Annotated in this window: 55 protein-coding genes (2 of these 55 running past the window's edge); 36 read left to right on the top strand and 19 right to left on the bottom strand. The window is 73.3% G+C overall.

Going from position 1 to position 55,143, the window contains the following annotated elements:
- On the top strand, nt 1-343 hold the 3' portion of the coding sequence (locus MTP13_RS06160) for an SRPBCC family protein (protein ID WP_243570197.1). The gene continues 122 nt to the left of window position 1, outside the view; the window shows 343 of its 465 coding nt (coding positions 123-465); its start codon lies off the left edge, out of view; the stop codon is at nt 341-343.
- Complete coding sequence (locus MTP13_RS06155) at nt 343-585, top strand: dihydrofolate reductase family protein (protein WP_243570196.1); 243 nt, start codon at nt 343-345, stop codon at nt 583-585. Before MTP13_RS06160 ends, MTP13_RS06155 begins: the two co-directional genes overlap by 1 nt.
- Here MTP13_RS06155 and MTP13_RS06150 read toward each other — a convergent pair.
- On the bottom strand, nt 582-2,003 hold the full coding sequence (locus MTP13_RS06150; RefSeq protein ID WP_243570930.1) for an MFS transporter: 1,422 nt from the start codon (nt 2,001-2,003) through the stop codon (nt 582-584). The two genes, MTP13_RS06155 and MTP13_RS06150, sit on opposite strands and share 4 nt — an antisense overlap.
- Nucleotides 2,004-2,217: 214 nt before the next feature.
- Here MTP13_RS06150 and MTP13_RS06145 point away from each other — a divergent pair, with 214 nt between their 5' ends.
- The 5 genes from MTP13_RS06145 to MTP13_RS06125 all read left to right on the top strand — a co-directional run bounded on the left by MTP13_RS06145 (nt 2,218) and on the right by MTP13_RS06125 (nt 8,851).
- The gene (locus tag MTP13_RS06145; protein WP_243570195.1) at nt 2,218-3,537 is read left to right on the top strand and encodes a sensor histidine kinase; all 1,320 of its coding nucleotides are present in this window, start codon (nt 2,218-2,220) and stop codon (nt 3,535-3,537) included.
- Complete coding sequence (locus tag MTP13_RS06140; RefSeq protein ID WP_243570194.1) at nt 3,534-4,286, top strand: response regulator; 753 nt, start codon at nt 3,534-3,536, stop codon at nt 4,284-4,286. The genes MTP13_RS06145 and MTP13_RS06140 overlap by 4 nt, the downstream gene beginning before the upstream one ends.
- Before the next feature lie 188 nt (nt 4,287-4,474).
- Nucleotides 4,475-5,359 (top strand): ABC transporter ATP-binding protein, encoded by an 885-nt coding sequence (locus MTP13_RS06135; RefSeq protein WP_243570193.1) that lies wholly within the window; start codon nt 4,475-4,477, stop codon nt 5,357-5,359.
- Nucleotides 5,356-6,465 carry an ABC transporter permease gene (locus MTP13_RS06130; RefSeq protein ID WP_243570192.1) on the top strand — a complete coding sequence of 370 codons (1,110 nt, stop codon included), beginning with the start codon at nt 5,356-5,358 and terminating at the stop codon, nt 6,463-6,465. Before MTP13_RS06135 ends, MTP13_RS06130 begins: the two co-directional genes overlap by 4 nt.
- 286 nt (nt 6,466-6,751) lie before the next feature.
- Nucleotides 6,752-8,851 carry an alkaline phosphatase family protein gene (locus MTP13_RS06125; RefSeq protein WP_243570191.1) on the top strand — a complete coding sequence of 700 codons (2,100 nt, stop codon included), beginning with the start codon at nt 6,752-6,754 and terminating at the stop codon, nt 8,849-8,851.
- A gap of 93 nt (nt 8,852-8,944) precedes the next feature.
- Here the strand turns inward: MTP13_RS06125 and MTP13_RS06120 are convergent, their stop codons facing one another.
- Entirely contained in the window at nt 8,945-10,603 is a 1,659-nt protein-coding gene (locus MTP13_RS06120; protein ID WP_243570190.1) for an amidohydrolase, read from the bottom strand.
- Nucleotides 10,604-10,619: 16 nt separating this feature from the next.
- Nucleotides 10,620-11,951 (bottom strand): MFS transporter, encoded by a 1,332-nt coding sequence (locus tag MTP13_RS06115; protein WP_243570189.1) that lies wholly within the window; start codon nt 11,949-11,951, stop codon nt 10,620-10,622.
- A 125-nt stretch (nt 11,952-12,076) separates the two neighbouring features.
- Here MTP13_RS06115 and MTP13_RS06110 point away from each other — a divergent pair, with 125 nt between their 5' ends.
- A complete protein-coding gene (locus MTP13_RS06110) occupies nt 12,077-12,988 on the top strand; it encodes a LysR family transcriptional regulator (RefSeq protein ID WP_243570188.1) in 912 nt (303 codons plus the stop codon).
- A 6-nt stretch (nt 12,989-12,994) separates the two neighbouring features.
- Here MTP13_RS06110 and MTP13_RS06105 read toward each other — a convergent pair whose 3' ends face one another.
- Together MTP13_RS06105 and alr are read right to left on the bottom strand one after the other, a co-directional pair.
- Nucleotides 12,995-15,220 (bottom strand): CapA family protein, encoded by a 2,226-nt coding sequence (locus tag MTP13_RS06105; RefSeq protein WP_243570187.1) that lies wholly within the window; start codon nt 15,218-15,220, stop codon nt 12,995-12,997.
- Nucleotides 15,217-16,362 (bottom strand): alanine racemase, encoded by a 1,146-nt coding sequence (alr, locus tag MTP13_RS06100; RefSeq protein ID WP_243570186.1) that lies wholly within the window; start codon nt 16,360-16,362, stop codon nt 15,217-15,219. The genes MTP13_RS06105 and alr overlap by 4 nt, the downstream gene beginning before the upstream one ends.
- 99 nt (nt 16,363-16,461) lie before the next feature.
- Between alr and MTP13_RS06095 the strand changes: the two genes are divergently transcribed.
- From MTP13_RS06095 to MTP13_RS06085, 3 genes are all read left to right on the top strand, one after another.
- The gene (locus MTP13_RS06095) at nt 16,462-17,523 is read left to right on the top strand and encodes a D-alanine--D-alanine ligase family protein (protein WP_243570185.1); all 1,062 of its coding nucleotides are present in this window, start codon (nt 16,462-16,464) and stop codon (nt 17,521-17,523) included.
- The gene (locus MTP13_RS06090; protein WP_243570184.1) at nt 17,520-17,972 is read left to right on the top strand and encodes a hypothetical protein; all 453 of its coding nucleotides are present in this window, start codon (nt 17,520-17,522) and stop codon (nt 17,970-17,972) included. The genes MTP13_RS06095 and MTP13_RS06090 overlap by 4 nt, the downstream gene beginning before the upstream one ends.
- Before the next feature lie 182 nt (nt 17,973-18,154).
- A complete protein-coding gene (locus MTP13_RS06085; protein ID WP_243570183.1) occupies nt 18,155-19,231 on the top strand; it encodes a threonine aldolase family protein in 1,077 nt (358 codons plus the stop codon).
- A 254-nt stretch (nt 19,232-19,485) separates the two neighbouring features.
- On the opposite strand, the gene MTP13_RS06080 is transcribed toward MTP13_RS06085, so the two are convergent.
- Nucleotides 19,486-20,433, bottom strand: coding sequence for a BadF/BadG/BcrA/BcrD ATPase family protein (locus MTP13_RS06080; protein WP_243570182.1), 948 nt, complete (start codon nt 20,431-20,433; stop codon nt 19,486-19,488).
- A gap of 125 nt (nt 20,434-20,558) precedes the next feature.
- On the opposite strand from MTP13_RS06080, the gene MTP13_RS06075 reads away from it, so the two are divergent.
- Nucleotides 20,559-21,152 (top strand): nitroreductase family protein, encoded by a 594-nt coding sequence (locus MTP13_RS06075; RefSeq protein ID WP_243570181.1) that lies wholly within the window; start codon nt 20,559-20,561, stop codon nt 21,150-21,152.
- 228 nt (nt 21,153-21,380) lie between these two features.
- Here MTP13_RS06075 and MTP13_RS06070 read toward each other — a convergent pair whose 3' ends face one another.
- A complete protein-coding gene (locus tag MTP13_RS06070; RefSeq protein ID WP_243570180.1) occupies nt 21,381-22,712 on the bottom strand; it encodes an MFS transporter in 1,332 nt (443 codons plus the stop codon).
- Between the two features lie 153 nt (nt 22,713-22,865).
- Between MTP13_RS06070 and MTP13_RS06065 the strand changes: the two genes are divergently transcribed.
- Nucleotides 22,866-23,372 carry a MarR family winged helix-turn-helix transcriptional regulator gene (locus MTP13_RS06065; RefSeq protein ID WP_243570179.1) on the top strand — a complete coding sequence of 169 codons (507 nt, stop codon included), beginning with the start codon at nt 22,866-22,868 and terminating at the stop codon, nt 23,370-23,372.
- Between the two features lie 21 nt (nt 23,373-23,393).
- Here the strand turns inward: MTP13_RS06065 and MTP13_RS06060 are convergent, their stop codons facing one another.
- The 3 genes from MTP13_RS06060 to MTP13_RS06050 form a co-directional block, all read right to left on the bottom strand.
- Complete coding sequence (locus tag MTP13_RS06060) at nt 23,394-23,867, bottom strand: hypothetical protein (protein ID WP_243570178.1); 474 nt, start codon at nt 23,865-23,867, stop codon at nt 23,394-23,396.
- A 553-nt stretch (nt 23,868-24,420) separates the two neighbouring features.
- Entirely contained in the window at nt 24,421-24,990 is a 570-nt protein-coding gene (locus MTP13_RS06055) for a carboxymuconolactone decarboxylase family protein (RefSeq protein ID WP_243570177.1), read from the bottom strand.
- Between the two features lie 9 nt (nt 24,991-24,999).
- Entirely contained in the window at nt 25,000-26,070 is a 1,071-nt protein-coding gene (locus MTP13_RS06050) for a hypothetical protein (protein WP_243570176.1), read from the bottom strand.
- 291 nt (nt 26,071-26,361) lie between these two features.
- On the opposite strand from MTP13_RS06050, the gene MTP13_RS06045 reads away from it, so the two are divergent.
- The 21 genes from MTP13_RS06045 to MTP13_RS05945 all read left to right on the top strand — a co-directional run bounded on the left by MTP13_RS06045 (nt 26,362) and on the right by MTP13_RS05945 (nt 43,782).
- On the top strand, nt 26,362-27,147 hold the full coding sequence (locus MTP13_RS06045; protein ID WP_243570175.1) for a sigma-70 family RNA polymerase sigma factor: 786 nt from the start codon (nt 26,362-26,364) through the stop codon (nt 27,145-27,147).
- A 376-nt stretch (nt 27,148-27,523) separates the two neighbouring features.
- Complete coding sequence (locus MTP13_RS06040; protein WP_243570174.1) at nt 27,524-28,525, top strand: DUF2599 domain-containing protein; 1,002 nt, start codon at nt 27,524-27,526, stop codon at nt 28,523-28,525.
- A 21-nt stretch (nt 28,526-28,546) separates the two neighbouring features.
- Entirely contained in the window at nt 28,547-28,840 is a 294-nt protein-coding gene (locus MTP13_RS06035; protein ID WP_243570173.1) for a hypothetical protein, read from the top strand.
- A 152-nt stretch (nt 28,841-28,992) separates the two neighbouring features.
- Complete coding sequence (locus tag MTP13_RS06030) at nt 28,993-29,217, top strand: histidine ammonia-lyase (protein WP_243570172.1); 225 nt, start codon at nt 28,993-28,995, stop codon at nt 29,215-29,217.
- A gap of 243 nt (nt 29,218-29,460) precedes the next feature.
- On the top strand, nt 29,461-30,306 hold the full coding sequence (locus MTP13_RS06025; protein WP_243570171.1) for a flagellin N-terminal helical domain-containing protein: 846 nt from the start codon (nt 29,461-29,463) through the stop codon (nt 30,304-30,306).
- A gap of 126 nt (nt 30,307-30,432) precedes the next feature.
- A complete protein-coding gene (fliD, locus tag MTP13_RS06020) occupies nt 30,433-31,827 on the top strand; it encodes a flagellar filament capping protein FliD (RefSeq protein ID WP_243570170.1) in 1,395 nt (464 codons plus the stop codon).
- 22 nt (nt 31,828-31,849) lie between these two features.
- Nucleotides 31,850-32,251, top strand: a complete 402-nt coding sequence (fliS, locus tag MTP13_RS06015) for a flagellar export chaperone FliS (protein WP_189084217.1) — start codon at nt 31,850-31,852, stop codon at nt 32,249-32,251.
- Entirely contained in the window at nt 32,241-32,636 is a 396-nt protein-coding gene (locus tag MTP13_RS06010; protein ID WP_243570169.1) for a hypothetical protein, read from the top strand. The genes fliS and MTP13_RS06010 overlap by 11 nt, the downstream gene beginning before the upstream one ends.
- Before the next feature lie 122 nt (nt 32,637-32,758).
- The gene (locus MTP13_RS06005) at nt 32,759-33,103 is read left to right on the top strand and encodes a flagellar basal body rod protein FlgB (RefSeq protein ID WP_189084215.1); all 345 of its coding nucleotides are present in this window, start codon (nt 32,759-32,761) and stop codon (nt 33,101-33,103) included.
- Between the two features lie 13 nt (nt 33,104-33,116).
- Nucleotides 33,117-33,509, top strand: a complete 393-nt coding sequence (locus MTP13_RS06000; RefSeq protein WP_189084214.1) for a flagellar basal body rod protein FlgC — start codon at nt 33,117-33,119, stop codon at nt 33,507-33,509.
- Nucleotides 33,509-33,835, top strand: a complete 327-nt coding sequence (fliE, locus tag MTP13_RS05995) for a flagellar hook-basal body complex protein FliE (RefSeq protein WP_243570168.1) — start codon at nt 33,509-33,511, stop codon at nt 33,833-33,835. Before MTP13_RS06000 ends, fliE begins: the two co-directional genes overlap by 1 nt.
- Nucleotides 33,835-35,403 carry a flagellar basal-body MS-ring/collar protein FliF gene (fliF, locus tag MTP13_RS05990; RefSeq protein WP_243570167.1) on the top strand — a complete coding sequence of 523 codons (1,569 nt, stop codon included), beginning with the start codon at nt 33,835-33,837 and terminating at the stop codon, nt 35,401-35,403. Before fliE ends, fliF begins: the two co-directional genes overlap by 1 nt.
- On the top strand, nt 35,400-36,416 hold the full coding sequence (gene fliG / locus MTP13_RS05985) for a flagellar motor switch protein FliG (RefSeq protein WP_341681312.1): 1,017 nt from the start codon (nt 35,400-35,402) through the stop codon (nt 36,414-36,416). The genes fliF and fliG overlap by 4 nt, the downstream gene beginning before the upstream one ends.
- Entirely contained in the window at nt 36,400-37,002 is a 603-nt protein-coding gene (locus MTP13_RS05980; RefSeq protein ID WP_243570166.1) for a FliH/SctL family protein, read from the top strand. Before fliG ends, MTP13_RS05980 begins: the two co-directional genes overlap by 17 nt.
- Nucleotides 36,999-38,315 (top strand): FliI/YscN family ATPase, encoded by a 1,317-nt coding sequence (locus MTP13_RS05975; RefSeq protein ID WP_243570165.1) that lies wholly within the window; start codon nt 36,999-37,001, stop codon nt 38,313-38,315. The genes MTP13_RS05980 and MTP13_RS05975 overlap by 4 nt, the downstream gene beginning before the upstream one ends.
- Nucleotides 38,312-38,734, top strand: coding sequence for a hypothetical protein (locus MTP13_RS05970; protein WP_243570164.1), 423 nt, complete (start codon nt 38,312-38,314; stop codon nt 38,732-38,734). Before MTP13_RS05975 ends, MTP13_RS05970 begins: the two co-directional genes overlap by 4 nt.
- A complete protein-coding gene (locus MTP13_RS05965) occupies nt 38,734-39,588 on the top strand; it encodes a C40 family peptidase (RefSeq protein ID WP_279399765.1) in 855 nt (284 codons plus the stop codon). Before MTP13_RS05970 ends, MTP13_RS05965 begins: the two co-directional genes overlap by 1 nt.
- A complete protein-coding gene (locus MTP13_RS05960; protein WP_243570163.1) occupies nt 39,585-40,949 on the top strand; it encodes a flagellar hook-length control protein FliK in 1,365 nt (454 codons plus the stop codon). Before MTP13_RS05965 ends, MTP13_RS05960 begins: the two co-directional genes overlap by 4 nt.
- Before the next feature lie 10 nt (nt 40,950-40,959).
- Entirely contained in the window at nt 40,960-41,385 is a 426-nt protein-coding gene (locus MTP13_RS05955; RefSeq protein ID WP_243570162.1) for a flagellar hook assembly protein FlgD, read from the top strand.
- An 82-nt stretch (nt 41,386-41,467) separates the two neighbouring features.
- Nucleotides 41,468-42,628 (top strand): flagellar hook protein FlgE, encoded by a 1,161-nt coding sequence (locus tag MTP13_RS05950; protein ID WP_189084205.1) that lies wholly within the window; start codon nt 41,468-41,470, stop codon nt 42,626-42,628.
- A gap of 188 nt (nt 42,629-42,816) precedes the next feature.
- Nucleotides 42,817-43,782: a bile acid:sodium symporter gene (locus MTP13_RS05945; protein WP_243570161.1), complete on the top strand. Its 966-nt coding sequence runs from the start codon at nt 42,817-42,819 to the stop codon at nt 43,780-43,782.
- An 11-nt stretch (nt 43,783-43,793) separates the two neighbouring features.
- Here MTP13_RS05945 and MTP13_RS05940 read toward each other — a convergent pair whose 3' ends face one another.
- From MTP13_RS05940 to MTP13_RS05900, 9 genes are all read right to left on the bottom strand, one after another.
- Nucleotides 43,794-44,144, bottom strand: coding sequence for a cupin domain-containing protein (locus MTP13_RS05940; protein ID WP_243570160.1), 351 nt, complete (start codon nt 44,142-44,144; stop codon nt 43,794-43,796).
- A gap of 48 nt (nt 44,145-44,192) precedes the next feature.
- Nucleotides 44,193-45,566: an NAD(P)/FAD-dependent oxidoreductase gene (locus MTP13_RS05935; protein WP_243570159.1), complete on the bottom strand. Its 1,374-nt coding sequence runs from the start codon at nt 45,564-45,566 to the stop codon at nt 44,193-44,195.
- Nucleotides 45,567-45,705: 139 nt separating this feature from the next.
- Nucleotides 45,706-47,262: an amidohydrolase gene (locus tag MTP13_RS05930; RefSeq protein ID WP_243570158.1), complete on the bottom strand. Its 1,557-nt coding sequence runs from the start codon at nt 47,260-47,262 to the stop codon at nt 45,706-45,708.
- The gene (locus MTP13_RS05925; protein ID WP_243570157.1) at nt 47,259-48,473 is read right to left on the bottom strand and encodes an ABC transporter ATP-binding protein; all 1,215 of its coding nucleotides are present in this window, start codon (nt 48,471-48,473) and stop codon (nt 47,259-47,261) included. Before MTP13_RS05925 ends, MTP13_RS05930 begins: the two co-directional genes overlap by 4 nt.
- Nucleotides 48,470-49,273: an ABC transporter permease gene (locus MTP13_RS05920; protein ID WP_243570156.1), complete on the bottom strand. Its 804-nt coding sequence runs from the start codon at nt 49,271-49,273 to the stop codon at nt 48,470-48,472. The genes MTP13_RS05925 and MTP13_RS05920 overlap by 4 nt, the downstream gene beginning before the upstream one ends.
- The gene (locus MTP13_RS05915; RefSeq protein ID WP_243570155.1) at nt 49,266-50,120 is read right to left on the bottom strand and encodes an ABC transporter permease; all 855 of its coding nucleotides are present in this window, start codon (nt 50,118-50,120) and stop codon (nt 49,266-49,268) included. Before MTP13_RS05915 ends, MTP13_RS05920 begins: the two co-directional genes overlap by 8 nt.
- Nucleotides 50,117-51,679: an amidohydrolase gene (locus MTP13_RS05910; RefSeq protein WP_243570154.1), complete on the bottom strand. Its 1,563-nt coding sequence runs from the start codon at nt 51,677-51,679 to the stop codon at nt 50,117-50,119. The genes MTP13_RS05915 and MTP13_RS05910 overlap by 4 nt, the downstream gene beginning before the upstream one ends.
- Before the next feature lie 94 nt (nt 51,680-51,773).
- Nucleotides 51,774-52,838 (bottom strand): polyamine ABC transporter substrate-binding protein, encoded by a 1,065-nt coding sequence (locus MTP13_RS05905; protein WP_243570153.1) that lies wholly within the window; start codon nt 52,836-52,838, stop codon nt 51,774-51,776.
- Nucleotides 52,835-54,031 (bottom strand): class II histone deacetylase, encoded by a 1,197-nt coding sequence (locus tag MTP13_RS05900; RefSeq protein WP_243570152.1) that lies wholly within the window; start codon nt 54,029-54,031, stop codon nt 52,835-52,837. Before MTP13_RS05900 ends, MTP13_RS05905 begins: the two co-directional genes overlap by 4 nt.
- A 214-nt stretch (nt 54,032-54,245) precedes the next feature.
- On the opposite strand from MTP13_RS05900, the gene MTP13_RS05895 reads away from it, so the two are divergent.
- Entirely contained in the window at nt 54,246-54,842 is a 597-nt protein-coding gene (locus MTP13_RS05895) for a TetR/AcrR family transcriptional regulator (RefSeq protein ID WP_243570151.1), read from the top strand.
- 270 nt (nt 54,843-55,112) lie between these two features.
- Nucleotides 55,113-55,143, top strand: partial view of a flagellar FlbD family protein gene (locus MTP13_RS05890; protein ID WP_189084192.1) — the 5' end (the start) only. It continues 221 nt past the right edge of the window; the window shows 31 of its 252 coding nt (coding positions 1-31); the start codon lies at nt 55,113-55,115; its stop codon lies off the right edge, out of view.

The following is a 55,143-nucleotide window of genomic DNA, read 5'->3' as shown; positions in this document are numbered from 1 at the left end:
CATCGACGTCGAGGAGGGCAGCGTCGAGCTCGACGTTCGACCCGGCGGACGGTACCGCTACACGATGGTGAACCCCTCGGACGGCTCCCGCTACCCCACCGCGGGCGTCTACCGGGAGGTGCGGCCGCCCGAGCGGCTCGCGTTCACCTGGGGCTCGCCGGAGGATGCCGACGATGCTGCCCCGCTCATCACGGTGATCCTCCGCGAGCTCGACGCGGAGCGCACCGAGATGCTGTTCCACCTCGTCGGCATCGACGCGGGCCCCGGTGACGACAACGTCTACGACGGCTGGACCTCCGCGTTCGACGTGCTCGACGAGCACCTCGCGGACGGGGCGCGCTGATGAGCCGCCTGACGCTCGAGCAGATCGTCTCCGCCGACGGCGACGCGGCCGACGAGCGGGGCGGGCTCGACTTCGTCGATTCGGGGCTCGTCGACGCGCAGCGCCTGCGCGTGGTGCCAGTGCTGCCCGGGACCGGGCGTTCGTTCGCGCCGGACGCGCTCGCCCCGCAGCGCCTGCAGCTCGACCACGCGGTGAGCTTCCCCGCCGGCCACCTCGGGCTGACGTACCCGCTGGCGCGCTAGCGGGAATCGGGGGCGGCGGGCTGCGCTTCGGCGGGGGTCGTCGCCCCCGCCTCCCCGGCCTGCGCCTCCGGCGTCCCGGCCTGCGCCTCGGGCTCGCCGGCCTGCGCCTCGTCGGGCGTCGTCGCCTCGGCGGTGCGGTACCCCGCCGAGAGCGTGCGGTACGCCCGGGTGGCGAAGGCGGCGAGACCGAGGGCCGCCGTCGCGAGGCCGCTCACGAGGAACACCAGCGCAATGCCACGCGCCTGGCCGTCGCCGAGGAGCCATCCCCACGTCTCGTACCCGGCGTCGGAGCGCATGAACGGGATGATCCAGAACTGGGCGATCGGCGCGATCAGGAACGCCGTGATCGGCGCCGCCGCCGCCTCGAACGCGGCCGCGAAGCCGAAGACCCGCCCCTGCCTGGTGAACGGCACGACCTTCTGGATGACGGTCTGCTCGGCGGCCTCGACGGCCGGCACGAGCGCCATGTAGAGCCAGATACCGACCGCGTACAGCCACCACCATTCGCGCACGGTGAAGAACGCGCCGAGCAGTCCCATGCCGATGACGACCAGGAGCATCGTGCGGATCGGATTGCGACCGAGCCCCCACTTCGCGATGATCACTCCGCCCACGATGAACCCCGTGGACGCGACGCCGAAGACGACGCCCCACCACTCCACCTCGAACAGGGTCAGGCCGTACGGGTCCATCAACGCCATGTAGACGCCGCCGATGAGGTTGTTGAAGGTCGAGAACAGGATGAGGGCGAACAGCCCCGGCGCCTGGCGGATCGCCGCGATGCTGCCGCGGAAGTCGATGGCCGCCGGGCGGCCCTCCTCGACGACGGGCTTCGCCTCGGGGATGCGCACGAACAGCAGGTGCAACAGCGAGACGAAGGTCAGCCCCACCGCGATGATCATCGTGCCGCCCATGCCGAGCAGGCCGATCGCGAGCCCGGAGAACACGCTCGTGACGATGAATGCGAGCCCCTGCACGGTGCCGACCAGCCCGTTCGCGTTGGCGTGCCGCTCGACGGGCACGAGCAGGGTCACCGTGGTCGACAGGGCGATGTTGCGCAGGTGCTCGACGACCGCGCCGAAGAGGATGACGCCCGTGAACACCCAGAACCACGGTCCGCCGAGGTCGAGCAGGGCGCGCTCGGGCTGGAGCAGATAGAGCAGACCGGCGAGCGCGAAGGAGGCCAGCGTGACGACGCTCGACAGCATCATCACCCGGTACTTGCGGTGCCGGTCGACGATGGTGCCGAAGAGCATCGAGAAGAACGCGATGAGGAGCATGTACGCGCCGCCGATGATGCCGGTCGCGAGCACCGACTTCGTCTCGAGGTAGACCCAGAAGGTGAGCGCGAACCAGAGGAAGCTCGTCGTGACGTTCGCCACCATCGTGTTCACGAGCACCTGGGCGAAGGTGCGCATGCCGTTGACCGGCGGGGCGGGTGCCGCGGGAGCCGATGCGGCGGGCGCACCCGGCGCTGGCGCAGCCGGCACCGCGCCCTCCTCGGCCGTCGGGCCCCGCTGCTCGTCCACGGTGCGAGGGTACTCATCGCCGCCGACATCCGGAACCCCGCTCGCGCGGCGGCTCCCCCGCACGGCGGATGCCCCGAGGCATCCGCCCCGATAGCGTGATGGGATGCAGCAGCAGCCCCCAGCCCAGCCCGTGCTCGAGGGCGTCGAGTGGGTCAGGCAGGCGCCGACCCGGTGGCAGCTGCGCAACGACCTGCTGCTCGCCCTGGTGCTCGCCGTGGCCACCGCGGCGAGTCTCGTGCTGTACCGGGCGGCGGGCTACAACCAGGACGGGCCGTGGTGGGCCTCGCTCGTCTGGGCGGCGGCGATGACGCTGCCCCTGGCGCTGCGGCGGCGGTTCCCGGACGTCATCGCGGTCGTGGCTTCCGCCGCGTTCATCACCGGCGCGGTGCTGTACCTCAGCGAGGCCTTGTTCAGCAACATCGCCCTGTTCATCGCGATCTACACGGTCGGCGCGTGGGGGCGCAGCCGCCGGCGTGCGTTCGTCGTGCGGCTCGCGATCGTCCTCGCGATGTTCGGCTGGCTGCTCTGGTCGCTCATCTACTTCTCGACGGTGCAGGAGGTGGCGCCCGAGCTCGGCCGCGACGGCTTCCTCTCGCCGTACCTGGCGTTCGGCCTCGTGAACGTGCTGACGAATCTGCTGTACTTCGGCGGCGCCTGGTACTTCGGCGACGCGAACTACCGCTCGGCGCGCGAGCGGGCGGCGCTCGAGCAGCGCACGGCGGAGCTCGCCGCCGAGCGCGAGCGCTCGCGGCGGCAGGCGGTCGCACTCGAGCGCGTGCGCATCGCCCGCGAGCTGCACGACGTCGTCGCGCACCACGTCTCGGTGATCGGCGTGCAGGCGGGGGCGGCACGGCGGGTGCTCTCCTCGAACCCGGATGCCGCGGCCGACGCGCTCTCGGCGATCGAGACGAGCTCCCGCGAGGCCGTGACCGAGCTGCACGCCCTGCTCGGCACCCTGCGCGCCGACGGCGAGCCGGAGCCCACCGCCAGCACGCTCGGCATCGCCCAGATCGAGGCGCTCGCCGCCGAGGCGAGCGCCGCCGGGCTGCCGACCGCGTTCGCGGTGGTCGGCGAACCGCGCCAGGCGCCGACCCTCGTCGAGGCGAGCGCGTACCGGGTCGCGCAGGAGGCGCTCACGAACGTGCGCAAGCACGCCGGGGCCGCCGCGACCGCCGACGTGCGCATCCGCTGGACGGCCGAGCGCGTCGAGCTCGAGGTCGCGAACACGGGCATCGTGCGGCGCAGCGCGGGCGACGGCGGGCAGGACTCCGGGCTCGGCCTCGTCGGCATGCGCGAGCGCGTCGCCGCCACGGGCGGGGAGCTCGAGCTCGGTCCGCGGGCCCGCGGCGGCTTTCTCGTGCGGGCGGCGTTCCCGCTGCAGAGCGACGGGCGACGGCCCCCGACGGACGGAGACGCCCGATGATCCGCGTACTCGTGGTGGACGATCAGAGCCTGGTGCGCGCCGGCTTCCGCACGATCCTCGATTCGGAGCCCGGCATCGAGGTCGTCGGCGAGGCGGAGGACGGCGAGCTGGCCGTCGCCCGCACCCTGGAGCTCGCGCCCGACGTCGTCTGCATGGACGTGCAGATGCCGAACGTCGACGGCCTCGAGGCCACCCGCCGGCTGACCGCCGACCCGCGCGTCGAGGCCGCCGTGCTCGTGCTCACGACCTTCGACCGCGAGGACTACCTCTTCGCGGCGCTCGAGGCCGGCGCGAGCGGCTTCCTGCTGAAGAACTCCAGCCCGGAACGGCTCATCGACGCCGTACAGGTGCTCGCCGGCGGCGAGGCGCTGCTCGCGCCCGACGTCACCCGGAGGGTGATCGAGGCGGCGCGCCGGCACGGCGTGCTCACCTCGGGCGGCGGTGGTGCGGATGCCTCGGGCGAGTCCGTGCCCGGGGCATCCGACGCCGGCGACGAGGCATCCGCCCCTCCCGCGCGCCCGAGCGCACCGCCGGAACTCGACACCCTGACCGATCGCGAACGCGAGGTGCTCGTGCTGCTCGCCGAGGGGCTGTCGAACGCCGAGATCGCCGGGCGCATGTGGGTCGGCGAGGCGACGGTGAAGAGCCACGTGTCGAAGGTGCTGATGAAGCTCGGCCTGCGCGATCGCGTGCACGCCGTGGTCTACGCGTACGAGCACGGCGTCGTCTCCCCCGCTGGAGGAGATTGACGCGCAGGGAGGATGCCTCCGGCGTCGGAGACCTCCCGAACTGTCGATCTCCTCCCGCCCGGGGGCCCGGGGGTGCGAAGCAGGGCAGCGCAGGTCTCCCCCGCCGGGGGGATGCGCCCGACGGCGCGGCAGGGGGAACCCGTCGTGCGGCGGATGCCCGTGGCATCCGCCGTGGCTAGCGTGGGAGCATGCTCGAACTCCAGCACCTCGGCAAGCGCTTCGGCGAGCGCGTCGCCCTCGACGACGTGTCGTTCCGCGTCGCGCCCGGCCGGCTCACCGGCTTCGTCGGCGGCAACGGCGCCGGCAAGACGACCACGATGCGGATCGTGCTCGGCGTGCTCGGCGCCGACACCGGCACGGTCACCCTCGACGGCCATCCGCTCGGCACCGCCGACCGTCGCAGCTTCGGCTACATGCCGGAGGAGCGCGGCCTCTACCCGAAGATGCGCGTGCTGGAGCAGACGGTCTACCTGGCGCGGCTGCACGGCTGGTCGCCGGCCGCGGCCCGCCGCAACGCCGAGGAGCTGCTCGACCGCCTCGGCCTCGCCGAGCGGCACGACGACCCCGTCGAGAGCCTCTCGCTCGGCAACCAGCAGCGCGCGCAGATCGCGGCCGCGCTCGTGCACCGCCCCGAGGTGCTCGTGCTCGACGAGCCGTTCTCGGGCCTCGACCCCATCGCGGTCGAGACGGTGCAGTCGGTGCTCTCCGACGCCGCGGACTCAGGCGCACGAGTGCTGTTCTCCTCGCACCAGCTCGACATCGTGGAGCGCATCTGCGACGACCTCGTCATCATCGCCGGCGGCCGCATCCGCGCCGCCGGCTCGGGCGACGAGCTCCGCGCGGAGCACGGCTCCGAGCGCTGGGAGCTGCTGACCGACGGCGACGCAGGCTGGGTGCGGGAGCTGCCCGGCATCGTCGTCACCGACTTCGACGGCGGCTGGGCCCGGTTCGAGGCGGACTCGGATGCCGCGCGCCGCGCCGTGCTCGCCGAGGCCCTCCGCCGGGGCGAGGTCGCCGGCTTCACCCGCGAGCACACGACGCTCGCCCAGATCTTCAAGGAGGTCGTGCAGTGAGCACGTCACGCAGCACCGCCGAGCTCCGCACGCCGAAGTTCACCGAGACGGTGGGCCTCATCGCGGGCCGCGAGGTCACGACGCGCCTGCGCAGCAAGGCGTTCCTCATCTCCACCGGCATTCTGATGCTCGCCGTGCTGGCCTCGGTCGTGCTCGGCGGCATCTTCGGCGGCAAGTCCGACCCGGCGAAGGTCGCCGTCGTCGGCACGGCCGCGACGGCGGTCGAGGGCAACCCCGCCCTCGAGGCGGTGCCGGTCGACGACCGGGCCGCCGGCGAGGCGCTGCTCCGCGACGGCGAGGTCGACGCGATCATCGTGCCCGAGGCATCCGACCCGACCGGCCTGCAGGTCATCGGGCTCGATCGCGCGCCGGGCGGGGTGGTGCAGGCGCTGTCGGCGCAGCCCGGCGTCGAGCTGCTCGACCCGGCGACGGTCGACCCGCTGCTCGCGTACTTCATCGCCTTCGGCTTCGGCATCGTGTTCTTCATGTCGGCGATCACCTTCGGCTCGACCATCGCGCAGTCGGTGGTCGAGGAGAAGCAGACTCGGATCATCGAGATCCTGCTGTCGACGGTGTCGGCGCGCGAGCTGCTGACGGGCAAGGTGATCGGCAACAGCGTGCTCGCGTTCGGGCAGATCATCGCGATCGCGGTGCTCGCGCTCGTCGGGCTGCTCGCGACGGGGCAGCGGGTGCTGCTCGGAGTGCTCGGGTCCTCGGTGATCTGGTTCGTGGTGTTCTTCGCGATCGGCTTCGTGATGCTCGCGGCGCTGTTCGCGGCGTCGGCCGCGCTCGTGTCGCGCGCCGAGGACGTCGGCTCGGTGACCTCGCCGGTGACGATGCTCGTGATGATCCCGTACTTCGCGGTGGTGTTCTTCTTCGACAACCCGACGATCCTGACGGTGATGAGCTACATCCCGTTCTCGGCTCCGGTGGGGATGCCGGTGCGGATCTTCCTGGGGCAGGCCGAGTGGTGGGAGCCGGTGCTCTCGCTGCTGGTCCTCGTCGCGACGACGCTCGGCGCGCTCGCGATCGGCGACCGCGTGTACCGCAACTCGCTGCTGCGCACCGGCACCCGGGTGAAGCTCGCCGAGGCGCTGCGGGGGTAGCTGCGCTCGGCGGGGCGCTGGGGCGCCCGGCGGGGCCGGTCGGGATCCTCCCGGCCGGCCCCGCGCCCGTTCCGCCCCGCACCTGTATCGACATCCTGGGCGCGGGTTCGCGAGGTGTTCACCTTCCTCGGGGGACATCGCGGCCGGTTCGCGCGGGATCCGCATGAACCCGCGGCGAACGTGTCTCGACAAGCGGCGATTTCGCTTGAGCCGGCGGCGGGCCCCTCCGAAGACTGGGCAGCGGCCGGCATCCGCCGCCGCATCGCCCCGAACCCCGGAGACCCTCATGCCCTCGCCGAACCGCGCCGCCCGCGCCGTCTCGACCTCGCTCCTCGCCGCCGCGCTCGTCGCGGTGCCGCTCTGCGCCCAGGCGGCCGCGGCGCCGGCCGCCGCGCAGCCCGCCGCCGCCGCCGCGCGCACCGTGAAGACCCTCGTCGTCGGCATCGACGGCGCGAGCTTCGACTTCCTCGAGCCCGCGGGCATGCCGACGCTGGCCGGCCTCCGCGCCGCCGGGCTCACCGCCTCGAGCAACCTCTACGCCCAGCCGATGGCCGGCACGATCTCGGGCGCCGGCTGGTCGAGCATCGCCACGGGCGTCTGGCCCGACAAGCACCGGGTGGTCGACAACAGCTTCAGCGACCCGAACTCCGCCGAGTACCCCGACTACCTGACCCGCATCGAGGCGGCCGCCCCGGAACGCGAGACGCTCGTCGTCGGCACCTGGACGCCGATCCCGCAGACCGTGTTCGGCCCCGCGGTCGACGAGCGCGTCGCGGGCGGCGACGACGCCGGCACGACGGCGAAAGTCGTGCAGGCGCTCTCGACCGGCGACCCCGACGACGTGTTCGTGCACCTCGACGAGGTCGACGGAGCCGGCCACTCGGTCGGCACGAACGGCACCGCCTACGGCGAGGCGCTGCGCCGGGCCGACGCCCAGCTCGGCGAGATCCTCGCCGCGATCGACGGTCGCGCGACGCGAGCCGCCGAGGACTGGCTCATCGTCGTCACCGCCGACCACGGCCACACCCCGACGGGCGGGCACGGCGGCAACTCCCCCGCCGAGCGCAAGACCTTCGTGATCGCCGCGGGCCCGGGCATCGAGGCGGGCTCGGTGCGGCACGACGTGAAGATCACCGACATCGCCCCGACGGTGCTCGCCGCCGACGGCATCGCGAACGACCCGGCGTGGGACCTCGACGGCACCGCGATCGGCGAGCTCGAGGGCGATGACTTCGATACTCTCCGCCCCGTGCTGAAGCCGCAGCAGGACGAGACCCGTCCCGGCGCCGGCGTGCTCGGCTGGACCCACGAGACGCCGAGCGGCTGGACGATCGACAACACGAAGATGCCCGCGGGCGGCGTCGCCGAGTGGGCCGGCTGGTCGTTCGCGACCGACGACTTCTGGACCGGCGCCGAGCGCGGCCAGATGCGCGAGACGAGCGTGCGCAACCGCGACGTGTTCGCCGTCGCCGACTCCGACGAGTGGGACGACAAGGCGCACGATCCCGGCCAGTTCGACTCCACGCTCGTGAGCCCCGCGTACCCCCTGACCGGTGCCGCGACGGCGACGCTCGCCTATGCGACGAACTACTTCATCGACGGCCCGCAGTCGGCGGAGGTCTCGGTGAGCTTCGACGGCGGCGAGCCGCAGTCGCTGAAGAACTACCGCATCGACACGAACCGCTTCGAGCGGCTCGAGTTCGACGTGCCGGCCGGTGCGCGGGCGGCGCAGTTCCGCTTCCACTACACGGGCACGAACAGCGCCTTCTGGACGGTCGACCAGGTGCGCCTCGAGCAGGCGCCGGCCCCCGCGATCACCGCGCCCGACGCGCCCACGGGCGTGACGGCGACGGCCCGCGACGGCCGGATCGACGTGTCCTGGACGGCGCCGGAATCCGACGGCGGATCGCCGATCACCGGCTACACCGCGACCGCGACGCCGGTCGCCGCGGCGCAGGGCGCGGATGCCTCGACGGCTTCGCGCTCGGCGGCCACCGCGGCCGCGCCGCTCAACTGCACCACGGGCGGCACCTCCTGCACGATCGAGGACGCCGTGAACGGCACCGCCTACACGGTGCGCGTCGTCGCCGCGAACGCGGCCGGCGCCTCGGCGGATTCCGAGCCCTCGGCCGAGGTCACGCCGAAGGCGGCCACCACGCCGCCCGTCGACCCGGGCACGGGCGGCGGGACCGGAGGCACCGGTGGCTCGACCGGCAGCGGCACCGGCTCCGGTTCCGGCTCGGCCGGCACGGACGGGGATGCCTCGGGCTCCCTCGCCTCGACCGGCACCGCGTGGGCGCTGCCGCTCGCCGGGCTCGCCGCGACCGGGCTCCTCGGCGGCCTCGGGCTGCTGGCGGTGCGCCGCCGCCGCCTCAGCGCGAGCTGAGCCGCGACCGATCGACGCCGGCTCGGCCGGCACGACGCAGGGCCCGGGTGGAGGCATCCACCCGGGCCCTGCCCGTTCGCGCGCCCCGGACGCTCAGGCCGCGGACACCGCCGCGAGCTCGCCGGCGGCGTCGAAGCCGAACGCGCCGCCCACCATCGTCGCGCCGACCTCGAGCTCGCGGATCCGCTCGGGCGCCACCCGCAGCGGGTCGTCCGAGAGCACCACGAGGTCGGCGAGCTTGCCGCGCGAGAGCGCGCCCTTCCGCGCCTCCTCGTGCACGGCGTAGGCCGAGCCGACCGTGTACGCCCGCAGCGCCTGTGCCGGGGTGAGCGCCTCGTGCAGTCCGATCGGCGCCCCGCTCGCCGAACGGCGGTTCACCATGTCGTGCAGGCTGATCAGCGGCTCGCCCGGCACCACCGGGGCATCCGTCGACCCGGGCAGCTCGACGCCCGCGTCGACGAAGCTGCGCATCCGATACGCGAGCTCGACCCGGTCCCCGCCGAGCGCCGAGATGAACCCGTCGCCGAGGGCCGAGACGAAGCGCCCCTGCGGCACGGGCACGAGGCCGCCCGCGACGATGCGGCGCACCTGCTCGTCGGAGGCGACGCCGACGTGCTCGATCCGGTGCCTGGCGTCCGGCCGGGGCATCCGCCGCTGCGCCTCCTCGTAGGCGTCGAGCACGACGTCGAGCGCGCCGTCGCCGATCGCGTGCGTCGCCAGCTGCCAGCCGTTCTCGTGGCCCCGGAGGATGAAGCGGCGGATCTCCTCGGCCTGCCACTGCAGGTAGCCGGCGTTGCCGGGGGTGTCCGCGTAGTCGCAGCACATCGCCGCGGTGCGGCCGATGAGGGAGCCGTCGGAGACCACCTTGATCGGGCCGATCCGCAGCCACTCGTCGCCGAGGCCGCTGCGGATGCCGAGATCGACGCCCCAGCCGTCGACGCCGTCGCCGAGCGGGCCGAGGTCGTGGATCGCGTCGATGTAGGGCATAAGCGTCACGCGGGTGCGCAGCAGGCCGCGCTCCCGGGCGAGCTGGAACGCCCGCACGTCGGCGGGCCCGTGCCCGATCAGGGTGCCGCCGATGCCCGGCTCGGTGACGCTCGTGACCCCGTTGCGGAGCGCCCACTCGCTCGCCGCGGCGAGCGCGGCCACGAGCTCCTCCTGCGGCACGGGCTTCAGCACGTGGTTCACGAGCTGCATCGCCTGCTCCTGGAGGAGGCCGGTCGCCCGTCCGCCGTCGCGCCCCACGCTGCCGCCGGCGGGCGCCTCGAGGGCGTCGGGGTCGGCGTGCCCCGCCCGGCGGAACGCCTCGGTGTTCGCGACGGCCATGTGGTTGGAGTTGTGCACGAGGTAGACGGGGCGTCCGCCGGCGATGCGGTCGAGCACCCGGCGGTCGGGGTGGGCGCCGATCTTGTTCTGGTCGTAGCCGTTGCCGATGATCCAGGCGCCATCGGGCTTCGCGGCGGCCCAGGCCTCGACCCGCGCGTAGAGCGCGTCGAGGGTGGGCGCCTGCTCGAAGGCGAGGTCGAGCTGCACCTGCTCCTTGCCGAGCATCGAGAAGTGCAGGTGGGCGTCGTTGAAGCCGGGCACGACGGGGGCGCCGCCGAGGTCGATCCGTTCGTCGGCGGTGACGCCGTGCAGCTCCTCGTCGAAGCCGACGACGCGGCCGCCGAGGATGCCGACGCTGCTCGCCGTCGGCCGCTCCGGGTCGAGGGTCGTGATGCGGGCGTTGCTGAGGATGGTGTCGATGCGCATGACGGGGTGCGGCTCCTTACTCCGCGTTCCGCAGCTCGCGCTCGCGCGCCGCGGAGAATCCGGTGATCGCGGCGAGCGCGAGCACGCCGACGACGGTGATGACGATGAGGGCGATGAAGAACCCGGCCACGCCGCCCCAGTGCCCGCCGCCGAGGTTCAGGAACAGCTGCGCGAGCAGCGGCGTCGTGCCGCCGATCAGGGTCGAGCAGAGCTGGTACGAGAGCGAGACGCCGCTGTACCGCACCTCGACCGGGAACGCCTGCGCGAGGAAGCCGGCGAGCACCGCGTAGTAGCCGGTGCCGGCGATCATCGACATGCCGATGCCGAGCAGGATCAGCCAGGGCTCGCCGGTCGTGACGAGGAGGAAGAGCGGCACGGCGAGCACGGCGCTGGCGGCGAGGCTCCAGATCATGAACTTCGTCGTCCCGACCCGCTCGGCGATGCGGGTGCCGATCGGCTGCCAGATGAACTGGATCACGGCGCCGACGAGGAGGATGTTCAGCATCACCTGGCGGTCGACGCCGAGGGTGGTGGTGGCGTAGGAGAGCATGAAGGTGCTCACGAAGTACGCCATGCCGATGCCGAGGCCGCTCGCGAAGACGGCGGCGACGACGGCCTTCCAGTGGTGCTTCAGCAGCTCGAAGAGCGGCACCTTCACGGTCTCGGCGGCGGCCTTCGTCTGGGCGAACTCCTCGGGCTCCTCGAGCCGGAGGCGGATGACGAGGCCGATGATGACGAGCAGGGCCGAGAGCAGGAACGGCATCCGCCAGCCCCAGGCGAGGAACGCCTCGTCGGGCAGGAATGCGGCGAGCGCGAACGCGGTCGTCGCGAGGATGTTGCCGGCGGGCGAGCCCTGCTGCACGAACATGCCGCCGCGCACGGCCTTCGACTTCGGCCCGGACTCCGCGGCGAGCAGCACGGCGCCGCCCCATTCGCCGCCGACGGCGAAGCCCTGCAGGGCGCGCAGCAGGGTGAGCAGGACGGGCGCGGCGACGCCGATGGTGGCGTAGCCGGGGAGGATGCCGATGCAGAAGGTGGCGACGCCCATGATCAGCAGGGTGGCGACGAGGGTGTTCTTGCGGCCGAACTTGTCGCCGAGGTGGCCGAACACCATGCCGCCGATCGGGCGGGCGAGGAAGCCGGCCCAGAAGGTGGCGAAGGAGGCGAGGATGGCCGTCGAGGCATCCACGTTCGGGAAGAACACGGGCCCGAAGGCGAGGGCGGCGGCGGTGCCGTAGATGTAGAAGTCGTACCACTCGACGGTCGTGCCGAGGAAGGCGGCGATGCGGGCGGTGCGGCCCTGCCGTTCGGGGGTGGTGGCGCGGGCGCGCGTCTCGGTCTGTGCCATGGGTGCTCCGTTGCGGGGGATGGGTGCTGACGAGGTGGATGTCCCGGGATCGCCCCATTCTGCGCGCGGCCGTGCCATGCTGTCGAATACCGAATCTGCACTGTTTTCATGCCTGGGAGGCATCGATGGAGCTCCGCGTCGTGAAGTACTTCCTCGCGGTCGCCGAGGCGGGATCGATCACCGAGGGGGCCCGGCAGGTGCGCATCTCGCAGCCCGCGGTGTCGCGACAGCTGCGCGCGCTCGAGCAGGAGCTCGGCGTCGAGCTGTTCGAGCGCGGCCACGGCGCGCTCCGGCTGACGCAGGCCGGGCGGCGCTTCCTCGAGGTCGGACGCGACCTCGTGCGCCGCGAGCAGATGGCCCGCAACGCCGTGAGCGCGGGCGAACCGCAACGAGCCCTCGAGACCCGGCTCGTCGCCGTCGCCCCGTTCGCCACGATCCTGCGCACGCTCGCGCCCTTCGCCGCGGCGCACGGCGCGCGGCATCCCGTCATCGACGCGATCGAGTGCGAGCCGAGCCTCGTGTTCGAGCGCACCGTCGCCCTCGGGGCGGACTTCGGGGTCTCGACGGTGCCGCCGCCGGCGGACTGGGCGGGCCGCCGGCTCTCCCCCATCGGCATCACCGCGCAGGTTGCCGCGGGCCACCCGCTGCACGGCCGGCCGGACGTCGAGGTCGCCGAGCTCGTACGGCATCCGCTCATCCTCATGGACCGCACGAACCAGGCCCGCATGGTCTTCGACGACGCCCTCGCCCAGTCGGGCCTCGCCCTCCCCGAGGCGACCGAGCTGAGCTCCTCGTTCATGGCGCAGGGCCTCGCGGCAACCGGGCGCGGTGCGGCCGTGCTCACGAACGAGGCCGTGTTCGGCCTGCACCCCGTGCGCGTCATGCGCGACGGCCGCCAGGTGCGGATGTCGCTCTACGCGGGCTGGGACCCCACCCACTACGCCGTCGCGCTCATCGAGCGCTGGGTCGCCGAGTACGGCGACTGGCTGCAGACCATCGACGACGTCGCGAAGGTCGACGAGCCGGCCCGGTCGTGACCGCGGTCAGTCGGCCGGAGCGGGTGCCGACGGCGGGGAGATCGTCCCGTCCGCGGCGATGCGCGCGGCGCGCTCCGGGAAGTCGCGCGCACCGAACTCGGCCATGAGCCGCGCCGCCGCCCCCTCGGGATCGGGCCGAGGAGCGCCGCCCTCGTACGCGAAGTCGATCGAGCGCACCCGCCCGCCGGCGAAGCGGCCGTCGGCGTCGAGCGTCAGATCGAGGTACGCGCCGTACCTCGTGGCCTGCTCCGCGCCGAACACCCCGCCGCCGCCGAAGTTGCCGAGGCTGTAGGCGATGAGCCGCCCCCGGTAGAACTCCATCCCGCGGAGCGAATGCGGCCCGTGGCCGATCACGAGGTCCGCCCCGGCGTCCACCACCGCGTGCGAGAAGGCCACGACGTCGCCGCGCTGCTCGCCGTAGGCCACCTCGGGGCCGGGGGCGACGACGTTGGCCGTCGGGCCCTCCGCCCCCATGTGCGCGTGCACCACGACGACCTCCGCGCTCGCCGCCGCCGCGGCGACGAGCCGCCGCGCATGCCGGAGGTCGGTGACCCGGTTCGTGTCCCGGTACGGGGCGAAGCCGATCACCGCGACCGTCGTGTCGCCGATCCGGGTGCAGACGATCTCGTTCCGGTCGCCGACGGAGCGGATGCTGTTCGCCGCGAGGTTCGCCCGAGTGTCCGCGTACCCGACGGGGCCGAAGTCGCCCGTGTGGTTGTTCGCGAGGTTCATCAGGTCGAAGCCGTCGAGGTGCCTGGCCGTGTCCGGCGCGCTGCGGAAGGCGAGGCAGTCGGCGTCGCCATCGCACTTGTCGTAGCCGGGGTCATCGGCGATCACCTGCTCGAGGTTGCCCGTGACGAGGTCCTGGCTGAACCAGGGCCGCACGGCGTCGAAGTGCGCCGCGCCCCCGTCGGCGGGCACGCCGTGGCCGAGGTCGTGCATGAGCACGTCGCCGACCGCGCCGATGCTCACCCGCCCCGGCTCGCCCGCGGGCTGCGCCGGCGGATTCGCGTCGCAGCCGGGGATCGCAGTCGCCCGGACCGCGACGACCCCGCTCGCGACGACGAGGGCGACGACGGCGACCGCGCGCCATGCGGGCCAACGCGCGGGCCCCGGGGCGGACGGCTCGGGAACCGAGCCCGCCCGACGCCGCGCCGGGAGGTCGAAGAGCCACCGGGCGCCGCCCCGGACCAGCACCCGCTCGAGCCCGACGCAGGCGGCGACGAGCACCGCGGTCAGCACGGGCGGCAGCGCGGCCGCCGCCGCGAGCTGCACCGGCCGCGAGGCGAGCGACAGCCACTCGGCGAGCACGACGTCGGCGACGGCGAGCAGGGGCATGTGCAGGAGGTAGATCGCAAGGCTCCGCCGCCCGAGCCACGCGGCGCCTGGGCCGAGCATCGGGATCCTCGCGAAGGCGGGCGCCGCGGCGAGGCCGAACGCGACCCCGACGACGCTGACGAGGGGCCAGACGCCCGGCACCGTCTCGCTGCCGGTCAGCCGCATGGCCGCGAACACCGCGAGGTACCCGGCTCCGAGGAGCGCGAGCCGCACCGGTCGGACCCGGCCGGCGAGTCGGCGCACGTGCGGCGCGAGGTGGAGCCCGAGCAGGAAGAAGGTGAGGTTGAAGAGCAGGGAGCCGCGGTTGCTGACGATCTCGAGGTACCCGGCCGCGACGACGACCGAGAGCACGGCGGCGGCCCCGACGACGAGCCACGGCGACACCCGGGCGAGGCCCTTCGCGACGAGGAAGTAGAGCGCGAGCGCGAAGAGGTACCAGGTGTTGGGCGGGCTGATCGTGACGGCCTCGACGAACTCGGCGACACCGCGCGGCACGAGCGTGGGGAAGTCGGGGAACGCCCACAGCGCCGCCGCGTGGATGAGCGACCAGAGCAGGTAGAGGTACAGGAAGCGCACGACCCGGGGGCGCAGCACCGCCGCCCAGGGCCGCGTGAACGCCCTCGCCGCGAAGTACCCGGAGACGAGCAGGAAGAGCGGCATGAGGGACGGCCAGATCAGATCGGCGAGCAGGCCCCAGGCGCCGGGGATCGGCACGCCGAGCTGCCAGTCGACCTCGAGGTAGCTCTTCATGACGACGTGCCAGAACACGACGAGCACGATGAGCACGCCCTTGACGACGTCGCCCCAGGTCTCGCGGGGCGCCGCGGGGCCGGCGGGGCCGGGAGACGCGTGCGCGGTCGACGCCGGCTGTCCGGTCCGCTCGACCCGGCTCATGCGGTGCGCCCGAGGCTGCCGCCGGCCGAGGCATCCACCCGGTGCACCCGCGCGACCCGGGCGCCCACCCGCGTCACCAGCTCGTGCTCGATGGTGCCCGCCCACGCCGCCCACTCCGCGACGGTCGGCTCGCCCGCGTCGCCGGGACCGAACACGGTCACCGGCTCCCCCGGGCGGATCCGCTCCCCACCCGTGTCGACCACGACCATGTCCATCGAGAAGCGACCGACGAGCGGGCGGCGGCGACCCCGTACGAGCACCGCGGCGCGGCCGGAGGCCGAACGCGGCAGCCCGTCGGCGTAGCCGAGCGGGAGCAGCGCGAGATTCGTGCGCGTCTCCGCGACGTGGTCGAGGCCGTAGCCGACGCCGGTGCCCGCCGCGACCTCGCGGGAGCCGACGACGCGCGTGACGAGCGACAGGGCCGGCCGGAGTGCGGTCGAGGTGCCGGACGGGTCGATGCCGAACAGTCCGGCCCCGATCCGATGCAGCCCGAACCCCGCCCCGTCGCCGGTCACCGTCGCCGCGGTGGCCGCGAGATGCACGACGTTCGGCGAGAGCCGGCGCCGCCTGGCGGCCAGCACCGCGTTCACGAAGCGCTGACGCTCGAGCCTGCTCTGGGGATGGCCCGCGACCTCCGCGCACGACAGGTGGCCCATGATCCCGACGACGCGCACGGCGCCCTGCGACTGCAGCTCCCGGGCGAGCTCGCAGAGCGCGGACCAGCCCTCCCGCGGGCATCCCTCCCGCGCCATCCCGAGGTCGATGTGCAGGTGCACCCGCGCCCGCCGGCCGAGCTGCGCCGCCGCCCTGCTCACCGCGCTGAGCACGGCTGGGCTCGGCACCGCCAGGTCGAGGTCGGCGGCCACCGCCGCCGAGAAGTCGGCGTCGGGGGCGTTCAGCCAGCTGAGGATCGGCGCGTCGATGCCGCCCGCTCGTAGCGCGAGCGCCTCCTCCGCCGACGCCACGCCGAGCCAGCTCGCGCCGGCGTCCAGCACGACCCTGGCGATCCCCTCGTGCCCGTGGCCGAAGGCGTCGGCCTTGACGACCGCCATCAGCCGACCGTCGGTGGCCGCCGCGAAGTGCGCGGCGTTCGCGCGGATCGCGTCGTGGTGCACGAGGAGCTCGGATACGGGTGGGGCCATGCGCCGAGTCCAGCGCGCGCCGTGTTGCCCGGCCGTCTGCGGAATCCGATACGCCCACGCAACATCCGGCCGGGTGGACTGCCAGCCGAGGAGGCATCCATGCCAGCACCGACCGGCGCCGAACGCGCCGCCACCCGAGCCATCCGAGCCGCCCGAGCCGTCCGGACCGCCGCGCCCGTCCGGCGCATCGCCGTCGTCTCCGGCGGCACCAGCGCCGAGCACGACGTGAGCGTCGCGAGCGCTGCCGCCGTCGAGGCCGCGCTCGCCCGACTCGGCGTGGAGACCGTCCGGCTCCGCATCGAACGCGACGGTCGCTGGAGCACCCGCGGGCGCCTGCTCGGCCCGAGCCCGGCGGCCGGTCTCGCCGCGGCGCTCGAACTGCTCGCCGGCTGCGACGCCGTCTACCCGATGATCCACGGCGCGCCCGGTGAGGACGGCGCGCTCGCCGCACTCGCCACCCTCGCCGGCATCCGGTTGATCGGCTCGCCCCTGACGGCGAGCGCCGTGACGATGGACAAGGAGCTCACGAAGCTCGTCGCCGCCGCGAACGGCGTCGACGTCGCACCGGGCCGCTGCCACGGCGCGGCCGAGCTCGACGACGGCATCCCGTTCCTTCGCACCGTCATCGTGAAGCCGGCGACCGCCGGCTCCAGCCACGGGGTGCGGCTCGCCCGCACCGCGGCCGAGTTCGCAGCGGCGATCGCGGAGGCACGGCGCTACGACGACCGCGTGCTCGTCGAGCAGCCCGTCGCGGGCCGCGAGATCGACGTCGCCGTCGTCCGCACGGCGGCCGGCGAGCTGCTCGTGCCGCCGCCGCTCGAGATCCACGGCGAGGGCGTCTTCGACTCCGCCACGAAGTACGACGGCTCGGCCAGGTTCACCGTGCCCGCCACGCTCGACGATGCCACGACGCGGCGGCTGCAGCAGACCGCCCGCGCGCTCTTCGAGACGCTCGGCTGCGACGCCATCGCGCGCTTCGACTTCTTCGTCACCCCCGACGGATGCCTCGTCCTGAACGAGATCAACACGATCCCGGGCATGACGGCGCACTCGCAGGTGCCGCGGATGTTCGCCGCCGCGGGCGTCTCCTACGAGGAGCTCATCGCCGCGGTCGTCGGGGCGCCCGTCCCGTCGCGCACGCCCGCTACCGTGGGGGCATGAGCGACGCACCCGAGATCACCTACCCCGAGCTCGGCGCCTTCCGGCGCGCCCGCACCGAGCTGCTCGACGGCGGCGTGCTCGACCACGACTGGTACTCCACGCTCGTCGAGATCGACGGCGAGTCCGTCGAGCTCACCGCGTCGAGCGGGGCGCCCGAAGAGGTGCGCGCGATGCTGCCGCGGATCGCGGAGACCGTGCGTGCGCTGCCGACGCTCCGCCGGGTGCTGAGCGACGCGGTGGTCACGAGTTTCAGCGAGGGCGAGCCGACCGCCGCCGAGCTCGACGACGCCGCGAGCGACCTCGAGCTCCAGACGATCGAGGGGCACCCCGACGGCTCCGTCACGGTGCACTTGAACGACGGCTGCGGCGAGCACTTCCCCGAAGGGTCCTGGCCCGCGGTGCACCTCGACCGCGACGGCGCCGTCACGGACGTGACCGTCGAGGCCTGAGCCACCGGCCATCACGGGGCGCTTCGCCGGGCGCGCTTCGACGAGCTCAGCGGACCAGGCGCGCGCTTCGACGAGCTCAGCGGGCCGGGCGCGCGGCATCCGTGCGTCGACTGGGCGCGCGGCGCGCGTTCCGTGCGCGACCCGGCGAGACGCTGCCAGGGAGCGGGTGGCAGGATGGTTCGGTGACTTCGCAGCTCCACGACACGACGTTCCGCGGTTTCGCCAGCGACAACTACTCGGGCGTGCACCCCGTCGTGCTCGCCGCCATCCAGGCCGCGAACGACGGCCACCAGGTCGCCTACGGCGAGGACGCCTACACCGAGCGCCTGCAGGAGGTCTTCGCCGGGCACTTCGGCGAGGGCGTCGAGGCGTTCCCCGTGTTCAACGGCACCGGCGCGAACGTCACCGCGCTGCAGTCGATGCTGCCGCGCTGGGGCGCCGTCGTCAGCGCGAAGACCGCGCACATCAACTCCGACGAGGGCGGGGCGCCCGAGCGCGTCGGCGGCATGAAGCTGCTCACTGTGCTCGCCGAGGACGGCAAGCTGACTCCGGAGCTGATCGATCAGGAGGCCTGGGGCTGGGGCGACGAGCACCGCGCCCAGCCGCTCGTCGTGTCGATCACGCAGACGACCGAGCTCGGCACCGCGTACACCGTCGACGAGGTGCGCGCGATCGCCGATCACGCGCACTCGCTCGGCATGAAGCTGCACCTCGACGGCGCCCGCATCGCGAACGCCGGCGCCTCGCTCGGCGTTCCGCTGCGCGCCTTCACCCGCGATGCGGGCGTCGACGTGCTGAGCGTCGGCGGCACGAAGAACGGCGCGCTCGGCGCGGAGGCCGTCGTCGTGCTGAACCCCCAGGCATCCGAGGGCCTGAAGTACCTGCGCAAGCTGAACATGCAGCTCGCCTCGAAGATGCGCTTCGTCTCCGCCCAGCTCATCGCCCTGTACGAGGGCGGGCTGTGGCTCGAGAACGCGCGGCACTCGAACGCGATGGCCCGCCGCCTGCGCGACGCGCTCGACGCCGGGATCGCGGCGGGCGAGCTGCCGGGCCTCGGCTTCTCGCAGGAGACGCAGTCGAACGGGGTCTTCGCGGTGCTCCCCGAGGGCGTCGCCGACCGGCTCCGCGAGCGCGGCTTCCGCTTCTACGACTGGGATGCCTCGCGCGGCGAGGTGCGCTGGATGTGCTCCTTCGACACCACCGAGGCCGACATCGACGCGTTCGTCGCCGGCATCCGCGAGGAGCTCGCCGCGCGCTGAACCGCCGGCCCGACCGCGCCGCGCTACGCCGACCGCGTCGCGCCCCGGCCGCCGCGCCCCGCGCCCCGGCCGCCGCGCCCGCGCCCCGGCCGCCCCGCCCCGCGCCCCGGCCGCCGCGCCCGCGCCCCGGCCGCCCCGCCCCGCGCTCACAGAACTCAGGAACCCTTCCCGCGGAAGCCCGGAATCCCGGGCGTCACCGTTCGCCTCGCCGGCCATAACCGGCAGATGTTCCTGAGTTGTGTGAAGGGGGAGGGTCAGCGGGACGCGGCGGCCACGTGGCCGCGCAGCGGGTTGCCGGGCGACATGGCGACGAGCCGGGCCGCGCCGTCGAGCGGGTCGGTCGAGCCGATCTCGACCTCGGCCGCCGGGATCTCGTGCTGCACCGCGCGTTCGAACGCGCCCGCGAGGCGCGTCGAGCCGAACACGCCGCCGACGGCGCGCACGGTCGGTGCCGCGGCGCTGTCCTCGCCGACGCGGCGGAGCCCGGTGACGGCGGCGTGGGCGAGCTCGCGCGCGGCGGCGTCGAGGATGCCGGCGGCGACCGGATCCGTCGCCGCGAGCTCGGCGACGGCGCGGGTGTAGCGGGCGACCCGGCGAACCCGCTGCCCGTCGCCCTGCAGCACGATGTACGCGTCTTCGAGCTCGGGGAACTCCTCGCGCACGACCGCGGTCAGCGCCGTCGCCTCACCGCGGCCGTCGTGCGCCCGCATGACGGCCTCCAGTGCGGCCCGGCCGATCCAGTAGCCGCTCCCGGCATCCCCCATGATGTTGCCCCAGCCGTCGATGCGCGCGACGGCCGCTTCCCCGACCGCGAGCGTGACGACGCCCGTGCCCGCCGCGACGACGACGCCGGGTGCCTCGTCGAGGGCGCCCAGGTAGGCGGTGATCGAGTCGTGCGCGAGGATCAGTTCGCGCGTGCCGAGCGGCGCGGCCGCCTCGATGAGCGGCTCGGCGTCGAAATCCGGCGAGGTCAGGCCGGTCGTGCCGATGCCGACGGCCTCGGCCGAGAGCCCGCGCGCGGCGGCGCCCCGGATCGCGTCGGCGAGCTGCGGCAGCAACGGAAGGTCGGTTCGCACGCCCGGCTCAGCCCACTCGACGACCCCGGCGGACGAGCGGTGGCGCACCTTCACCCCGGTCTGCCCGGCGTCGATCGCGAGCACGCTGGCGGGTACGCGCGCGGGCGCGTCGGCTGCGGAATCCATACGGGTATTTTGCCCGCTTGCGAGCACGCCGGCCGACGCGGGCGGAATAGGCTCAGAACTCGATACGTTCGAATAGACGGGTCAAGGGCGCCCCGGCAGAACTCCACCTCCACGAAAGCCGCACCATGACCCTCGTCACCGATCTCACCAGCCGCAAGGCCGCCACAGAGGCCCCGCTCATCGATCCGCTCGCCGACCGCTGGAGCCCGCGCGCCTTCGACCCGGAGGCCGTCGTCGAGTCCGAGCAGCTCCGCACGATCCTCGAGGCGGCGCGCTGGGCGCCGTCGGCGAACAACTCGCAGCCGTGGCGGTTCATCGTCGCCCGCCGCGGCACCGCCGCCTTCGCGTCGCTGCACGGCGCGATGGCCGGCTTCAACAAGGAGTGGGCCGACTCGGCCGCCGTCCTCATCGTGAACATCGCCGAGACAGTGGATGCCGAGGGCCGGCCCCGCCCGTGGGCCCGCTACGACCTCGGCCAGGCCGTCGCGCACCTCACTGTGCAGGCGCAGCACGAGGGGCTGCACACGCACCAGATGGGCGGCTTCGACGCGCAGGCGATCCACGAGGCGTTCGGCCTCGACGAGCGCCACGAGGTCGTCTCGATCACCACGATCGGCGCGCTCGGCGACGTCGACCGCCTCTCGGACGTGCTCCGGGAGCGCGAGGTCGCGCCCCGCCAGCGCAAGCCGCTCGCCGACTTCGTCACCGTCGGCGAGTAACCCCCGCTCCCCACCCCACCTCACCTCACACAACTCAGGAACATCTGGCAGTTATGCCGCCCGTGAATTCGGCGAGCCCCGGGATTCCGGGGCTCCCCGGGCGACGTTCCTGAGTTGTGTGAGCGGCGACGGGCGGCGGCAAGCGGCGACGTGCGGAGACAAGCCGAGACCGGCGGAGACGTGCGGAGAGCGGCGCGCGCCCGGCGCCGTGGGCGGGTGCAGCCGGCGTCAGTGCAGCGGCACCGGCGCGGTCGGCGGGTCGACCCTCTCGGAGGCCGCGGGCACCGGCATCGCCTCCATCGCCCGCTTCACCCGCCACGCCGCGAACACGGCGACGACGCTCACGGCGAGGTGCATGCCGAGGAACACGTCGGCGAGCCCGGCGCCGAGCAGCACGCCCGCGACGAGCGGACCGGCCGCCGAGAACGCCGTCTGCAGCGCGCCGATCGTGCCGAGCGTCTGCCCGACCATGCCCTTCGGCGCGAGCTGCGCGGTGAGCGGGTTCAGCACGGGGCTGTAGATCGTCTCGCCGATCGCGAAGACGCCGTACGTCGTCACGAACAGCGCGGTCGCGATGCCCGGCGCGAACTGCGCGGCCAAGAGCGCGAGCCACGACACCACCCAGATCATGCCGACGACCATGAGCAGCGACGGCGCGCTGCGCTTTGCCGTGAGCTTCACGACGAGCACCTGCAGCGCGACGATCACGATGCAGTTGACGGCGGCGGCGATGCCGATCGCCGAGGCGTCGACGCCGAGCACGGTGAGCCCGTACGCGGGCAGGCCGGACTCGAACTGCGCGTAGAAGCCGAGCGCGAGCGTCACGGTGACGATCGCGGTCCAGCGCAGCGCGGGAGTGCGCAGGATTGCCCGGACCACGCTCCGGTCGCGCTTCGCCGCGCGCACGTCGACGGCGGCGATCGCGCCGGTGGCGGCCTCGATCGCGCCGACCGTGCCGGTGACCGGCCGGCCGTCGGCGACCGCCGCGACCGCGAACTCGCTGGGCACGACCGCGCCGCGGCCGGCGAGCGCGATGATCGCCGAGGAGAGCACGAAGCCCGCTGCCGCCATCGCGAAGCCGACGTCGAGTCCGTCGGGTCGGCCGAGGTCAACGATCTGGCCCGCGAGGAACGCGCCCGCGGCCATGCCGAGCGACTCACCCGTGAACTTGTAGGCGAACACCTTGCGCCGGTCGTCGCTCGTCGACCACTGCAGTGCGAGCACCTGCTTCGCCGGCACCGCCGCGGCGAGGCCGAGCCCGAAGAAGAGCATGCCCGCGAGGAAGAATCCCGGGCTGTCGACGAAGGCCAGCGCGCCGACGCCGGCAGCACCGATGAGCTGCGCGATCACGGCGACGAGCACGGGGTTGAAGCGGTCGCTCAGGCGTCCGGCGATGGGGGCCGCGACGAGGGCGCCGATGGAGAAGAGGGAGGATGCCCCGGCGGCCACGAGCGCGCCCCAGCCGCGGGTGTCGGCGGCATAGGCGTACTGGTAGGGGAGCACGGCCCCCCAGCCGAGCATGCCGATGGCAGAGGCGAAGATCAGCAGTTTCGCGCGCACGGGGTCGCGCCCCCTTTCGGAGTCTCAGGTTCGGATGGTGCTCGCGACGGGCTCCCCCGGCGCCGCACCGGGCCGAGGCATCCGCGCGCTTCGAATACGAACTATTCGATGTCGAAATATTAGCAACCGAACGAGCCGTGCGAGAATTCCCAGATGGCCAGACGCACCCCGAGCGCCCCGGAACTGCACCGCAGAGCCGTCGCCACCTACGTCGCCGCCGGCGGCGAGGAGTCCGTGCAGCGCGTCATCACGGCCGTGCAGAGCCTCACGAAGAAGCTCGACCAGTGGTACGTCCGCCAACTCGCGGACCTCGACATGACTGCCGGCGAGTGGGCGGTCGTCACCTCGCTCGCGAAGGCCGGCGAGCCGCTCACCCCGAGTCAGCTCGCCGATCTGACGAACGTCGCTCCGTCGTCGATGACCCACCGTCTCGACAAGCTCGCCGGGCGCGGGCTCATCGAACGCACCCCGGACGACACGAATCGCACTCGAGTCTTCGTCAGTCTCACCGAGGAGGGCTGGCAGCTGTTCAGCCTCGCCATCCGCGGCTCCGACGTCGTCGAGTCCGACGTGCTGCAGGACCTCAGCGATCGGGAGCGCGGCGAGCTCGCCCGCCTCCTCGAGGTCGTCATCGACCGCCTCGACGACATCGACGCCTAACCGGCGCGGATCCCCGGCCGCTCAGCCGGCCTCGCGCTCCCGCTCGGTCCGCGGCTGCCACTCCTCGAGCCTGCGGTGCAGCTCGGCGTGGGCGACGGCGGCCGCGATGAACCGCTCGCGGAACCGCTGCACGGCCGGCCGCTCGTCCGTCGCGCGCTTCGCCTGCTCCAGGCGGCGATTGACCGGCCCGACCCGCGACGCGAGGCGATGCAGGGCGGGCGGCAGCTCGGGTAGCGTCGCCGCCGCCGCGAGCTCTGCCGGCACCAGGACGGCCCCGTATTCGGCGCTCTCGAGCACACCCCACGGCTCGACGCCTTCGGCATCGCCCTCGAAGACGGCCGCCGAGGTGATCGTCAGCCGGGCGTAGAACGAGCGCTGCAGCTCGCCCTGGCCGACCACGCCGACCGCGCGGCGGGCTCGGAAATGGGCGTGCAGCTTCGCGACGGCGTCGTCGGGCACCCGTCCGGCGTCGTACCAGTCGATCGACTCACGCACCGACGCGCACCGGGCACGGGTGCGTCACATGGTCGCGGGCGAGTGGACACGATCGGGGGAACAGTGCACGCATAGGACCACTGAATCACACCGCACCACCGCTGGTGAAGCCTGCGCGGCGGATTGGCGATCCAGCCGCCGGGGAGCCGATCGACGGTCGCGGATTGGAGATCTTGGCATCCCGACGATCCGAATCGGCGCAGCGGCGGGATGATTCGCGAGAACGATCCCCACCAACCCCGCAGCCCGGCTACCATCAGCTGCAGGGTGCCCACCTCGCTCCAGACGCGGTGTCGCGTCGGAGCAGAGGGCCGCGGGGCCCGCCGACCCCTTCCGGCGGGCTCCACGGTCCCCCTCTTGCCGCGTGGTATCCCTGGAGTTACACTCCGCTCGTGGGATATCCGTCGAGCGGCCGGCAGCCTCGGGTAGCGGTCGGCGACCGGGTCAGCGGATGTTCGTCTCCTGACGCCCCGGTTCGGGTTCCGGGGCCAGCAGACCCGGGATGCCGCCCCGCCTCCCTTCGGGGCCGCATCCCGGCTCCCCCTGCGCGCGCTCAGCGTGCCCCGCGCAGCGCCTCCGCCAGCTCGGGGGCGAGCCCGGGCACCTCGTCGACCGGCACCGCGAGGGCGAGCAGCGCCCGGCTGAAGTAGTTGCGGGCGGCCGCGGCGAGTGTCAGGTCGACGATCTGCCGGTCGCTGAAGCCGGCGTCGCGCAGCTCCTGCGTATCCGCATCCGTCATCGACCCGGGATCGCGCGAGAGGCGCTCGGCATAGCGGATGACGAGCCGCTCGTCCTCCCGGAACCCCGAGTCGTCGCCCGCGGCGAAGGCCGCGAGCCCGACCTCGTCGACGACGTCGGCGCGGAGCGCCTTGCGCCCGTGCGCCAGCAGGCAGTGTTCGGAGCCGATGGCACGCGCGGCGCCGAGCGTCGCCGCCTCGTACAGCCGAATGCCGATCGACGGCACGACCGCCCGGACGAGCGCCTCGAACGCCCGATACGCCTCGGGGTTCGTCGCCATCGCAGCGGTGTGCGCGTAGACCAGGCCGTCGGCTCGCAGGTCGTCGTCGTAGAGCTCGGCCACCGCGCCGGTCGCGGCCTCCGCCGAGGGAGGGGTGATGATCATGGCCGCAGGCTAGGCCCGCGCACCGGCGACCGTGCGGATCGGCGGACGCATGGCCCCGGTCTGCGGGAATCCCGCACCCCCGGACCATTCGTGCGCCGGGAGCTGCGCCTGCGCGACGGCGCTCGCCCAGATCCGGGTGGCGAACCCGCCCCGGCGTGCGAGCGCTTCCGCGATCGCGTCCTTCTGCGGTTCGTCGAGCTCGGCGAATGGGGCGAACAGGGCGAAGACGGCGCGAGTCTCCCGCCCTTCGAGCCGCTCGCGACAGGCCGTCACGACGCCCTCGGGCAGCCCCTCGACGTACGCCTGCAGGTCGGCGGCGAGCCGCCGGTCGAGTCGCCCCCGCGTCGGCCGCGGCAGCTCCTCGTCGGCGGCGACGGCGCCCCACAGCTCGAGCTTCGCCTCGCGGCGGGTCACCCGCCCACGTTCGAGCCGGTCGAGCAGACGATCGCACGCCCCGCCGGCTGCGGCGCCCGCGAGCCCCGCGGCTGCGGCATCCGCGGTGCCATCGGTCGAGGTCCGCGCGTCGAGCGCCCGCGAGAGCAGCACGTCGACGACGTCGGCGTCGTAGCGATCGATCGAGAGCGGCTTCGAGAACCCCTCGACGAGGTGGAAGCGCTCGACCGGACGATGCCGGGGGTTGAAGTCCGGGCCGAGGCGCACCTCCTCGGCGAGCGCGGCGACCGCGCGGCTCGACAGCGCCCGGCCGAGCACCGCCTCCTCCGTCGCGACGCGCTCCTTCAGGATGCGCAGCGCCTTCGCCGTCTCGTGCCTGACCGGGCCGTTCACGAAGCGGGAGCACACCGTGGTCGCCACGCGCTGCACGATCGCGCCGGGCACCGGATGCCCCGCCTCGAGCCGTTTCGCGAGCTCAAGCAGGGTCTCGCCGATGGCGTCCTGCACATCGGCGTCGCCGAGGCCCATGCGGGCGCGGAGTCCGCGGACGGCGCGAACGGTCTCGTCGATGAGCTCGGCGGCCGCGCGGCGCGCCTCATGCGGGTCCTCGCTCGCGAGGTCGACGGTCCAGTCTCGGGGGGTCGCGGCGTGCTGCGCAGTCCGGGCCGGGCGGTCGAGGTGTTCCACGCGCCCATCGTGCGCGGCGCCGATTCGCCAGGAACCCCCGCGAATCCCCCGGATCCGACCCGGTGGTCGCAGCCGATCCAGCTGCACCGCGAATCCGGCCGGCTCCCCCGCCGCACGGCGCGGGCTCCACCGGATCCCGGCGAGGCATCCGTCGAAGCGATTCACGGATCCCGCACCGCAGTTCGCCGCCCCCGCGTCCGGGGGCCGCCGGACGACCGCCGCGCATGTACTGAGCGCCGGGTGACCGTCGCGGGAGCGCGATGGCCCGGCGCTGAGAGTGAGGGACCCCCGGTGAAGACCGACGAACGCGATCGGATGATCGTCGAGCACCTGCCGCTCGTGGGCTTCCTGGTGTCGAAGGTGATCGCGAGCGCCACCCACCTCTCCCGCGACGATCTCGCGCAGGCCGGTGCGGTCGCCCTGGTCAAGGCGGTCGACGCGTACGACGCCGAACGCGGGGTGCCGTTCGGCGCCTACGCGCGCGAGCGCATCCTCGGCGGCATCCGCGACGAAATGCGCGCGACGGACTGGGCCAAGCGCAGCACGCGGCAGACCATCAAGGAGACCGTCGCGGTGCAGGAGCAGCTGACCGCCGCCCTCGGCCGCCGCCCCTCGACGGGCGAGCTCGCCTCGGCGCTGGGCGTCGACCGCGCCACCGCCTCCGAGTACGAGGGCCTGGCGTCCCGCCGGGTCGGTCCCTACGACGAGACCTTCGTCGGCGACGAGGCATCCGAGGTCATGCTGCCCGAGGCGGAGCTCGTCGTGCGCGAGCGGATCGAGTTCGCGCACGCCGCCGTCTCGGCGCTGCCGGAGCGTCTGCGCTATGTGATCGAGGAGATCTACTTCCACGACCGCGCGGTCACCGAGCTCGCCGAGGAGCTGGGCGTCACCCACTCCGCGGTCTCGCAGCAGCGCAGCGAGGGCCTGCGCCTCCTGCGCCTCGGTGCGGCGGGCTACCTCGCCGACGAGACTGAACTGCCGTTGCAGGTTCCGGCCCCGAGCACCTCGCGGGCGAAGAAGTACCTCGACGACCTCGGCGGCGCCTTCGGCGGGCGCCGCAGCACCACGCTCGCCTGAGCCGGGCTCCCCCCCGGCCCGGCTCAGGCGACCCTCTCGTGCTCGCGCCGACGGTACGCACACCCAGCGAGCACAATTGCGGTGATCTGCAGCGCGAGTAGAAACCACGGTCGACGACACACCGGGCGCGAGCATGGCGAACCACCCCGGCGGCGGGTCTGGCGAGATTGCGCGAACCGCTCGCCACTCCATGCCACACCTTCCCAAGCCGCCTGCCGATTGCTACATTGGCATCCCGAAGGTGGAAGTTCCAGCTGCACCCAATGACATCCACCGCGCAACCCTCGCCAGATGATGCAGATGTAGGGGCGAGTCAGCGCAACACCAACTGGCATCCTTGATTCTTCTTTCAAGGTACATTTCAGGAAGGCACGGCATGACCCAAAGGCAACATGCGCGGCCCCGAGTCGCACTCGCTGCCGGACTTTCGGCGACGACATTCTGGATCTTCTCGGGTGCCACACTTGCCTACGCCGAGCCTCCTGAGCTCGGAACACAAGATGCCGAGACGATCTTCGCCGCAGTCGCGCCGGACGTCCTGAAGGACGTCGCCGAGGTCGAGATCGTCGGAGGGGCCGTGGAATACACCGATAACGGTGTGACGACGCAGGTTCCGCTCGACCCGAGGGAGGTGGTCCGGCTCTCCACTACCGGCGATGAAGTGGGCCTGAGTATTCCATTCGGCGACCAGGCGGAACTCGTCGAGACCAGCGATCCTGGAGTCATTGCGTACGAGAACGGCAATGGCTCGCGCACGGCGCTGATCGTTCACGACGACAGCAGCATCCAAATCGGCACCATCATTCAGGGCACCGAGTCTCCGCACCGCTACGAGTACTCGCTCTCCATCCCAGCAGGCGGTCTCATTTCGCTCGACCCGGCTGGTTCAATCACAATTCTCAATGGAGACGGTGACTACATCGCGGGCGTGGCGCGCCCCTGGGCCGTCGATGCACAAGGCAACGCAATAGCGACTCGATATGAAGTACGCGGAACATCTTTGACTCAGGTGGTCGACCACTCAGCCGACGCGGAGTACCCGATCGTGGCCGACCCTTGGCTCGGAAGCGCATTGATCTCGAAGGCCGTCTGGGCCAAGAATCTCTGGAAGTACAGTCCCACACTCAAGGTGTACCCCACCCAGTATGGACGCGCTTGGGGTGCTCCTGGCATAGCGCGCTGGGCAGCGTGGTCCGAGACCCTCTCGAAAACCCCTCGAGCGGGATGGCCGAACCCCGCAACGGCGTCTATGGAGAACCAGTTCTACTGTCACTTCGATGTCGTCCGCTTTCGAGCCCCGAACAAGGAATACTGGGGCCTCGACTCCAAGATCCCGAACCGGGGGTACGCCGGCTTCCTGAAAACCGAATGCAACTGACGATTGGCAGGAGGATGGCCGATGACTGCACAGCTTCGCTCTCCAATGCAGATTCTCGCGTTCGCCATCGCCGTCGGACTCAACGTCGCGTTGATCGTGTTCTTCGTCCTCTGGTATGCGGCGGATAGCCAGGCGGTCAACGCCGCGGAAGGCGAATCGGGCTTCGATCAGTCATCGATGATTCCGCACTCGAACCTCCTATGGGTCGCGGCCCACACCTCGCTGACACTGATGCTCGCCCTCGACGCGTGCCTCGTTGTTCTCTGGTGCAGGGGCTCTCAGCGGCGGCGAGGAGAGTCGGTCGGTACACCGTAGGCGGGCTGACTCCGCGCACCCGCCGCGCCGCATGCGGTCAGTATTCGCGGGTGCGGCAGCGCGGCGACCCGCAGATACTGACGTCGCTCGCGCTCGGGGTGGCAGACTCGGATCCTGGCCCGCCTGGGCCTGGGCAGTTCGAGGAGGAACGGATGGGCATCGCATTCCCGGACGGAGCATTCTCCGTCACGACCGCGGGCGGCGACGTCGTCCTCCTGCGCATCTGCGAGCTGTGCGGTGCGGCGGTCGTCGAAGCCGACGGCACCGATCTCTCGTTCCACAAGCGCTGGCACCGGATCACCGGATCCGGCAACTGGGTCGACCCCGCGACCGGCCGCGTCCACGGCACGGGCAACCCGCTGCTCCCATCGGGGTGACGCAGCGCCCGGCATCCGCCTGCCCGCATTCGCTCGCCCGCGCCCGCGCGCGGTCGGTATTCGCGGGTGCGGAGGCGGGGCCACCCGCAAATACTGACGTCACTCGCCGCCACCGCCGGCGCCGGCAGCGGCGCCGAGGGCGGTGAGACGCCGCCGGCGCCTAACGGAGTCGGATGCCGCGACCGAGAGTGCCTCTCGACGGTCCACGGATGGACCGCGACCGATCAAGGAAGAGATCACACCATGGGTATGCAGATCAACACCAACGTTGCGGCGTTCAACGCGCACCGCAACCTCACCAACACGCAGAACGATCTGTCGAAGTCGCTCGAGAAGCTCTCGAGCGGTCTGCGCATCAACCGTGCTGCCGACGACGCCGCGGGCCTCGCGATCTCGGAGGGCCTGCGTTCGCAGATCTCCGGCACCAAGGTCGCGGCGCGCAACGCGCAGGACGGCATCTCCGTCATCCAGACGGCGGAAGGTGCGCTGACCGAGGTCCACAACATCCTCCACCGCATGCGCGACCTCGCGGTTCAGGGCGCGAGCGACTCGAACAACGCCGAGTCGCGTGCGGCCATCCAGAAGGAAGCCGACGCGCTGAGCCTCGAGCTCTACCGCGTCTCGGAGGGCGTGAACTTCAACGGGATCGACCTGCTCAAGGGCGGCTCGCTGAACTTCCAGGTGGGCGCGGGCGACACCGCGAACGACACGATCGCGATCAACCTCGCGAACGTGGGCACCTCGGTCGGCACGCTGGCCTCGGCGGACGGTACCGCCGTCGGTGCGGGCTTCGTCGTCACGAGCAACGCGACCGCGAACACCACGCTGACCGCGATCGACACCGCCATCACGGCGATCTCGACCGCTCGCGCCGACCTCGGTGCGCAGCAGAACCGCTTCGAGTCGACCATCCGCACGCTGAACGTCTCGGCCGAGAACCTCTCGGCGGCCGAGTCGCGCATCCGCGACACGGACATGGCGGCCGAGATGGTCAGCTACACCCGCGCCAGCATCCTCTCGCAGGCCGGTACCGCGATGCTCGCCCAGGCCAACCAGGCCAACCAGGGCGTGCTGAAGCTCCTCGGCTAAGCCGCAGGGATCACCTGACCGAACCCGGCGGTGACCGAGGCGCTGCACTCCGCCCCGTCACCGCCGGGTTCGTCCCGTTCCACCGCACCACCCGTTCCACCGCACCACGACCGCAAGGAGCAACGCATGGGGATCGCCCTCGACGGCCTCGTGAGCGGCCTGAACACGACCGAGCTGATCGCGAAGCTGATGGCCGCCGAGGCCGCTCCGCGCACCCTCCTCGTGCAGAGCAAGGCGAAGGCCTCCTCCGTCGTCACCGACCTGCTCTCGCTGAACGCGCGCCTCGCCTCCCTCATGGAGCTCGCCCAGGCGGCGGCGAAGCCCGAGGCGCTCTCGAAGTTCACGACCTCGGCCACCGATCCCTCGGTCTCGGTCGCGACCCGCCCCGGCGCCTCCGTCGGCGGCATCGACCTCACCGTCACCCGGGTCGCGAGCGCCCACGTCATGGTCTCCGCCGCGATGCCGAGCCTCCCGGGCGTCCCGCCCGTGCTCACGATCGTGCGCCCCGACGGCACCCGCACCCAGATCGTCGCGAGCAGCAACTCGATGGAGGACGTCGCCCGCGCCGTCAACAACGCCGAGCTCGGCATCCGCGCCACCCGCATCCAGGCCGGCACCGACGGCGGCGGTGCCGCGCTCTCCCGCCTGCAGCTCGCCTCGACCGAGACGGGCGCCGCGGCATCCTTCCGCGTCTTCATCGGCAGCGAGGCCGACGTCGACGCCGGCACCGCGCCCGAGCTCACCGATCAGCCCGGCGCGGCCCTGCTCCGCCAAGGCGTCGACGCCCAGGTCACCCTCTTCGCCGGCACGGCCGCCGAGCAGCAGCTGACGAGCGCCTCGAACACCTTCACCGACCTGCTGCCGGGCGTCGACGTGACCGTCTCGAAGGTCACGTCCTCGCCCGTCTCGATCGCCGTCGATCCGAACACGAAGGAGTCGGCGACGGCGGCGCAGGCCTTCCTCGACAAGGTCAAGGACCTGCTCGCCTTCATCGACGCGAAGTCCGCGACGTCGAAGTCGACGGATGCCTCGGGCAACCCCATCACCGTCGTCGGCAGCTTCACGAGCGACTCGAACATCCGCACCCTCCGGCAGGCGCTCGTCTCGGCCATTCAGGGCCCGATCGCCGGCAACTCGATCTCGCCCTTCGGCATCAGCGTCTCGAAGGACGGCGAGCTCGAGTTCGACGCCGAGAAGTTCCAGAAGGCGCTCGAGACGAACCCGGACGCGGTGCGCTCGGCCTTCACCACGGTTGCGACCCGGCTCGAGGAGGTCACCGACCGCTACTCCGACCGCTTCGACGGCTTGCTGACGAAGCAGATCCAGGGCCGCCAGACCACGATCGCCGACCTCGACAAGCAGATCGACTCGTGGACGCGACGCCTCGAACAGCGCGAGGCGACGCTGAAGCGCACGTACACGGCGCTCGAGGTCGCCTTGAGCAGCATGAACAAGCAGTCCGACTACCTCGCCTCGCAGCTCGCGAACCTGCCGAGCTGGTCGCCGAACTCGAACAAGTGACCCACGCCCGGAAGGAGTCGGCATGACCGATCGGCTGAACGACTACCAGCGCACCGCCATCCTCTCGGCGAGCCCGGCGCAGCTGCTCACCATGCTCTACGACCGGCTGCTGCTCGACCTGGACCGCGCCGAGCAGGCCCAGCTCGCGGAGCAGTGGGGCGAGGCGAGCGCGCAGCTGCTGCACGCCCAGGACATCGTGAGCGAGCTGCAGCGCACCCTCGACGTGCGCGTCTGGGACGGCGCGAGCCGGCTCATGGCGATCTACGACTACGTGTACCAGTCGCTCGTGCGGGCGAACATCTCCCGCGACGTGGAGCTCACCCGCGAGTGCCAGGCCCGGCTCGAGCCGCTGCGCCAGGCGTGGCACGAGGCCGCCGCGATGCCGGTCGCCGCGCCGGTCGGCGGGGTCGCCCGTGTCGGCTGAGCCGACCAGCCCCGTCGAGCAGGAACGCCCGGTCGAGCGGGACAGCCCCGCCGGGCCGCCCGGCTCGGAAGGGGACGACTCGGAGACGGCCGCATTGGGGGCGGCCGCCTCGGAGCCGCCCGCGGGCTGGGCCCGATGGCTCGACGAGCTGGAGCTGGCGCTCGCGGCGGATGGCCCGGTCGCACTCCCCGAGCCCGCGGGACTCGACCGTTTGCCCGCCGAGCTCGCCGCGCGAGCAGCCGCCGTGCGCGAGCGGATCGTCGCGCGCGCCGCCGAGCTGCGCCGCGACCGCGACGACACCGCCGCCGAGCTCGCCCGGCTCGGTGCGGCGGGGGCCGCGGCATCCTCCGCCCCGCGCCCCGCTTACCTCGACGCCACCGCCTAGCCCGCGCTCCCGCGGGCTCGGCGCCTAACGGTCGCGCCGCCCGCAGCCGAGAGTGACCCTCGAGCACGGATCGCTCGAGACGAGGCCAGGGATCGGCCCCCACCACGCACCCTGGGAGGATCGTGCTCGAATCCGTCTCCTCGCTCGCCCTCGCGAGCGCGCTCGACGGCCTCGCCGAGCGCCAACGGGCGATCGCGAACAACATCGCGAACGTGAACACGCCGTTCTACACGGCCAAGCGCGTCCAGTTCGAGGACGCCCTGGCCGCCTCCATCGAGGCCGGCGACGGACGCGTGCGCGCGACCACCCAGAACTCGCTCGAGCCGACGAAGCTCAACGGCAACAACGTCAACCTCGACACCGAGACGCTGTCGAACATCGACACCGTGCTGCGGTACCAGTTCGCGGCGCAGGCCGCGAACGGCCAGTTCACCTCTCTGCGCACCGCGATGCGCACCAACGGATGACCCGGGGGACCCCATGACCTTCGACGCGATCGGCATCGCCGGCTCCGCTCTGACCGTGCACCGCAAGTGGCTCGACGCGGTCTCGGACAACCTCGCCAACATCAACACGGCGACGCCCACGAACGGCGACGCCTTCCAGGCGCGCTACGTCATCGCCCAGGCCGGCGAGGGCACCTCCGGCGTGTACGTGCAGGGCGCCGCGTACGGGGACGCCGAGGGCCGCATGGTCTACGAGCCGGCGCACCCGCTCGCCGACGCGGAGGGCTACGTGCGGTACCCGGACATCGACCTGTCCAGCCAGATGGGCTCGCTGATCATGGCGCAGCGCGGCTACCAGGCGAACGCCGCGGTCGTCGACCGGGCCCGCGAGACCTACATGTCGGCCCTGCAGATCGGACGCAGCTGATGCCCATCCCCGGAGTGAACGGCGTCCAGGCCGGCGTGCAGGCTGTGGCCCAGAGCGGCTACCTCGAACCCGACGCGACCACCACGGCCGGGGCCACGGGCACCGGCGGCGCGGCCTTCGCGGGCGTGCTCGGTGCCGTCGACGGCGCGCAGGCGCTGCAGGCCGAGTCGAAGACGCTCGCGCTGAAGGCCGTCACCGGCGACCTCACCGACATCCACCAGGCCACCCTCGCGTCCTCGCGCGCGGCGGTCACGCTCGAGCTCGTCGCCGCCGTGCGCAACAAGGGCGTCGAGGCGTTCAACGAGATCATGCGGATGCAGGCCTGATGCCCGCCCCCGTCAAGGCCGGGCTCGCGCGGATCGGCGCGTTCGTCGGCGGCTTCAGCACCGCGCAGCGGGTGCTCGCCGTGCTCGCGGTCGGCCTGCTCGTGCTCGGCGTCGTCGGCCTCGCCGCCTGGCTCACGAAGCCGTCGTACACGCCGCTGTTCAGCGGGCTGTCCGGCTCCGACGCGAGCGCCGTCGTCGAGCAGCTGCGCTCGGGCAACGTGCCCTACGAGCTCGCCGACGGCGGCACCACGGTGCTCGTGCCCGAGCAGGTCGTCTACGAGGAGCGCATCAAGGCGGCCTCGGCCGGCCTCCCGGCGAATTCCGATGGCGGCGGCTACGCGCTGCTCGACGACCTCGGCATGACGACCTCCTCGTTCCAGCAGTCGGTGACGTACAAGCGCGCCATCGAGGGCGAGCTCGCCTCGACGATCAAGGCGATGAAGGGCGTGCGCTCGGCCTCCGTGCAGCTCGCGCTGCCCGAGGAGACCGTGTTCGTCTCCGAGAAGGTCGACCCGACGGCATCCGTCTTCGTCGAGACCGACGCCGGCACGACGCTCTCGACCACCCAGGTGAACGCGATCACCCACCTCACGAGCGCCGCGGTCGAGGGCATGAAGGCCGAGGACGTCGCCGTCGTCGACGCGAACGGCAACGTGCTGTCCGCGGTCGGCGTCGGCGCCTCGGGCGGGGCCGAGAGCCGCGCGGCCGACTACGAGACCCGCACCACCACGGCCGTCCAGCAGATGCTCGACCGGATCGTGGGCTCCGGCAACTCCAGCGTGGCCGTCGCCGCGACGATCAGCGACGAGTCCGCCGAGGTCACCACCGAGCGCTTCGAGGGCACGGAGGAGACGCCGGCGCTGAACGAGTCCGTGAACACCGAGACCTACACCGGCACGGGCGGCGCCCAGGCCGGTGTGCTCGGCCCCGACAACATCGCGGTGCCGGGCGGCGCCGGCGGTGACGGCACGTACACTTCCGAGCAGCGGGTGCAGAACAACGCCGTCGACAAGGTCACCGAGACCCGCAGCATCCCGGCCGGCGCCGTCGCGAGGCAGACCGTGTCCGTCGCGATCGACCGCACCGCGGCGAAGGGGCTCTCCTCGAACGCGATCCAGGACCTCGTCGCCGCCGCGGCGGGCATCGACCGGCAGCGCGGCGACGCCGTGAACGTCGAGCTCGTCGACTTCAGCACAGCCGACTCCGAGCGGGCCACCGAGGCGCTGCGCTCCGCCGAGGCGCAGGCCGAGCAGGACCGCATCGCCGAGCTCATCCGCTGGGGCGCCATCGCCCTCGTGACCCTCGTCGTCGGCGTCGTCGGCGCGATCATCATCGCCCGCCGCCTGCGCCCGCGCCGCGAGCCCCTCGAGCTCGAGGAGGCCGTGCCGCACTACACGCAGGTGCTCGAGTCGGCGCCCGAGCCCATCGCCCTCGACGCGCCGACGGAGCCGATCGGCCCCGACCCGGCCGAGAGCCGCCGCAGCGACATCGCCCGGATGGCCCAGCAGGACCCCGAGCGCACCGCGAAGCTGCTGCGCGCCATGCTCGATGATCGGAGCGCCGGGTGAACGACGCCGCGACGATGACGGGTGCCCAGAAGGTCGCCCTCGTGCTGATGAACCTCGAGCGCGACCAGGCGGCCGCGCTGCTGAAGGAGTTCAGCGAGACCGAGGCGGAGGAGATCGCCGCCGAGATCATCCGGCTGCAGCGCGTGGACCTCGACGCCGCGGACCACGCGATCGCCGAGTTCCACGAGCTCGCCATGCGCGGCCGCCTCGCGGCCCGCGGCGGCCTCGACGTCGCGGAGGGGCTGCTCGAGTCCTCCTTCGGCAGCGAGCGCGCCACCGGTGTGATGAACCGCGTCGCCTCCTCGCTCGCCGGGCGCTCCTTCGAGTTCCTCGACGCGGCCGAGCCCGCCCAGGTCATCTCGCTGCTCGAGGCCGAGATGGCCGAGACGGTCGCACTCGTGCTCACCCACCTGCGCACCCCGCAGGCTTCGAACATCCTCGCGGCGCTGCCCGACGTGCGTCGGGCCGACGTCGCCGAGTGCATCGCCGGGCTGTCGAGCGCGACGCCCGCCGCCGTGGCCATCGTCTCCCAGGTGCTGAAGTCGCGCGCCGCCTCCATGATCTCGCCGCGCAGCGCCGCCGAGGTGACCGGCGGCGTGCAGCCGCTCGTCGACATCATCAACCGCGCGCCCGTCGCGACCGAGAAGGCGGTGCTGGAGGCGCTCGAGCAGCGCAACCCCGAGCTCGCCGCCGAGGTGCGCAGCCGACTGCTGACCTTCACCGACCTGGTGCGCTTCGAGGACCGCGACGTGCAGCTCATCGTGCGCGGCATCGACATGGGCGTGCTCGCCCTCGCCCTCCGCGGGGCGCCCGCCGCCGTCGAGGAGAAGATCCGCGCCAACCTCTCGGAGCGCAACCGCGAGCTGCTCGGCTCCGAGGTCGAGCTGCTCGGGCAGGTGCGCGTCTCGCAGGTCGAGGAGGCGCGCTCCGAGCTCGTGCGCATCATCCGCGAGCTCGCCGAGGAGGGCCGCATCACCGTGCAGCGAGGGGACGCCGATGAGTTCGTCTCGTGAGGCCGCCTTCGGCACGATCGACTTCCCGCGCATCGGTCGCCAGGGCGAGGCGGATGCCGCGGCCGAGGAGCGCGGCTACGCGCAGGGCCTCGCGGCCGCCCGCCGACGCACCGAGGCCGAGCGCGAGGAGCTGCTGACGGCGATCGCCGCGCAGGCCGCCGAACGAGAGGCGCGCCGCGACGCCGAGCACCGGGCTGCGATCGAGGCGCTCGTGCGCGCCCGCACGGCGCTCGAGGCGGCGGCCCTTCCGGTGCTCGCCGCGGCCGAGCGGCAGTTCGCGGAGGGCGCGCTCGCCCTCGCCGAGACGCTGCTCGGCGCCGAGCTCGCCGCAGACCCGGACGGCGCGGCCCGGGCGGCCCTCGACCGGGCGCTCGACCACGACGACACGGCGCTCGTCACGCGGGTGCGGATGCATCCCGCCGCCCTCGCCCGCGTCGCCGCCGCGGCCCCCGAGCACGTCGAGCTCGTCGCCGACGCCGCCCTGGGCGAGGCGGACGCCGTCGCGGAGCTGCCGGATGGGCTCGTCGACGCCCGCATCTCCGCGGCCCTCGACCGGGCCCGCCGTGCCATCCGGGAGTCGCGATGACGACGCTCCTCGACGCCCCGGCCTTCCGCTCAGCGCTGGACGCGGCACGGCCCGCCCGCCTCGGCCGGGTGCGCAGCGCCGTCGGTCTCGCGCTCGAGGTCGAGGGGCTGCCGCTCGCGGTGGGCGAGGTCGTCGAGCTCGGCGGCGCCTCCGCGGAGGTCGTCGCCGTGCGGCCGGGCGCGGCCTCGTGCATGCTGCTCACCCCGCTCGACGCCCCCGCCGTCGGCCTGCCCGTGCACCGCGTCGCGGGCACCGCGACCGCCCCCGTCGGCCGTGGCCTCCTCGGCCGCGTGATCGACGGGCTCGGCCGACCCATCGACGGCCGCGGGCCGATCCGCGCCGAGGCGCAGGTGCCGCTCCGGCATCCCTCGCCCCCGCCGCTCGACCGCGCCCGCATCGACCGCCGGCTGCAGACCGGGGTGCGCGTGCTCGACGCGCTCGTGCCGCTCGGCCGCGGCCAGCGGCTCGGCCTCTTCGCAGGCTCGGGCGTCGGCAAGTCGACCCTGCTGTCGATGATCGCCCGCGGCTCCGAGGCCGAGGTCTCGGTCATCGCGCTCATCGGCGAGCGCGGCCGCGAGGTGCGCGAGTTCCTCGAGGACGACCTCGGCCCCGCCGGCCTCGCCCGCTCGGTGGTCGTCGTGGCGACGGCCGACGAGCCGGCCCCGATGCGACTGCGCGCCGCGCAGCTCGCCACCCGCATCGCCGAGCACGAGCGCGAGCGCGGTGCGCACGTCGTGCTCATGATGGACTCCCTCACCCGCGTCGCCATGGCGCAGCGCGAGGTGGGCCTCTCGGCCGGCGAACCGCCCGCGACCCGCGGTTACCCGCCCTCGACGTTCGCCCTGCTCGCGCGACTCCTCGAGCGCGCCGGCGCCGGCACGAGCGGCTCGGTCACCGGCCTCTACACGGTGCTCGTCGACGGCGACGACCACAACGAGCCCATCGCCGACCAGGCCAGGTCGCTGCTCGACGGGCACGTCGTGCTCGATCGCCGGATCGCCGTGGCCGGCCGCTACCCCGCGGTCGACGTGCTCGGCTCGGTCTCCCGCGTCGCCGGCCGGATCACCCCGCCCGCGGAGCTCGCCGACGCCGCCGCCCTGCGCCGCGCCCTCGCCGCGCGCACCCAGGCGCAGGACCTCATCGACGTCGGCGCATACCAGCCCGGCGCGAACCCGCTCGTCGACGCGGCGCTCGCGAACGAGCACGCGATCGACGCGTTCCTCGGGCAGCGCCTCGGCGAGTCGACGCCGCTGGAGCAGACCACCGCCGCGCTCGCGGCACTCGTCGGTGCGATCGGAGGTGCCGCGGCATGAAGGGATTCCGCTTGGACGGCCTGCTGCGGGTGCGGCGGGTGCAGGAGGAGCGCACGGCGAGCGTGCTCGCCTCGCGCACGGCGAAGCTGCGCGACAGCGAGGCCCTGCGCGCCCGGGCGCGACGCGAGCTCTCCGCGTACGGGGAGCCGGGCACGCAGCTCGAGACGCTGCGCGCGATCGCCGCGGCGCGCGCCTCGAGCGAGGCGATGCTCGCCGAGCTCCTCGCCGCGAGCACGCTGCTCGAGGCCGAGGTCGACGAGGCGAAGCTGACGCACGACGAGGCGCGCCGCCGCGTGCGCACCCTCGAGCGCATGGAGGCCGCGCACGTCGAGGCCGAGCTCGGGACCGAGCTGCGCGTCGAGCAGAACCGACTGGACGAGATCGCGAACGGGCGCAGAGCCCGCGGAGGGGAGGAGTGATGGCCGCCGTCGACGCCGTCGCCCGCATGCAGGAGATCAGCCAGACCGTCGCCGCGCTGCAGGGCCGCCAGGCCGCCGCGAGCGACGGCACGGCCTTCGCCCAGGCGCTGCTCGCCGCGCTCGGCGCGAACGGGGCCACCGCCGCGAACGCCGCCTCGGGCGCCTCGCTCGACCGGAGCGGATCGCTCGCCCAGGGCGTCACCGGCGAGGACCTCGTCGCCGAGGCGAAGACCTGGGTCGGCGTGCCGTACGTGCTCGGAGGGAACGATCGTTCGGGCGTCGACTGCTCGGGCCTCGTGCAGCAGGTGCTCGCGAAGTTCGGCATCGACGCCGAGCGCCGCGTCTCGCTGCAGACCGATCTCGGCGTCGAGGTGCCGTCGATGGCGCAGGCGCAGCCGGGCGACCTCATCATCACGAACAACGCCGATCACGTCGTGATCTACGCGGGCGACGGGATGATCGTGCACGCGCCGTACGAGGGCCGCACGGTCTCATACCAGAAGAACTACCTCGACGAGTCGGACGTGCTGACGATCCGCCGGCTCGTGCCGGATGCCGGGCAGCCCGCGGCGGCCGCTCCGGCGGCGGCCGGAGCCGGCGCGCTCGGCGGTGCGGATGTCGCGGCGCAGCTGCAGGCGCTGCTGGCGTCCTCGGGCGGCGGGCTCAACGGGCTCGGGTCGGCGGGCATGCTCAGCGCCCTGCTCGGCCTCGGCGGCGCGGGCAGTGCGGGCGGGCTGGGCTCCGGCCTCGGCACGCTCGGCTCCGGCCTCGGCACGGCTGCGCCGGGCGCCGGCGGGCTCGGCGACCTCGTCGCCGCGGCCCAGCTGCAGGCCATCCTCCGGAGCGCCGCATGACCGCGATCGCCCCCGCGCTCCCCGCGCCCGCGCCCGCCGCGCGGGCAAGCGGCGCGAGCGGTACCGCGTCGAACGGGGACGGGGGCTTCGCGGCCGCGCTCGCGGGGATCGCGGGCACCGCACCGCAGCCGGATGCCTCGAGCACCGGCCCCGGAACCGGCACGATGCCCGACGGCGGCACCGCGCAGCAGCCGGCGAGCGAGGCCGTCCTCGAGGCGACCGTCGCCGCTGCACTCCCCGCGGCCTTCGCGCCGACGGCGCCCGCCCCGGCTCCCACTGCGGACCCCGGGCTCGCGCTCCCGCCGGCCGAGCCCGGCCCGGTCCAGACCGAAGCGCTCGCCGCGAGCGGTGCGGGCGCCGGCGACGCCGCGGTCGGTGCGGCGCTCGCCTCGGCCGCTGCATCCGCGGCCGCGCCCGCAGCGAGCCCGGCCGCGAGTCCGGCCGCGAACGGCGGGGCCGCGATCAGCACGCCGGGCACCGCCGCGGGCAGCGCCCCGGGCGTCGCCGCCAGCGGGTCTGCCGACGGCGTCGCCGGCGAGGGGGTGGGCGGCGGGCCGGGCTCCGAGCTCGGCGGCGGGGCGGACGGCGAGGCAGCCGACCGCGCTGCCTCGAGCACCGCACGGGCGTCCGCAGATCCGGGCGGCGGCGCGTCCGCCGACGCCGCCGCAGCCGCGCGCCAGGGCCGGACCGCAGGCGACGCGCGGGCAACCGCACTCGCCGACGAGGCATCCATCGTGCCGACCACCACGGCCGGCACGGCGAGCCCCTCGACGCCCGCGCCCGCGCCCGCGCCCGCGCCCGTCCCGGCGACGCCGGCGGCGGCGACGGCGGCGACGGGAGACGGGGTCGCGGCGCTCGCGGCATCCGCGCCGAGCTCGCCCGCGGCGGCCACCGCACCGACGGCGCCCGCCGCGGCCCCGGCCGGGGCATCCGCCGCGACCGCGCCAGCGCTCGCCGAGCAGCTCGGGGGCCACCTCGTCTCGCTCGCCCGCCGCGGACCCGGGGAGCACCTCGTGTCGGTGCGCGTCGCACCCGAGGAGTTCGGCCCGGTAACCGTGCGGGCCGTCGTCGGCGCCGACGGGCACGTGCGCGTCGAGCTGCACGCTCCGAGCGACGCGGGCCGCGAGGCGCTGCGGCAGGCGCTCGGCGACCTCCGCCGCGACGGTGCGGCCGCCGGCCTGGCCGGTTCGCTCGACCTCGCCCCGCAGGACCGCGACGGCGGACGGCAGGCCGGCGACGACGCCCGCACCGCCGCCCCCGCCGAGGAGCCGCGCGCCGCCGCACCCGCGCGCGCCCTCGCCCCGACCCCCGTCCCCACCGGACCGATGCCGCTCGGCACCGGCCTCGACGTGATCGCCTAGGAGGCACCGGATGACCGTCGACTCCGTGAACGCGACCGCCGGCAGCGCCGGCGCGAGCATGTACACCGGCCAGGTGGCGACCCGCCGGCCGAAGCAGGAGATGGACGGCGAGCTGTTCCTGAAGCTGCTCGTCACCCAGCTCGCCAATCAGGACCCGAGCTCGCCCATGGACACCAACGCCATGATCGGGCAGACCACGCAGCTCGCCACGATGGAGCAGCTCACGGCGCTGTCGAAGCGGCAGGAGGAGTCCTTCTCGCTGCAGATGCGCACCGCCGCGGCCGCCCTGATCGGCAAGGAGGTGGAGTACCTCGACGCCGACGGCAAGACCGTGAAGGGCGTCGCCGCCTCCGTCTCCTTCGCCGGCCCGATCCCGACCGTCGACGTGGGCGGGGTCTCCGTCGCGCTCGACAAGCTCTCCGCCGTCCGCACCTGACCCCGTCGCGGCATCCGCTCGCGACCGCACCGACCACCACGACCGACCCCGCGCTCCAGCGCACGACCGAAAGGACGCCACCGTGCTCCGCTCGATGTTCTCCGGGATCTCCGGACTCCGCGCCCACCAGACCATGCTCGACGTCACCGGCAACAACATCGCCAACGTCAACACCACCGGGTTCAAGGGCTCGGCGACGCAGTTCCAGGACACGCTGTCGCAGCTCATCCAGGGCGGCGGCGCCCCCGGCGCCGCGATCGGCGGCACCAACCCCGCCCAGATCGGCCTCGGCGTGCAGATCGCCGGCATCAGCACGAACTTCACCCAGGGCTCGGCGCAGGCGACCGGTCGCGCGAGCGACCTGATGATCTCGGGAGACGGCTTCTTCGTCGTCAACGCCGGCGGCGAGACGCTGTACACCCGGGCCGGCTCGTTCGACTTCGACGCGCAGGGTCGCCTGGTGTCGCCGAACGGCGGCTTCGTGCAGGGCTGGATGGCGCAGAACGGCGTCGTGAACCAGGGCGCCGGGCTGCAGAACATCACCCTGCCCCGCGGCGTCGTCGCCCCGGCCGTGCCGACCACCTCGGTGCGGTTCACCGGCAACCTGCCGCTGGACGCTGCGGCCGGCACCGAGATCGTCCGCGACATCGACGTCTACGACGCCTCGGGCAACGCCACGAGCGTCACCCTCTCGTTCACGCGCAGCGCGACCGGCTGGGACGTCGCCTCGGGCGGCACCAACCTCGGCGCGATGACCTTCGTCGACGGCCAGCCGACGGGCATCACTTCGGTCACCGTCGCGGGCGCGACGATCGACCTCGCCGGGGTCACCGGCTTCGCCGACCTCAGCACGCTGAAGGTCGCCGGGCAGGACGGCCGCCCGGCCGGCACGCTCGACGCCTACTCGATCGGCCCGGACGGCACGATCACAGGCACCTTCTCGAACGGTGCGACGCAGGCCGTCGGGCGCATCGCCCTCGCGACCTTCGTCAACCCGGGCGGCCTCGAGAAGGCCGGCGACTCCTCGTACCGGGCGACCGCGAACTCGGGCGCCGTCGAGCTCGGCGCCGCCGGCGACCCCGGCTACGGCAAGCTCGCGAGCGGCTACCTGGAGATGTCGAACGTCGACCTCTCCCAGGAGTTCACGAACCTGATCATCGCGCAGCGCGGCTTCCAGGCGAACGCCCGGATCATCACCACGAGCGACGAGGTGCTGCAGGAGCTCACGAACCTGAAGCGCTAGTCGGAGGGTCGGTGCGGCGGGGCGGGCCATTCCCGCTCCGCGGGCACCGGCTGCGCCACTTCGCGCTCCACGCGCCACCTGTACTGGCGCAACGCGGTCGAAGTGGCGCAGACGGTCCGCGAACGCCATCCCGGCCACCCGGCATCCTGCCCACGCGCCGCGCCGTCGGCCTTCCCTAGGCTGGAGCGGTGCAGCGGGCGATCGAGTGGTGGGACCGGCACCAGCTCGCGCTCGCCATCGCCGCCATCCTCGCGGGCGCGGCGATCGGGCTCGCGGCGCCGGCGCTCGCCCCGGCACTCTCGGCGGCGACGAATCCGGTGCTCGCCCTGCTGCTGTTCGCGACCTTCCTGGGCGTGCCGATCGACGGAGTCGGGCGTGCGCTGCGGGATGTCCGATTCCTCGGCACGGTGCTGCTCGTGAACTTCGTCGCGGTGCCGCTCCTGGTCTTCGGCGTCTCGCGCTTCGTCGCCGACGATCGGGGGCTGCTCCTCGGCGTGCTGCTCGTGCTGCTCACGCCGTGCGTGGACTACGTCATCGTGTTCACCGGCCTGGCCGGTGGAGCGCGCGAGCGGCTGCTCGCCGCGACCCCGCTGCTGATGGTGCTGCAGCTCGTGCTGCTGCCCGGGTACCTCTGGCTGTTCGCGGGCGGCGACGCCCTCGCCGTGCTCGACCCCGGGCCGTTCCTCGAGGCGTTCCTCGTGATCATCGTCCTGCCGCTGCTCGCGGCGGCGCTCGTGCAGGCGCTCGCCCGACGGCACCGCGCCCCCCGCGCGCTCGAGCGCAGCATGACCGGGGCGATGACCCCGCTGCTGCTGCTGACGCTCGTGGTCGTCGTCGGCTCGCAGATCGCCGCGGTCGGCGCCGAGGCCGTCGCGCTCGCGCGGCTCGTGCCGCTCTACCTCGCCTTCGCCGTGGTCATGGTCGGCGTCGGCATCCTGGCGGGGCGGATGGCCCGCCTCGACGTCCCGCGCACCCGCGCCGTCGTCTTCAGCGGGGTCACCAGGAATTCGCTCGTCGTGCTCCCGCTCGCCCTCGCCCTGCCGGCGAGCCTCGCGATCGCGCCGCTCGCGGTCGTCACGCAGACGCTCGTCGAACTGGTGGCCCTGCTCCTGCTGGTGCGGCTCGTGCCGGCGCTCGTCCCGGCGCGCGGGTAGCGGCGCCCCGCTCAGTCGTCGATCGTGATGTAGGTCTTGCGCAAGGTCTCGTGCACGTGCCAGACGCCCTCCCAGCCGCTCGGCATCACGAGCGTGTCACCGGCGCCGATGGTGGCCCGCTGCCCGCCGGTGGTCTCGACGGTCACCGAGCCGGAGAGGATCTGGCAGATCTCGGTGTAGCCGTCGCGACGGGCGGTGAAGCTGCCGGGCGAGCACTCCCAGAAGCCGACCTCGGTGCCGCCCGCGCTCCAGAGCGGGCTCGTCGCCTCGACGACGTCCGGCGTGGTGGCGGTCGGCTTCGGGGCCGGCTCGCCGAGGTCGGCGGCGAGCGGCTGGGACTGGATGACGAACTCGACGGTCATGCTGGTTCCTCTCGTGAGCGTGGAATCGTGGCCGGGCGCCGACGCGCCTCAGTGCCGTCCGGCGATGAGGTCGGCGAGCCGGGCGGTCGGCGCGGTCGTACCACGCCCGGCGAACTCGGCCCGGTCGGCGTTGCGGTAGAGCCCGTAGATGCCCTGCACGGCGAGCCAGCGCAGCGGCTCGAACTCCCAGTTGCGCGCGCGGTGCCCCACCCAGGGCAGCCGCACGAGCTCGGTGTCGCGCTGCAGCACCAGGTCGGCGAGGGTGCGCCCGGCGAGGTTCGTCGCGGTGACGCCCGTGCCGACGTAGCCGCCGGCCCAGCCGAGCCCGGTCGAGGCATCCAGCCCCACTGTCGCGGCCCAGTCGCGCGGCACGCCGAGCACGCCCGCCCAACCGTGCGCGATCGGCACGTCGGCCGCGGCGGGGAAGAAGCGGCGCAGCAGCGCCGTGAGCGACTCGATCGTCTGCGCCTGGGTGGCCCCGTCGGTGTCGACGCGCGAGCCGTAGCGGTACGGCACGCCGCGGCCGCCGAACGCGATACGGTCGTCGGCGGTGCGCTGCGCGTACATGTAGACGTGCGCGAAGTCGCCGAGGGTGTCGCGGCCGGCCCAGCCGAGCTCGTCCCACACCGCGGCGGGGATGGGGTCGGTCACGATCATCGAGGAGTTCATCGGCAGCCAGCGGCGGTGCTCGCCCTTCAGGTTCGCCGTGAAGCCCTCGGTCGCGCGCAGCACGTGCCCCGCGCGCACGACGCCGCGCTCGGTGACGGCCTCGCCCGGGCGGATCTCGGTGACGGTCGTCTGCTCGAGGATCGGCACGCCGAGCGCCTCGACCGCGGCGGCGAGGCCGCGGGCGAGCTTCGCCGGGTGCACGCGGGCGCAGTGCGGGTGCCACACGCCGCCGAGCGTGCCGGCGACGTTGACGCGGGCGGCGGATGCCTCGGCCGAGAGCAGCTCGACGTCGGCACCCGGCCATTCGGCCTCCGCCGCGGCGAAGGCCTGCATCCGCGCCAGCTGGGCGGGCGCGTACGCCACGTTGAGCTCGCCGCCCTTCACGAGGTCGGCGTCGATGCCCTCGGCCTCGGTGACCCGGGCGACCTCGTCGACGGTCTCGTTCAGGGCGCGCTGCTGGGCGATGGCGGCCTGGCGGCCGTGCGACTTCGCGTAGCGCTCCCGGCCGCCGGTCACGGAGTTGGTGAGCCATCCGCCGTTCCGGCCCGAGGCGCCGAAGCCCGCGAAGCGCGCTTCGAGCACGACGACCCGGAGGTCGGGCTGCAGCGTCTTCAGGTAGTACGCCGTCCAGAGTCCGGTGTAGCCGCCGCCGACGATCGCGACGTCGACGTCGAGGTCGCCGTCGAGCCCCTTGCGCGGCGCGGGGAGCCCGAGCTGCTGCCACCACCACGACACTCCGCCGTTGCCCGTCATCCTTGCCTCCTTGCGACGTTCCGTCCGACGACGGCCGTCCGTTCGATCATGCGGGACGCCCCGGCCGGGGCGCCACCGTCCAACTGCTGGCTTTCCGGACTCCGTCCGGACGATATGTCGTGCGCGGCGGCTCGAGGGCTCACTGTGCGCGTTCGGCGACCGCGCGGCCGCCGACGATCGTGCGCGCGACGCCGATCCCGCCGATCTCGTCGGGCGCGACCGTGTACGGGTCGGCGTCGAGCACGACGAGGTCGGCGCGCAGGCCGGGGGCGATCCGTCCCTTCTCCCGCTCCTCGCCGACGCCCTCGGCCGCCCAGCTCGTGAACATCCGTACGGCGTCGCGCACGGGGATCCGCTCGGGCGAGGGCCCGCCGTCGGCATCCGTGCGCCCGGCCGCGCCGGCGATGTTGGCGAGCGGTCCGACGGCGTCGGGCACGGTGCCCGTCGAGTCGGTCGCGCCGATCACGCGGTGCCCGGCGGCCACGAGGCTCGCGAGCGGCTGGAAGCCCCCCCGGTCGGCGTCGGACGAGGTCGCGAAGTGCGGCGTCGCGACGAGCCCGACCCCGGCGGCCGCGATCCGCGGCAGGTCGGCGAGATCGACGTAGTCGCCGCCGTGCTCGATCCGGTGCCGCACCCGCTCGGGCCGCACGCGGCGGGCCGCGCGCACCGCGTCGCAGGCGAGGCGGATGGCCCGGGGCGTGACGGCGTGCATCAGCAGCTGCACCCCCGCGGCATCCGCCCGGTTGACGAAGCGCGCGAGCTCCTCCGGCGCCCACTTGACGTCGTCGCGGGCGTGGCCGAGGCCGTCGCCGCCCTCGCCGTCAACGAAGATCTTCACGCCGCCGAAGCGCAGCCACTCGTCGCCGAAGCCCGACTCGGGGCCCCAGGCGAGCACCTCGTCGAGGCTCGCGGTGCGCGGCACGTGCGTGAACCAGCGCACCCGGAACGGCAGCTCGCCCGACTGCGCCAGACGGTGCAGGGCGCGCACGTCGTCGGCCGAGGTCGAGATCGTGCTGAGGCTCGTGGTGCCCTGCCGGGCGAACACCGGCACGGCGTGGGCGCGGAGCGCGGTCATCGTCTCCTCGACGGTGCACGTGGGCAACCGGTCCCACACCTCGGTGAAGACGCCCGTGGGGCCGTCCGAGTCGCGGTGCACGGTGATCCAGTCCGGCAGCACGTCGGGGTCGGCGAGGCCGAGCTCGCGCATCGCCGCAGTGTTGAGGCAGGCGACGTGGAGCCCGGCGAGCACGACGATGGGCTGCGCCGGGCTCACCCGGTCGAGCTCGACCCGGTGCGGCAGCCGGCCCTCGGCGACGTCGCGCTGCAGCCCGAAGGGGCCGCGGCCGATGATCCAGCCCTCGGGCTGCGCCCGGCGCGCGGCGGCGAGCACGTCGAGCATCTCGGCGAGGCTGCGGTGCCCGTGCAGCGGCACGTGGTGCTCGAGCGCCTGCACGGTGAGCTCGAGGTGGCAGTGCCCGTCGACGAAGCCGGGCAGCACGACGAGCCCGTCGAGCTCGACCGTTTCGTCGGCGTCGCGGATTCCGCCGGGCTCGGCGACGCGCACGATGCGGCCGTCGCGCACGAGCAGCTCGGCGGGGCGCGGCGCGTCCTCCGCGTCGACGAGTACGCGCGCGCCGCGGTACGCGACGGCGGGGCCGGGGACGAGGGATGCCTGGTCCGCCACGATGCCGCTCACGCCGCCTGCTCCGCGGGCCCGGGAGCGGGCACGACCACGGCGTGCTCGGCGTCCCAGCCGACCACGACCGCGTCGCCGAGGGCGATCGGCGCCGGGGCGTCGACGCCGTCGTGCAGCAGGCCGCTCGAGCCGTCCGCGTAGCGCAGGGTCACCCGGCGGAACGCACCGAAGTACGCGATGTTCACGACCCGGGCCTCGACCCGGTTCTGCACGCCGGCCCCGCCGCGCGCAGCGCTCTCGGCACCGCCGCGCGCAGCGCTCTCGACAGCGCCGCTTGCGACGCCGCTTGCGGCGCCGCCCGAGGCATCCGCCGCCCTGACGAGGCGCAGCCGCTCGGGGCGCACGACGACCGCGGCCGAGCCGCTCCCCGGGCCGTCGCCCGTGAAACGCAACGTCTGCTCGCCGAAGCGCAGCACGCCGGGTCCCGCGAGCTCGCCGCGGAACACGTTCGACTCGCCCAGGAACTCGGCGGCGAAGAGCGAGGCGGGCCGCTCGTACAGCTCCGCCGGCGTGCCGACCTGCACCACGCGACCCCGGTCGAACAGCACGATCCGGTCGGAGAGCCCGAGCGCCTCGCCCTGATCGTGGGTGACGAAGAGGAACGTCGTGCCGACCTCCCGGTGGATGCGGCTGATCTCGACCTGCATCCGGTCGCGGAGGGCCTTGTCGAGCGCGCCGAGCGGCTCGTCCATGAGCAGCACCGGCGGCCGGTAGACGAGCGCCCGGGCGAGGGCGACGCGCTGCTGCTGCCCGCCCGAGATCTGCTTCGGCGTGCGGTCGCCCAGGCCGTCGAGGCGCACCATCGCGAGCGACTCCTCGATGCGCGCGCCGATCTCGGCCTTCGAGAGCCCGCGGCCGTGCAGGCCGAAGGCGATGTTCTCGCGCACCGTCATGTGCGGGAACAGCGCGTAGTTCTGGAACACGACGCCGAGGTTGCGCTTGCTCGGCGGCAGTGCCGTGACGTCGGCGCCGGCGATCTCGATCCGGCCCGAACTCGGCTTCGCGAAGCCCGCGATCGTGTTGAGCGTCGTCGTCTTGCCCGAGCCGCTCGGGCCGAGGAAGGTGACGAATTCGCCGGGCTCGACGGCGAGGGAGACGTCGTCGACCCCGATCGCGCCCGAGCGGAAGCGCTTCGTGACCCGGTCGAGGCGCACCCCGCCGGTGCGCGTGGTGGGGGCCGGCTGCGCGGCCGTGGCGCTGCGGTCGGTCATGAGCTGCTCGCTTTCTGGCTGGAGCGCCGGCGGGTGAAGGCCGGCAGCAGGACGATCGCCGTGGTGAGGGCGAGGATGACGGTGGAGACGGCGGCGATCGTGGGATCGACCTCGTTCGTGACGCTGACGAACATCTCGATCGGCAGGGTGCGGATCGCAGGCGACTGCAGGAAGCTCGCCGCGACGACCTCGTCGAACGAGGTCACGAAGGCGAACAGCGCGCCCGCGCCCACGCCCGGTGCGATCGCCGGCAGGGTGACCCTGACGAAGGTGCGCCACGGACCCGCGCCGAGACTCGCCGCGGCGCGTTCCAGCATCGGATCGGTGGTGCTGAGGCTCGACGTCACCGTCACGATGACGAACGGGATCGCGAGCACCGTGTGCGCGAGCAGGAAGCCGAGCAGGTTGCCCGTGAGCTGCCAGCGCAGGTACACCGAGTAGATCGCGACCGCCGAGACGATGCCGGGCACGATCATCGGCGCGACGAGCACGCCCGTCGCGAGGGCGGCGACGCGGCCGCCGAGGCGGTGGATGCCGAGGGCCGCCGCCGTGCCGAGCACGGTGCAGATCAGGGTGACGAGCACGCCGACGAGGATCGAGGTGCCGATCGCGGAGGTCCAGCGCTGGTCGGTGAAGAGGTTCACGTACCAGTCGACCGAGAGGCCGTCCGGCGGGAACTTGAAGCTCCGCTTCTCGGCGAAGGAGATCGGCACCACGATGAGCAGCGGCGCGACGAGCAGCACCGCGACGAGCACCGCCCAGATCCGCAGGCCCCAGCCGGGGCGGGTGGTCTCATCCATCGTCGCGGCCTCCGTCCGTCTTCGCGCCGGGCACGAGTGCCCGTACCCCGCCGCCGACGGCGAGCAGCAGCACGACCGTGATGACGAGCAGCACGACCGAGATGGCCCCGGCACCCGGGAAGTCGAGCAGCTTGCCGACCTTGGTCTCGATCAGCTGGCCGACGAGGGACTGCTGCGGCGAGCCGATCAGCCGCGGCGTCACCCAGAATCCGAGGCTCAGGATGAAGACGAGCACCGAGCCCGCGGCGACGCCCGGAACCGACAGCGGCAGGTACACGGTGCGGAAGGCGCGGAAGCGCGAGGCCCCCATCGAGTGCGCCGCGCTCAGCAGTCGCCGGTCGATGCCGCTCATCGTGTTGAACAGCGGCAGCACCATGAACGGCAGCAGCACCTGCGTCATCGCGATCGTGACGCCCAGCTGCGAGCCGAGCAGCTTCACCCCGTCGAGGCCGAGCAGCCCGAGGAAGCCGGCGACCGGCCCGCTCGGCTGCAGCAGCACGATCCACGCGAAGGTGCGCGCCATGAGGCTCGACCAGAACGGCAGCAGCACGAGGAAGAGCAGGAAGGTGCGCATCCCCGGCCCGCAGAGGCTCATCAGGTACGCGTACGGGTAGGCGAGCGCCAGCGTGACGACGGTCACGAGCAGTGCCACGACAAGGGTGCGCACGAGGATCGTCACCGTCGTCTCGTTCGTGACGAGGTCGACGTACTGACCGAACCCCGGGGTGGGCTCGAGGAAGCTCCGCGCCGAGAGCGCGAACACCGGGTACACGAAGAAGACGAGCACCACGACGAGCGCCGGGAGCAGCAGCAGCACGGCCCAGCCGCGCGAGCGCGCGGAGTTCATGCCGAGTCCTCCCGCCGCCAGACGACCTCGCCGCCGACGACGGTCAGCTCGGCCTCGAGGCCGGCGAGCCGCTCGGGCGGCAGGGTGCGCGGGTCCTCGGCGTAGACGGCGCAGTCGCCGTGCATGCCGATCCCGAGGGCGCCGATGCGGCGCTCGTTGAACCCCGCCTCCGCGGCGAACTCGGTGTAGGTGCGCACTGCGGTGTGCACGTCGACCGCCTCCTCGGGGGCGACGATCGCGCCCGAGCCGGTGCGCCGGTCGAGCATGCGCGCCACGCCGAACCAGGGGTTCGTCGCGAAGGGCTGGGTGCCGCCCGTGTCGGAGTTGCCCGGCGGGCGCATGCCCGCCTCGACGAGCGTGCGGTACGCGTAGACGCCCGTGCCGACATCGGCGTGGATGAAGCCCGCCGTCGGCACCGCGATCACGTCGAGCTCGCGCATCCGGCGCACGATCGCGTCGTCGACCCAGAGGTTCGCGGCGTGCTCGAGCCGCGTGCGGCGGTCGCCGGGTCCGGCCACGCGCGCGGCCTCCTCGATCGCGTCGAGGGCGAGGTGCTGGGCGAGGTCGCCGATCGCGTGGATCCACACCTGCAGCCCGGCGCGGTGCGCGACGGTCAGCACGTGCACGATCTCGGCGTACTGGCGGGTGTTCGTGCTCCAGCGCCCCGGGCTCTTGTCGAGGTGCGCCGAGTCGAACGCCGAAGTGTCGTCGCCGTCGAGGAACACCTTGAGGCCGCCGAGCCAGAGCCGTTCGTCGCCGAAGCCGGAGGCGAGCCCGGTCTCGGCGAGCTGTTCGGGCGAGCGCAGGATGGCGTGCAGCCCGGGCGCCACGGTCAGCGTGAGGCTGAGCCGCGCGGGCAGCTCGCCGGCGGCGCGGAGCGCCTGATAGGCGCGGATGCCGTCGGCCGTCGCCGGGAGCTCGTAGATGGTGGTCACGCCGTGCCTGGCGAAGGACTCGCGCAGCTCGTCGCGGAGCATCGCCCGCAGCCGCTCGGGCGGCGGGGCCGGCACGGGGAAGAGGTGGTAGCCCTCCTCGACGACGCCGCTCGGGGCGCCGTCCTCGCCGATCACGACGAGGGTGCCGACGGGCGAGGTGGCCCCGCGGACGAGCCCGGCCCGCTCCAGTGCCGCCGTGTTCGCGGTGAGGCGGTGCATGCTCTCGCGCACGAGGATCGGCACCTCTCGGGAGACGGCGTCGAGCTCGTCGCGGCTCGGCAGGTCCTGCCCGTAGGTGCCCTGGGCGACGAGCCAGCCGTCGACGCCGTCGGCGACGGCCGCCGCCAGCCGTGCGAGCGTCTCGGCGCGGGGCGCCTGCCGCACGTCGAGCCAGTCGCGGCTCAGGGCGCAGAACTCGACGTGGGTGTGCGAGTCGATGAGGCCGGGCAGCACGGTGCGGCCGTCGAGCTCCACGACGGGGGTGCCGGGCCGGGCGGCGGCGAGCACCTCCTCGGCGGTGCCGACGAGGCGCACGGCACCGTGCTCGATGAGCAGCGCTTCGGCGTCCGGCGTGCCGGGGTGCAGGGTGGCGATGGTGCCGCCCACGAGGGCGAGGTCGTTCATGTGGCTCCGTCGATGGCTCGGATGCTGGATGGGGACGCGCTTCGGCGCGGGTGGATGGGCGGTGCCGCCGGCGCTCGGCCGGCGGCACCCCGGATCATCCGGCCGACCAGTCGGTCCAGCGCTGGACGACCTCGTCCTGGTTCTCGCCCCACCAGGCGTTGTCGATCTGCCAGGAGAGGTCGCGGTGCTCCTGCAGGGACGAGTCCCAGGCGGATGCCGCGGCGTCGAGCTTCGGCGTGGCGGTGAGGTTCGCCGGGCCGTACGCGATCGACTCCGCCCAGACCGTCTGCGGGCCCTGCGAGACGGCGAAGTCGATGAACTGCTGCGCGGCCTCGCGGTTCGGCGAGCCCTTCACGATCGCGAGCGAGGCCCAGTGGTAGGAGTTGTCCTCCCACATGGGCGCGTACGGCGCGCCGTTCTGCACGGCCTCGTAGCCGCGGCCCGACCAGACGAGGATCATGTCGGCGCGCTGCTCCTCCATGATGGCGACCTGCTCGGCGCCGGAGCTCCAGAACACCGTGTCCGCCTTGACCTTGTCGAGCATCTTGAAGGCGCGGTCGTAGTCGAGCGGGTAGAGGTCGTCGGGCGCGACGCCGTCGGCCATCAGCGCGAGCTCGAGGTTGCCCTCGGCCGGGTCGCTGCCCATCGAGCGGGTGCCGGGGAACTTCTCGAGGTCGAAGAAGTCGGCGATCGAGGTGGGCGGGTTGTCGCCGTACTTCTCCTCGTTGTACGCGACCATGTACGAGTAGGTGTCGACGGGCACGCCGCACTTCTCGACGGTGCCGGGCGCGAAGTCCGCCTCGTCGATGTTCGAGAGGTCGAGCTCCTCGAAGAGGGTGCCGCAGTAGGCGGGCACGTCCTGCTGGCCGGCGAGGTAGACGTCCCAGGTGGGGTTGCCGGCCTCGACCATGACCTTGAGCTTGGCGGGGTCGACCGGGCTCTCGACGGTGACGTCGATGCCGGTCTCCTCGATGAACGGGTCGACCATCGACTTCTCCTGCGCCTCCTGGAAGGCGCTGCCGTAGGTCACGAAGGTGAGGCGCTGATCGCCGCCTCCGTCGCCGCTGCCGCCGTCGGCGGGGGTGGAACTGCAACCGGCGAGCAGAGCGACGCCGACGGCGCCCGCGAGCAGGGCCGTCCGGGGGATGGTGCTTCTCATGGTGCTGACTCCTCGTGGTGATGAGTGCTGCGGTGGTGTGGGTCGTGCTGGTGGTGCTGGTCGTGCGGGTGGTGCTGGTCGTGCGTCGGTGGTGCGGTGCCGGCGGCTGCGCCGGCACGTTCGATGGCCTCCAGCTGGTGCGGGAGGAGGTTCTGTTCGGGCGTGTGCAGGTGCCGCCCGTACGGGTCGTGCAGTTCGGTCTCCGACTCGGCCTCGAGCAGGGCGGCGACGACCGCCGCGCCGCAGATCGGGGTGTAGAGCGGCGAGTAGCCGCCCTCCTGGGCGATGACGAGCCGGCCGCCGCAGAGCTCCTCGGCGAGCTCGATCGTGCGGCGGGCGAGGTCGCCGAACGTCGCACTCGTGAGGGCCATCTGGCTGCTCGGGTCGAGGAAGGCGGCGTCGTAGCCGCAGGCGACGACGAGGAGTTCGGGCTGGAAGGCGCGCAGCGCCGGGGCGACGACCCGGTCGAAGGCGGCGAGGTAGGCGCCCTCGCCGCTGCCGGCCGGGAGCGGGATGTTCAGGGTGGCGCCGAGGGCGGCGTCACCGCCGCGCTCTTCGACGGCACCGGAGTCGACCGGGTAGAGCCGGTCCTGGTGCAGGCTGATCGCGAGCACCTCGGGGTCGTCCCAGTAGATCCGCTGCGCCCCGTTGCCGTGGTGCACGTCCCAGTCGACGATCGCGACCCGGCCGAGCCCCTGCCGGGCGCGGGCGAGTTCGAGCGCGATCGGGATGTTCGCGAGCAGGCAGTAGCCGCGGGCCCGGTCGGGCTCGGCGTGGTGCCCGGGCGGCCGAACGAGGGCGTAGGCGCGATCGAGCTCGCCGTCGAGCACCGCGCGCACCGCGGCGGCGACCCCGCCGGCGCTGCGCACCGCGATCTCGTAGGAGCCGTGCCCGAAGCCGGCGAAGTCGCCGAGCTCGCCGCCCGCCCCGGCGGACTGCGCTCGGAACGCGGCGAGGTAGTCGGCCGTGTGCACCCGGGCGAGATCGGCCTCGGCGAGCGCGAGCGGCTCGAGCTGCGTCATCCTGCGGCGCAGGCCGAGCCGCTCGATGAGGTGCAGCAGGCGCCGGCGGGCCTCGGGCGTCTCGAGCTGCACGCCGGGCTCGACGGAGGGGCCGAAGTCGGCCCTGGACTGGTGCCAGAAGCCCGCTTCGTCGGCGACGAGGCCCACGCGACGATGGGTGGATCGGGGCATCCGTTCCCTTTCGGTTCTGGTGCGGCACCGCGCGGGCGCGTGGGCCGCGGCGGTGCGGCGATGGTCGGTCGACACGGCGAGATATCGTCGTGTTTTACAACAACGTTTTATGAAGGGTAGCCTTGGAGCACAGACCCGTCAAGGTCGCTTCCGGACGGTGGTGCACTAGGGTCCAATCAGCCCGCCATGCGGGCGCGCGGAGGGGGATACCGAGATGCCGATCGAGGTGGACGAGAGCGAGCGCCTCGCCGAGATCGCCGACGCCACGGTGGCCGTCGCGAGCGAGCGGGGCACGCGCGCCGTGACGCTGCGGGCCGTCGCGGAGCGCCTGGGCCGGTCGACGGCGTTCATCACGAACTTCGTCCCGTCGCGGGCGCACCTCATGGTGAACGCGCTCGAGCACGCTCAGTCGCACTGGCGCACCGAGCGCGCCTCGCTGCTGCGCGACGCCACCGGTATCGAGCGCCTCGTCGCGGTCGCCCGCTGGATGTGCTCGACGACGCCGGAGGACAACGTGCTCCGCAGCCTCTGGGTCGAGGTCATCGGCGACGTGCGGGGCGACACCCGCCGGGCGTACGACGTCGTCCGCGAGGTCACCGATGCCACCTACCAGGAGTTCGTGTCGAGCGCCGAAGCGACCGATCTCGAGCACCCCGAGTACATCGCCGACATCCTCTACCTCTACTGCCGAGGCTTCCACGTGAAGACGGTCGAAGACCCGGAGGCGTGGACCGACGAGCGCGTCGACGCCTCCCTCGAGGTGCTGCTGCGGTCCCTGCTCGGGCCGCGGCTCGACGCGCTCGCCGGCTGACCGCGGTCGCCCAGCTCTTCCCATCCCCCATCCCCCATCCCCTTCCCATCCCAGGCCCTTCCCATCCCCAGGGGGTCGCTTTCCGGCACGCAGACCGTTCTCGAGCCATCCCCCCGTCGGAATCCGACCCCTTCGGAGGGTGATGGGGGCGGGAGGGCGGCGCGGAGCGCCGCTGGGGCAGCGAGAGCCCACCCCCTAACGGCGGGACACCGCGCGGCCGAGAGTGGAGAGCGGCGGCCGCCCGGTCGCCCCTGCAGCTTCGGGGGATCCATGATCGTCGTGACACGACTGAACGGCAGCA

The sequence above is a fragment of the Agromyces soli genome (assembly GCF_022811605.1).
Lineage (GTDB): Bacteria > Actinomycetota > Actinomycetes > Actinomycetales > Microbacteriaceae > Agromyces > Agromyces soli.
The sequence above is the reverse complement of the archived record's forward strand: the minus strand, read 5'-3'. Positions and strand labels throughout refer to the sequence as shown.

Bases quoted from the DNA above. Each gene is read 5' to 3' on its own strand.
- MTP13_RS06040 (WP_243570174.1), top strand. From the start codon at position 27,524: ATGACCCAAAGGCAACATGCGCGGCCCCGAGTCGCACTCGCTGCCGGA.
- MTP13_RS06115 (WP_243570189.1), bottom strand. From the start codon at position 11,951: ATGGCACAGACCGAGACGCGCGCCCGCGCCACCACCCCCGAACGGCAG.
- MTP13_RS05910 (WP_243570154.1), bottom strand. From the start codon at position 51,679: ATGAACGACCTCGCCCTCGTGGGCGGCACCATCGCCACCCTGCACCCC.
- MTP13_RS06095 (WP_243570185.1), top strand. From the start codon at position 16,462: ATGCCAGCACCGACCGGCGCCGAACGCGCCGCCACCCGAGCCATCCGA.
- MTP13_RS06065 (WP_243570179.1), top strand. From the start codon at position 22,866: ATGGCCAGACGCACCCCGAGCGCCCCGGAACTGCACCGCAGAGCCGTC.
- MTP13_RS06105 (WP_243570187.1), bottom strand. From the start codon at position 15,220: ATGAGCCGGGTCGAGCGGACCGGACAGCCGGCGTCGACCGCGCACGCG.
- MTP13_RS06135 (WP_243570193.1), top strand. From the start codon at position 4,475: ATGCTCGAACTCCAGCACCTCGGCAAGCGCTTCGGCGAGCGCGTCGCC.
- fliF (WP_243570167.1), top strand. From the start codon at position 33,835: ATGCCCGCCCCCGTCAAGGCCGGGCTCGCGCGGATCGGCGCGTTCGTC.
- MTP13_RS05960 (WP_243570163.1), top strand. From the start codon at position 39,585: ATGACCGCGATCGCCCCCGCGCTCCCCGCGCCCGCGCCCGCCGCGCGG.
- MTP13_RS06080 (WP_243570182.1), bottom strand. From the start codon at position 20,433: ATGGATTCCGCAGCCGACGCGCCCGCGCGCGTACCCGCCAGCGTGCTC.
- MTP13_RS06000 (WP_189084214.1), top strand. From the start codon at position 33,117: ATGACCTTCGACGCGATCGGCATCGCCGGCTCCGCTCTGACCGTGCAC.
- fliD (WP_243570170.1), top strand. From the start codon at position 30,433: ATGGGGATCGCCCTCGACGGCCTCGTGAGCGGCCTGAACACGACCGAG.
- MTP13_RS05935 (WP_243570159.1), bottom strand. From the start codon at position 45,566: ATGACGGGCAACGGCGGAGTGTCGTGGTGGTGGCAGCAGCTCGGGCTC.
- MTP13_RS05895 (WP_243570151.1), top strand. From the start codon at position 54,246: ATGCCGATCGAGGTGGACGAGAGCGAGCGCCTCGCCGAGATCGCCGAC.
- MTP13_RS06075 (WP_243570181.1), top strand. From the start codon at position 20,559: ATGACCCTCGTCACCGATCTCACCAGCCGCAAGGCCGCCACAGAGGCC.
- MTP13_RS05925 (WP_243570157.1), bottom strand. From the start codon at position 48,473: ATGACCGACCGCAGCGCCACGGCCGCGCAGCCGGCCCCCACCACGCGC.
- MTP13_RS05920 (WP_243570156.1), bottom strand. From the start codon at position 49,273: ATGGATGAGACCACCCGCCCCGGCTGGGGCCTGCGGATCTGGGCGGTG.
- MTP13_RS06035 (WP_243570173.1), top strand. From the start codon at position 28,547: ATGACTGCACAGCTTCGCTCTCCAATGCAGATTCTCGCGTTCGCCATC.
- MTP13_RS06120 (WP_243570190.1), bottom strand. From the start codon at position 10,603: ATGCGCATCGACACCATCCTCAGCAACGCCCGCATCACGACCCTCGAC.
- MTP13_RS05975 (WP_243570165.1), top strand. From the start codon at position 36,999: ATGACGACGCTCCTCGACGCCCCGGCCTTCCGCTCAGCGCTGGACGCG.
- MTP13_RS05970 (WP_243570164.1), top strand. From the start codon at position 38,312: ATGAAGGGATTCCGCTTGGACGGCCTGCTGCGGGTGCGGCGGGTGCAG.
- MTP13_RS06030 (WP_243570172.1), top strand. From the start codon at position 28,993: ATGGGCATCGCATTCCCGGACGGAGCATTCTCCGTCACGACCGCGGGC.
- MTP13_RS05915 (WP_243570155.1), bottom strand. From the start codon at position 50,120: ATGAACTCCGCGCGCTCGCGCGGCTGGGCCGTGCTGCTGCTGCTCCCG.
- MTP13_RS06110 (WP_243570188.1), top strand. From the start codon at position 12,077: ATGGAGCTCCGCGTCGTGAAGTACTTCCTCGCGGTCGCCGAGGCGGGA.
- MTP13_RS06090 (WP_243570184.1), top strand. From the start codon at position 17,520: ATGAGCGACGCACCCGAGATCACCTACCCCGAGCTCGGCGCCTTCCGG.
- fliS (WP_189084217.1), top strand. From the start codon at position 31,850: ATGACCGATCGGCTGAACGACTACCAGCGCACCGCCATCCTCTCGGCG.
- MTP13_RS05980 (WP_243570166.1), top strand. From the start codon at position 36,400: ATGAGTTCGTCTCGTGAGGCCGCCTTCGGCACGATCGACTTCCCGCGC.
- MTP13_RS06055 (WP_243570177.1), bottom strand. From the start codon at position 24,990: ATGATCATCACCCCTCCCTCGGCGGAGGCCGCGACCGGCGCGGTGGCC.
- alr (WP_243570186.1), bottom strand. From the start codon at position 16,362: ATGGCCCCACCCGTATCCGAGCTCCTCGTGCACCACGACGCGATCCGC.
- MTP13_RS06140 (WP_243570194.1), top strand. From the start codon at position 3,534: ATGATCCGCGTACTCGTGGTGGACGATCAGAGCCTGGTGCGCGCCGGC.
- fliE (WP_243570168.1), top strand. From the start codon at position 33,509: ATGCCCATCCCCGGAGTGAACGGCGTCCAGGCCGGCGTGCAGGCTGTG.
- MTP13_RS05940 (WP_243570160.1), bottom strand. From the start codon at position 44,144: ATGACCGTCGAGTTCGTCATCCAGTCCCAGCCGCTCGCCGCCGACCTC.
- MTP13_RS06150 (WP_243570930.1), bottom strand. From the start codon at position 2,003: ATGCGCACCTTCGCCCAGGTGCTCGTGAACACGATGGTGGCGAACGTC.
- MTP13_RS05965 (WP_279399765.1), top strand. From the start codon at position 38,734: ATGGCCGCCGTCGACGCCGTCGCCCGCATGCAGGAGATCAGCCAGACC.
- MTP13_RS06125 (WP_243570191.1), top strand. From the start codon at position 6,752: ATGCCCTCGCCGAACCGCGCCGCCCGCGCCGTCTCGACCTCGCTCCTC.
- MTP13_RS06155 (WP_243570196.1), top strand. From the start codon at position 343: ATGAGCCGCCTGACGCTCGAGCAGATCGTCTCCGCCGACGGCGACGCG.
- MTP13_RS05955 (WP_243570162.1), top strand. From the start codon at position 40,960: ATGACCGTCGACTCCGTGAACGCGACCGCCGGCAGCGCCGGCGCGAGC.
- MTP13_RS05905 (WP_243570153.1), bottom strand. From the start codon at position 52,838: ATGAGAAGCACCATCCCCCGGACGGCCCTGCTCGCGGGCGCCGTCGGC.
- MTP13_RS06145 (WP_243570195.1), top strand. From the start codon at position 2,218: ATGCAGCAGCAGCCCCCAGCCCAGCCCGTGCTCGAGGGCGTCGAGTGG.
- MTP13_RS06025 (WP_243570171.1), top strand. From the start codon at position 29,461: ATGGGTATGCAGATCAACACCAACGTTGCGGCGTTCAACGCGCACCGC.
- MTP13_RS05900 (WP_243570152.1), bottom strand. From the start codon at position 54,031: ATGCCCCGATCCACCCATCGTCGCGTGGGCCTCGTCGCCGACGAAGCG.